Here is a 42,910-nt window from a genome sequence, read left to right as displayed (position 1 = left end):
GAACAACAACAGCAGAGAAACGAAATTGTAGGAGGAGCTTAAGCGGCTGTCAATACCCTGCGTTCATCTCGATTTCATTCGAAGTCCGCTGCGTATGTGACGTGCTGCGAGACTCAACGTACGAGCAGCTCGAGCTTTTCCTTTACGTCCTTGAACTCGTCGGCTTCGGGCAGCGGTGCTTTGGTCTTGGTGATGCTCGGCCAGCTTTTCGCGAGATCGGCATTCAGCTCGATGAAATTCTGCTGGTCGCCCGGCACGTCTTCTTCGGCATAGATGGCGTTCACCGGGCATTCGGCTACGCACACTGCGCAGTCGATGCATTCATCGGGGTCGATCGCGAGGAAGTTGGGACCTTCGCGAAAGCAGTCCACCGGGCACACATCGACACAGTCGGTATAGCGGCACTTGATGCAGCTTTCGGTCACAACGTGAGTCATTCAGGCAGCTCCTGCATGCGGTATCTGGGGAGGCGCAAACGCCAAAAGCGCTATTGTATCGTAACGTCAAGAGGCGCATGCAGCATCGCACCATGCCTTTTATACGTTTTCGTGATTAGTTTATGGCGCGCTGAAGGCCACCTGCTTTGCGGCGCTCACCCACGGAGACCTTCTTCGGGCGCGCGGTGCGAGCGCCCGGCGGCGCGCGGAATCCGGCGGCATTCGGGTAACATGCGTCAGGTCGGTGCGCACGGGGCGCGCCGTATGCGCATGGTTGAGTCGGGCCTTTCGTGTCGGGCCTTCCGTTTTTCCTGCAGTCCAGTTCGCACCATCATGATTATTACTTCGCTGCTCGACACCGATCTGTACAAGTTCACGATGATGCAAGTGGTGTTGCATCACTTTCCCGCGGCGAACGTGGAATATCGCTTCCGTTGCCGTACGCCGAATGTCGATCTCGTTCCGTATATCGGCGAGATTCGCGAGGAAGTGCGCAAGCTCTGCCAGCTTCGCTTTACCGACGACGAACTCGACTACCTGCGCCGCATGCGCTTCATCAAGGGCGACTTCATCGAGTTTCTCGCGCTGTTCCATTTGAACGAAAAATACATTTCGATCGAACCGTCGCCGAAGGGCAATGGCGAAATCGACATCGAGATCAAGGGACCGTGGCTGCATACGATCCTGTTCGAGATCCCGATGCTCGCGATCGTCAACGAGGTCTACTTCCGCAATACACAGCAAAAGCCGGACTACAGCGAAGGGCGCGGCCGCCTCGTCGACAAGATCCAGCTGCTCGGCGCGCGTCCGGAATTCGCCGACTGCAAGATCGCCGACTACGGCACGCGCCGCCGCTTCTCGAAGCAATGGCACGAGGAAGTGATCCTCAAGCTCAAAGAGGGCCTCGGCGAGCAGTTCGCCGGCACCAGCAACGTCTTCTACGCAATGAAGCACGGCCTCACGCCGCTCGGCACGATGGCGCATGAATATCTGCAGGCGTGCCAGGCGCTCGGCCCGCGGCTGCGCGACTCGCAGATCTTCGGCTTCGAAATGTGGGCCAAGGAATACCGCGGCGACCTGGGTATCGCGCTCTCCGACGTGTACGGCATGGAGGCGTTCCTGCGCGACTTCGACATGTATTTCTGCAAGCTGTTCGACGGCGCGCGCCATGATTCGGGCGATCCGTTCGAGTGGGGCGAACGTCTGCTCAAGCACTACGAAGCGAATCGCTGCGATCCGCGCACCAAGATCCTCGTATTTTCCGACGCACTCGACATTCCGAAAGTGCTGCAGCTCTATGAGCGCTTCCGCGGCCGCTGCAAGCTGGCGTTCGGCGTGGGCACGAATCTGACCAACGACCTCGGCTATAACCCGCTGCAGATCGTCATCAAAATGGTTCGCTGCAACGGCCAGCCGGTGGCGAAACTGTCGGACTCGCCGGGCAAGAACATGTGCGAAGACAAGGCTTACCTCGCTTACCTGCGCCAGGTGTTCGGCATTGCGCAGCCCGAGGAAGAGGCGGCGAAGTAACGCGGCTCGCAGCTGGCTATTGCAGTGGGCTATAGCGTAAGCCGCGTGTGCGATACGCGGCAATATCCCGTTTGGCCAGGGTGGCCGCGCGCGGGGCGGCCGGTATAATTCCCGCCATCCCGAACGGCTGTCGACACGAGGATTTCGCACATGGATACATCGATTGCCCGACGCAACATACTGGCGCGCATCCGCGCGGCGCAAGGGCGCGAGCCGGAGCCGTCCGCTGCCGAGCGCGAGGCGGCGGCGGACTACCTGGCGCGCCATCCTGCCGGGCCGCGTCCGGAGATGCCGGCCGACCTCGTTGCGCGCTTCGTCGAACAGGCCCGGAAGATGGCGACCACCGTCGAATCGGTTCAGGCACTGGGCGACGTGCCGGCCGCGGCGCATCGCTACCTCACGCAACATGCGTTGCCGTTGCAGGCAATCGCCTGGCAAACGCTGCAGGATTTGCAGTGGGCCGAAGCCGGCCTCACTGTCGAATTCCGCAAGCCGCAAGATGGCGACGTGGTCGGCCTGACCGGCTGCTTCTGCGCGAGCGCCGAAACCGGCACGCTCGTGTTGCTGTCGGGACCGGAAACTTATGCGTCCGCTGGTCTGCTGCCTGAAACGCATATTGCTATCGTGCCGGCTTCACGCATCGTCTCGGGTCATGAAGAGGCGTTCGGTCTGATCCGCAAAGAACGCGGCGAACTTCCACGCGCGGTCAATTTTGTCTCCGGGCCTTCACGCACCGGGGATATCGAGCAGACCATCGTGCTCGGCGCGCATGGGCCTTACCGCGTGCATGTGATCGTCGTGCAGGGCGCCTGAACGGCAAGCGCGGCCCGTGCCACGTGGCGCATGTGCCCACGCGCGGCTGCCGGCAATAACAAGGATTTCAACGCTATGAAAGGACATGCCGTCTGGACGGGCATGGGGTTCGCGGCTGCATTGGCGCTGGCCGGCTGGCCGCAACTGGCGTCTGCCGCTACGCTCGATGGCGCCACTTTGTCGGCGCTGTGGGGGCTGCCATTCGCAGGCGTGCTGCTGTCGATCGCGGTATTTCCGCTGATCGCGCCGGCGTTCTGGCATCACCATTTCGGCAAGATCGCGGCTGCCTGGGCGCTTGCGTTCCTCGTGCCGTTCGCGCTCACCTTCGGTACAGGCGTCGCATTCGGCACGCTCGTGCATGCGTTGCTAGAAGAATACATTCCGTTCATTGTGCTGCTAACCGCGTTGTACACCGTGGCGGGCGGCATCTGCGTGCGCGGCAATCTGCATGGCACGCCGCGTCTGAACACGGGAATTCTCGCGCTCGGCACGCTGCTAGCCAGCATCATGGGCACGACCGGCGCGGCCATGCTGCTGATCCGTCCATTACTGCGCGCCAACGACAATCGCAAGCACGTGGTTCATGTAGTCGTGTTCTTCATCTTCCTCGTGGCGAACGCGGGCGGCTCGCTCTCGCCGCTGGGCGACCCGCCGCTCTTTCTCGGCTTTTTGCAGGGCGTGAGCTTTTTCTGGACCACCACGCATCTGATGCTGCCCATGCTGTTCATTTGCGGCGTGCTGCTGATCGGGTTCTATGCGCTCGACTCGTACTACTTTCATCGGCGTGAGGAAGAGCGCTCGCGCTTTCTCGATCCCACGCCTGACTCGCCGCTGCTCGGCATCGACGGCAAGATCAATTTCGTGCTTCTCGCCGCGGTAGTCGGGCTCGTGCTGATGAGCGGGCTGTGGAAGCCGGGCGTGGAGTTCGACGTGTTCGGCACGCACCTCGCGCTGCAGAATGCCGTGCGCGATGCCGCGCTGCTAGGGGTCACGTTGCTTTCATTGGTGCTCACGCCGCGTACGGCGCGCGCGGGCAACGACTTCAACTGGGCGCCGATCGAAGAGGTGGCCAAGCTGTTCGCCGGCATCTTCGTGACGATCGCGCCGGTCATCACGATCCTGCGTGCCGGCGAGGCGGGCGCCTTTGCCGGCATCGTCCATCTGGTCAACGACGCATCGGGCCAGCCGCACGATTTGATGTACTTCTGGATGACCGGGCTGCTGTCTTCGTTTCTCGACAATGCGCCGACCTACCTCGTGTTCTTCAACCTGGCCGGCGGCAACGCGCAGACGCTCATGACCACCGGCGCCACCACGCTCGCGGCGATCTCGGCTGGCGCGGTGTTCATGGGTGCGAACACGTATATCGGCAATGCGCCGAACTTCATGGTGAAGGCAATCGCGGAATCGCGCGGCGTGCGCATGCCGGGTTTTTTCGCGTATCTGGGCTGGTCCGCGGCGGTGTTGCTGCCGTTGTTCCTCGTGACCGGCTGGCTTTTTTTCTGACGCCGAGGCAATCGAACTCGACGCGCTATACGGAGAATTGCAATGCAGAAGATCCTCGTCGCCCGTCCAATCTTTCCTGACGTGATCGAACGGCTCAAACAGTATTTCGACGTCGACTGGAATCAGGGCGACGTATTGTCCGCCGACGAACTGACGCGTCGTCTCGCGGACAAGGACGGCGCGCTCACCGCGGGCGATCCGGTCGGCGCGGGCGTACTCGCGGCGGCGCCGCGTCTGCGCGTGGTGTCGAACATGGCGGTGGGCTACAACAATTTCGACATGGCCGCCTTCACCGCGGCCAATGTGCTCGGCACCAATACGCCGGACGTGTTGAACGAGTCGACGGCGGACTTCGGCTGGGCCCTGATGATGGCGGCGGCGCGCCGTATCGCCGAATCGGAGCACTGGCTGCGCGCGGGCAAATGGCAGAAGTGGGCGTATGACGGTTTTCTCGGCAGCGACCTGTACGGCTCGACGCTCGGCGTGATCGGCATGGGCCGCATCGGCCAGGCGTTGGCGCGTCGTGCAAAGGGCTTCAACATGCAGGTGATCTATCACAATCGTTCGCGCGTCGCGCCGGAGATAGAAGCCGAGCTGAACGCGGAATACGCGTCGAAAGAGGACCTGTTGCGGCGTGCCGATCACGTCGTGCTCGTCCTTCCGTACACGAAGGATAACCATCACACGATCGGCGCCGCCGAACTCGCGCTGATGAAGCCGACCGCGACGCTCACCAACATCGCGCGCGGCGGCATTGTCGACGACGCGGCGCTCGTCGAGGCCTTGCGCTCGAAGCAGATCGCCGCCGCCGGTCTCGACGTGTTCGAAGGCGAGCCGAATCTGAACCAGGACTTGCTGAGCGTGCCGAATGTCGTGCTGACGCCGCACATTGCCAGCGCGACCGAAGCCACGCGCCGCGCCATGGCGAATCTCGCCGCGGACAATCTGATCGCGGGCCTGGGCGCAGGCCCGCGCGCGGGCCGGCCGCCGAATCCGATCAATCCCGAGGTCATCGGCAAGGCGCGTTCATGACAATGATTCTGGTGGCGGCCGTCGCAGTGCTGGCGGTCGCATTGGTCATTGCGCTGGCCCTTCTGATGCGAGGCCACAGCCGCGCGCAAGAGAGCGAGCAGTTCGAACTGCTCAACGAGCGGCTGGACGCCTCGACCGACGCGCAAGCACACGCCTACGAGCGTCTCGAACGGCAACTGCGCAATGACATCACCGAGACCGCGCGGGTGTCGCGTACTGAACAGAGCAGCGGCTTCGCGCACTTTCAGCAGACGCTGGCGGCGCAGTTCAGCAGTATGACGACGGTGCAGGGCGGCAAGATCGACGGGTTCGCCCAGCAGCTCGACGCCGTGCGTCACAGTCTGCAGGCGCAGGCCCAGCAGGCGCGCGACGAGCAGGGCCGCTCGCTCAAGCAGTTCGGCGACACGCTGAGCCTGCAACTGGGGCAACTCACGGAGGCGAACGATCGCCGTTTCGCCGAGGTGCGCGCAACCATCGAACAGCGGCTGAAGGATATCGAGGCGAACAACTCGGTCAAGCTCGAGGAAATGCGCCGCACCGTCGACGAAAAACTGCACGCCACGCTCGAACAGCGTCTGGGTGAATCGTTCAAGCTCGTGTCCGACCGGCTCGAGCAGGTGCACCGCGGACTGGGCGAGATGCAGACGCTGGCGGCCGGTGTCGGCGACCTGAAGAAAGTGCTCACCAATGTGAAGACACGCGGTACGTGGGGCGAAGTGCAGCTGGAAGCGTTACTGGAGCAACTGCTCACCGCCGACCAGTACGCGAAGAACATTGCGACCGTGCCGAGAAGCACGGAGCGCGTCGAGTTTGCGATCAAGTTGCCCGGGCGCGCGGAGCAGGGCGGCGTGGCCACGCCGGTCTGGCTGCCCATCGACGCCAAGTTTCCGCGTGAAGACTACGAGCGTCTGATCGAAGCGCAGGAGCGCGCCGATCCAGTCGCGGTGGAAGAAGCCTCCCGCGCGCTCGAAGCGCGGATTCGCGCCGAGGCCCGCACGATTGCGGAGAAATACGTGTCGCCGCCACACACCACGGATTTCGCGTTGCTGTTCCTGCCGACCGAGGGCCTGTACGCGGAGGTGTTGCGCCGGCCGGGCCTGACGGACCTGCTGCAACGCGACTATCGCGTGACGATCGCCGGTCCGACTACGCTGACCGCATTGCTCAACAGTCTGCAGATGGGTTTTCGCACGCTCGCGATCGAAAAGCGGTCGAGCGAGGTGTGGCAGGTGCTCGGCGCGGTGAAAACGGAGTTCGGCAAATTCGGTGACGTGCTGGCGAAGACAAAGGCGCAACTGGAAACCGTCACGCGTTCTATCGAAGCGGCGGAAACGCGCACGCGTGTCATGAGCCGCAGACTGCGCGATGTCGAGGCATTACCGGGCGAGGAGGCGAGCGGGTTGCTCGGCGATGCGCTCTCGGGTGCGGAGCCCGAAGAGCAATGAGGGTACGGGGCTAACGGTCAGGTGTGGCGGAACCCGGCGTGAAGCTCCGCTCGCCAATCACTCAGGCACGCGCGCTTGTTGCCAACTGTTCAAGCGCGTCACCTGTCAGGCGCACCACGCGCCAGTCGGGCATGACGGTCGCGCCCATCTTTTCATAGAAGCTGATGGCCTGCCGGTTCCAGTCGAGCACGGTCCATTCGAAGCGCGCGCATTGCCGTTCCACCGCCAGGGCGGCGAGGCGTTGAATCAACGCGGTGCCCAGACCGCTGCCGCGTTGCGAGGGTTGTACGTAGACGTCTTCGAGATATAGTCCGCGCTTGCCGACGAAACTCGAGTAATTGTGGAAGAACAGCGCATAGCCGACGATGCGTCCTTCGTTCTCCGCTACCAGCGCTTCAATGGAAGGCCGCGCGCCGAACAGCGCGTCGCGCAAGCCCTCTTCGGTTGCGACGAAGACGTGCGTGAGGCTTTCGAATTCCGCGAGCTCGTACGTCAGCGCGAAGATCGCGCTGGTGTCGGCAGGCGTGGCGGCGCGGATCGTCGCGGGCATTACGCTTCTTCCGGGGCGTCGGTCAGTTGGATTTCAATTCCGCCGAAGCGCGACGCAACCCAGTTGTAGGCATGGCAGGCGATCCATAGCAGGACGAAGCCGAGAATCGCATTCAGCAGCAGCGCGCTGAACACCGTGCTCAGTTCCACCGAACCATAGCGCACGAACGCCACCAGTACGCCCAGCAGCACGATCGGTACCGAAAACGTCAGGTACACGAGGATCAGTGCTTTGGCTGTCTGTCCTGGTGCAATGAACGAAATCTGTTTTTTCATGTAAGTCAAACCCGTGTGTCGTAGTGGTAATGGGTAAAGCTATGAATGGCCGCTGGTGAGAGCGAGGCGTGAGCCGGGCGTCAGATGAGGCCGTCGAACAGCATGATGGCGACGCGCTCCCCTTGCGCAATCTCGCCTTCATCGTGCCCGAGCACGATGAAGCAATTGGCTTCGCTCATCGAACTCAGCACGCCGGAACTTTGTGAGCCGGTTGGCGTGACATGCCATTGTCCGTGCGCGTCCTGTTCGGCTACGCCGCGCTGGAACTCGGTGCGGCCGGCGCGCTTGCGGATGGCCTTGCGGCTCAGGGCGTGAATGAACGGCAACGGTTGCGGCGTTGCGCCCGACATTAGCAGCAGCGCCTCTCGTACGATCTGATAGAAGGTCACCATCACGGCGACCGGATTGCCCGGCAAACCGAAAAATAACGCGGGAAGCCCGAGCCCGGGTCGCTCGCCGGACCAGACGCGGCCGAAGGCGAGCGGCCGGCCCGGCCGCATGGCGAGACTCCAGAAGGCGACGTCGCCGAAAGTTTGCAGCAGTTGTTTGGTGAAATCGGCCTCGCCGACCGAGACGCCACCCGAGGTGAGCACCACGTCGGCGCTCGCCGCCGCGCTGCGCAAGGCGGCTTCCATCGCGGCGGGCTCGTCGCGCACCACGCCGAGATCGAGCGTGTCGATGTTCAGGCGCCGCAGCATGGCGAACAGCGTGTAGCGATTGCTGTCGTACACGCAGCCCGCGTCGAGCGGCTCGCCGAGCGAGCGCAATTCGTCGCCGGTGGAGAAGAAGGCCACGCGCAAGCGCCGCTTGACATTGATTTCGCCGATGCCGAGCGAGGCCAGCAAACCAAGGTCCGACGCGCGCATGATACGGCCCGAGCGCAGTGCGGCGTGGCCTCGCGCGAGATCTTCGCCGGCGAGACGCCGGTTCGCGCCGGCTGCCACGGCGTTGGCGGCGAAGCGGATCGAACCCGAGTCGGCGTCGCGCTCGACCACCTCCTGCGGCACGACCGTGTCGCAGTCGGCCGGCATGCAGGCGCCGGTCATGATGCGCACGCATTGTGTGGTTTCGACGCGGCCCGTGAACGGATGCCCGGCGAGCGCTTTTCCGGCCACCGTCAACTCGACGGTGGCGCCGCCGGTGGTGAGTGCCGCGCTCTTGAACGCGTAGCCGTCCATGGCGGAGTTGTCGTGCGAAGGCACGTCGATTGGCGACACGATATCCGCCGCGAGCACGCGGTCGAGCGCATCGCGCAGGGGCACGCGTTCAGTAGCCGTGACCGGTGCGGCCCACTGGCGAACAATCGCCTGAGCGGCTGACACGGGTAGCGCGTGAGGATCGTACTGCGCGACGCAGCGGGAGAATTCGTTAGGCGTGGTCATGAAGAGCGGGACGTCGCGACCGGAGGCGGCAGCGGCAGTTGCCGTGCGGCCGGAGCGGGATTTCAACCGGGGCCTCAATCACGTTCGAGGTCGGCGAGTTCTTGTAGCGAATTGATATTGTAAAACGCGCGCTCGTCGGTAAAGACGACTTCCTCCGTCTTGTGGCGCGCGTACCACGCGCGGACTTTGCGCTCGCCGGCCTCCAGAAAGGCCGCCAGATCGTCCGCGAGACCCGTGCGCAACAGTGCGAAAACGGGGTGCAGGGACAACTGACCGTGTGCGTCGGAGGTGGCGGCCGTGGCGATATCGGCGCCGTTCGAGTCGAGCGCGCGCGCAAGACGCTCGGCGAGGTCGGCGGGAAGCCACGGCGAGTCGCAGGGTGCGCTGAGCACATAGCCGGTTCCCGCTGCTCGCAAGCCCGCGAGCAGACCTGCCAGCGGGCCCGGAAATCCGGCCAGCGTATCGGCCACGACCGTGGCGCCGTATGGCGCACCGAGTGCGGCGTAAGCTTCGGCATGCCGATTGGCGCTGATGAGCAACGCGCCGGTTTGCGGTGCGAGGCGCTTGAGTACATGGCTGGCGAGCGGCTCGCCGTGCAGCGTTTGCAGCCCCTTGTCGGCGCCGCCCATGCGTGTGGCGCGTCCGCCCGCGAGCAACAGGCCGGTGATGTGTTCGCGCGTCGGTCTCATGCGCCGCCGCTCAGCCGCCGATGTACGACATTTCGACCCGACGGCCGTCGCGCGCGCCTGAATCGGCCGGGTTGCTGCCGCGCAGCTGCGAATACCGGTCGCCGCGGCCTTGCCAGATTTCGGCGATGGCGGTGGCGATACCGGCGTCGCTCGCGCCGTTGCGCACCAGCGCGCGCAGGTCGTGCCCCGAGGACGCGAACAGGCACAGATAGAGCTTGCCTTCTGTGGACAGACGCGCTCGCGTGCAACTGCCGCAAAACGCACGTGTCACGCTCGAAATCACGCCGATCTCGCCGCTGCCGTCCGCATAACCCCAACGCTGGGCGGTCTCGGCGGCGCTGTGCGCTTCGAGCGGCGCGAGCGGGAAGTGCTCGGCGATGCGTGTGACCACGTCGGCGGACGGCAGCACTTCGGTCATGTTCCAACCGTTCGACGTGCCGACGTCCATGTATTCGATAAAGCGCAACACTGCGCCCGAGCCTTTGAAATGACGCGCCATCGGCACGATTTCACTATCGTTCGTGCCACGTTTGACGACCATGTTCACCTTGACCGGCGCGAGCCCCACCGCATGCGCGGCGGCAATGCCGTCCAGCACGTCCGCGACGGCGAAGTCGGCGTCGTTCATGCGGCGAAACAGCGTGTCGTCGAGCGCGTCCAGGCTCACCGTGACGCGGGTCAAACCGGCGTCTTTCAGGCTGCGCGCCTTGCGCGCCAGCAGCGAACCGTTGGTGGTCAGCGTCAGATCGAGCGGACGGCCCGCCGGCGTGGTGAGTTGCGCGAGCCGCTCGATCAGGAATTCGAGATTCTTGCGCAACAACGGTTCGCCGCCCGTCAGACGGATTTTTTCGACCCCATGCGCGACGAAGATTCGCGCCACCCGTTCGATTTCCTCGAAGCTCAGCAAGTCGCTGTGCGGCAAAAAGGTGTAGTCCTTGTCGAACACCTCGCGCGGCATGCAGTAGACGCACCGAAAATTGCAGCGATCCGTGACCGAAATGCGCAGGTCGCGCAGCGGCCGCGCGAGCTTGTCGTGCAGCGCGCCGCTAGGCGTCTGCACGGGGCCGCTGATAACCGGCACAGCGCTGAAATCGGCAACAGGGATGATGCGTCGGGACATGATTGCTTCGCTTAATTGCTTCGCGTGTTTGCTTTGCTCAGTGCTTGAACTCAGTGCTTGAACTTTGTGCTTGAACTCAAAGCTAGATATTCATTCTATCGGAAATGCCTCAAAAGGCAGTGGGACCCCCCGGCGGTGTCGGGTATACGGGGAGGTGCATGCCACCGGCGCGCCCGCGCTGCGCATAAAAAAAGCCCGCCATGAAGGCGGGCTTTGCTGGTGGAGCGGGGCAGCTTACTGCGGGTGCTTACCCGTTTCCACTTGTTGCATCGGCGCGCTGTCGAGCGGCGGCAACGATTTACGCTCGCGCACCACGCGAGCCGGCTTGACCGTCTGCGCGGCCGCTTCCTGAGCGGCGCGAAGCTTGTCGGCGTCGGTGTTCACCCAGACGAGACCGGCTTGTTCCAGCACCGGCTTCAAGGCTTCCGCCGACACGGCGCCATGACGCGGTGCTTGCGGTGCAACTGCGACAGGCGCGGGCTCGATCACCGTCGGCTCGACCGCGGCCACAACCGGCTGCGTTTCGGCGATCTCGGCATGCAACACAGGCTGAGCCGCCGGAGCTTCGACGGCCGCAACCGGAGCGGCGGTTTCGACCGGGGCCGGCGCAGCTTGTGCTTCGACAGGCGACGCCAATACCGGCGTTTCGACTTGAGGCTGAGCCGGTGCTTCAAAGCGTGCGACCGGTTCAACCAGCGAAACCGTCTCGCTGACGGCCGGCGCGGCTTGCGCTGCTTCGACCGGCACGGCAGCGGCGGGCGCTACCGGCGTTTCGGCGACCGGTTCGACAGCAGCCGGAGTCGCCGGCGCTTGCGCTACCGGGACGACCGTTTCCGTCTTCGCAGCCTTTTCGACAGCCAGAGCCGGCGCTTCGGTAGCCGCGTGCAGTTCGGTGACCACCGCGGTTTCAGTCGCGACAGCGGCGACCACCACCTCTACCGGCGTCACGTCCTTCGCCTCGTTGACTTCCGTCTTGTGCTCGACAGGTTGATGCGCGGTGCGCACCGGCGCTTCGTCGGCAACGCTGGCATTGTCGCCTTCAGCTTCCGCGACGTCCGCTGCGAGGTTGCCGTTCACGTCCTCTTCACGCTCACGACGACCACCGCGACGGCCGCGACGGCGACGACGACGCTCTTCACCTTCACGTGCAACGGCTTCCTGATCGATCGGCGCGCCGTTTTCGCCCAAGGCGGTCTGGTTTTGCGCCAGTTCTTCCGCCGGTTGAGCGTCGCTTTGCGTCAGAGACTCGGTGGCTTCAGCTTGCGGCTTGCGGCGCTCGCCACGTTCAGCGCGATCACCACGTTCACGCCGTTCGCCACGCTCCGGACGTTCGCCGCGCTCGCCACGTTCAGCGCGCGGTGCGCCTTCGACGGCTTCCGCACGGTCGTTGCCGCGATTCTCGCGGTCACGGTTTTCGCGACCCTCGCGACCTTCACGCGGCTCGCGGGTTTCGCGCGGTTCACGGCCTTCGCGGGCCTCACGCGGCTCGCGGTTGCCACGCGGCTCGCGCGCTTCACGCGGCTCACGGCCTTCACGTGCTTCACGCGGTTCGCGTTCCTCGCGACGCTGCGACGGCTGCTGGCCTTGAGCCTGACGGCCGCCGGTCGCGCCTTCGCCACGGCCCGCTGCATCGCGGCCGCCTGCGCCGCCACGGCGATTGCGGTTGCGATCGCCACCGCGTTCACCGGTGCGCTCACCGCGCTCCGTGCGTTCGCCGCGTTGCGGACGCGTCTGCTTGTCGGTCGTAGCCGGCGCGACAGGCGCCGGTGCCGCCGGCTGCATGCCGAACAGATTCTTCAGCCAGCCGATGAACCCACCGCTTGCCGGCGTGACCGCGACCGGAGCCGGGGCGGCGACAGGGCGAACCGGTGCGCTCGGCGCCGGCTTTTCAGGCGTGATGCCCTTGACCGCCGCTTCCTGCTTCGGCTTTGCTTCTTCGGTGCGCTTGCTGTAACCGGTTTCCGATTCGAGCTCGCGGGCCGCTTCTTCGGCCATCTTCCACGAAGCGCGCGGTTCGTCGAGGCGCGCGTCGTCGTGACGCAGACGCTCGAGCTTGTAATGCGGCGTATCGAGATGCTTGTTCGGAATCAGGACGACGTTGACCTTGAAGCGCGACTCGATCTTGTTGATTTCAGCGCGCTTTTCGTTCAGCAGGAAGGCGGTCACTTCGACCGGCACCTGGCAGTGAATTGCCGCGGTGTTTTCCTTCATCGCTTCTTCCTGAATGATCCGCAGCACTTGCAGCGCGGACGATTCGGTATCGCGGATGTGACCCGTGCCGTTACAGCGCGGGCAGGTCACGTGGCTGCCTTCGGACAGGGCCGGGCGCAGACGCTGGCGCGACAGTTCCATCAGGCCGAAACGCGAGATCTTGCCCATCTGGACGCGCGCACGGTCGTGCTTCAGCGCGTCTTTCAGGCGTTGCTCGACTTCACGCTGGCTCTTGGCCGATTCCATGTCGATGAAGTCGATCACGATCAGGCCGCCCAGATCGCGCAGGCGCAATTGGCGGGCGACTTCGTCGGCGGCTTCGAGGTTGGTGCGCGCGGCGGTTTCCTCGATGTCGGCGCCCTTGGTGGCGCGGGCCGAGTTCACGTCGATCGCGACCAGTGCTTCGGTGTGGTCGATCACGATCGCGCCGCCCGAGGGCAGCGGCACCGTGCGCGAGTACGCCGTTTCGATCTGGTGTTCGATCTGGAAGCGCGAGAAGAGCGGCACGTCGTCGTGATACCGCTTCACCTTGCTGACATTGTCCGGCATCACGATATCCATGAAGGCGCGTGCCTGGTCATGAATTTCAGTGGTGTCGATCAGGATTTCGCCGATATCCGGCTGGAAATAGTCGCGAATCGCGCGGATCACGAGGCTCGATTCGAGATAAATCAGCATCGGCTGACCGTTCGAACCGCTCTGCGACGCAGCTTCGATCGCGCGCCACAGTTGCATCAGGTAGTTCAGGTCCCACTGCAGCTCTTCGGCGCTGCGGCCAATGCCGGCTGTGCGCGCGATGATGCTCATGCCTTCCGGCAATTGCAGCTGCGCCATGGTTTCGCGCAGTTCCTGACGGTCGTCGCCTTCGATCCGGCGCGACACGCCGCCGCCGCGCGGGTTGTTCGGCATCAGAACCAGATACCGGCCGGCGAGCGAGATGAAGGTGGTGAGGGCTGCGCCCTTGTTGCCGCGCTCTTCCTTTTCGACCTGAACGATCAGTTCCTGGCCTTCGCGGAGGGCGTCCTGGATGCGCGCCGAGCGCATGTCGACGCCGTCGCGGAAATACTGGCGGGCGACTTCCTTGAACGGCAGAAAGCCGTGGCGGTCTTCGCCGTAGTTGACGAAACAGGCTTCGAGCGACGGCTCGATGCGCGTAATGATGCCCTTGTAAATATTGCCTTTGCGCTGTTCGCGCCCGGCGGTTTCGATGTCGATATCGATGAGTTTTTGCCCATCGACGATGGCGACGCGCAGTTCTTCCTGCTGCGTCGCGTTGAACAACATTCGTTTCATTGAACGGCTCCAGAGCGGCTTAGCCAGCCCATCGCTGCGCGGTTGTCAGTCGCGAGAGCGAAGCGGGCAGCGGCATGCCGCGCCTTATTGTGTTTTCACAAGCACACTGGAGCGGGAAAACTGGCGGGAGAATTGCCTGAGAGGGCCCGGCCCCATTGAAAAATGGGCGCGGTGCCGCAGGGCACATGCGAACACGGCTTCAAATAACGACCCGACACGCCGCGGGTTCTGCCGGCAGACCTTCAAAAGCCTTCGTCCACTCGCGCCGGTGCGCCAACTGGGCGCGTGACCGGAGGGTCGAAGGCTGCGGCCATGCCGCAGCGGGAAGTTCGCGCAGTCGGCGCGTCTTTTCCTGCTGGGGGTGTCTCGCCTCATTTTGACGTCGCCATGTCTTGTACTTTCTACAAGACGCCTCGGGCGCACGCCGTATTTTCGCAACTTGCAGCCTCGTACAACTGGGCGTCAGACCGCCCGATACCGAAGCTGAAAGTTAAATTCTTTTTTACCAAAATTCCGTTACCGTCGAAGCCGACCTTGACCGAACGCGCCTATGGGCGCCGTCCCTGCCGGGCACTGACTTCGTGCGTGCAACTTGTTGCATCTCATTTTCAGGGTGAGCAACCAGACCCCGGCGCAAGTAAAATAACGGTTTATCGCTTGCGCCTGCGCAATCCGCCCGAATTCCGAACACTGCGCCGGCCGCCGCAGACTGCTGGGCAAATTATATTCAGAATGAAAGAGTTAGGCAAAATATCCCAGAAATCGGTCGCAAGCGACCAGGTCTCGATGATCGAGATCGACGACAGTGCGGCCGGACAGCGCATCGACAACTTCCTGTTACGCGTCTGTAAAGGCGTGCCGAAAAGCCATATTTACCGCATCCTGCGCAGCGGCGAGGTCCGCGTCAATAAGGGCCGGATAGACGCGCAGTACCGGCTCGAATTAGGCGATCTGGTGCGTGTGCCGCCCATTCGCGTCGCCCAACCGAGCGAAACGGCCGCTCAGGCGCCGGTGCCCGCCGCCCATTTCAAGATCATTTTCGAAGACGAGCATCTGCTGGTCATCGACAAACCAGCCGGCGTGGCCGTGCACGGTGGCAGCGGGGTAGCGTTCGGCGTGATCGAGCAGATGCGCGAGGCGCGTCCGCAGGCGAAATTCCTCGAATTGGTACATCGGCTCGATCGCGAGACTTCCGGCATCCTGATGCTCGCCAAGAAGCGCTCGGCGCTCGTCAATCTGCACGAGCAGATTCGCGAGAACAAGATGGATAAGCGCTACTATGCCTGCGTTCACGGCGACTGGGCGAGCGATTGGGGCCGCCGCCGCGCGGTCAAGGAGCCGCTGCACAAGTATTTGACCGCGGACGGCGAGCGCCGCGTGCGCGTGCAGCCCGACGGCCTCGCGTCGCACACGGTTTTCAATCTGATCGACCGCTGGCCGGAGTACGCGCTGCTCGAGGCGGAACTGAAGACCGGGCGTACGCATCAGATCCGTGTCCACTTGCAGCATCTGGAACTGCCGATCGTCGGCGACGCCAAATATGGCGACTTCGCGCTGAATAAGGCATTGGCGCGCGCCAATGCGAAGCCGGGCCTGAAGCGCATGTTCCTGCACGCCTACCGGTTGAAGCTCACGCACCCGGCAACCGGCGCGCCGCTGCAGTTCGAGGCGCCGTTGCCGGCCGAATGCCGCAGCTTCATCGCGCAGCTCAACGAATTACGAAATGGGTCAAACCCGGAGACGACACCGCATGGCTAGAGAGCAATTTGATCTGATCGTCTTCGACTGGGACGGGACGCTGATGGATTCGACCGCCCACATCACGCGCAGCATCCAGTCGGCTTGCCGCGATCTCGGCTTGCCGGTTCCCGCCGACGAGGCGGCGAGCTACGTCATCGGCCTCGGTTTGCGTGATGCGCTACAAATTGCCGCGCCCACGCTGGACCCATCGGACTATCCGCGGCTGGCCGAGCGTTATCGCTTCCACTATCTGGTAAAGGATCAGACCACCGAGCTATTCGCCGGTGTGCGCGAAATGCTGCAGGAATTGCGCGACCTGGGCTATCTACTGGCGGTGGCGACGGGCAAAAGCCGCGTCGGGCTGAATCGCGCGCTTGACCAGTCGCGCCTCACGAGCCTGTTCGACGGCACCCGCTGCGCCGACGAGACTTTCTCGAAGCCGCACCCGGCCATGCTGCACGAATTAACGCGTGAACTAGGGCAGGACAACGCCCGCACGGTAATGGTCGGCGATACGACGCACGATCTGCAAATGGCGATCAACGCGGGTGTCGCGGGCATCGGTGTCACATATGGGGCGCATCCCGCGGGCTCGTTGAGTGCGTTATCGCCGAAGTTCGTGGCGTCGAGCGTCAGTGTGCTGTCGGGCTGGCTGCGAGAAAACGCATGAGCGAGCAGACACCGGAAGCGGCGCAGGCGGTTCGCATTTGCGCGTCGGCGGAATTGGTCGACGGCGGCGCGGGCGTGCGCCGCGGGGCGAAGCTTGGCGGAGGCGACGTCGTCGTATTTTTTGTTCGCTATGATGGCCGCGCTTACGGCTACCTGAACCGCTGCGCCCATGTGCCGATGGAGCTGGACTGGGCCGAGGGCCAGTTCTTCGAATCGTCCGGTTTATACTTGATGTGCGCTACACACGGTGCGATTTACGCGCCGGACACAGGCAAATGCGTCGGTGGTCCGTGCCGCGGCGGCAGATTGCGGCCCGTTCAGGTGGACGAACGCGATACGCCGGAAGGCCGCGCGGTTTTCTGGCTGCCTGACGGCGAACTGCGTCCGGACACCCCCTGATTTTTCTCTTCTTCGACCTTTCCACTGCACCGCATGTCCGACAATTTGACTCCCGAGCCGAAGGAACCGTCCCTGACAGGCCGCCCCCGCACGCCTGCCGATGAGCCCGGTTGGGAACGCGCGGCGCTCGAGCGCATTGCTCTTGCCGCGATCAATGAGCAGCGCGCGGCGCGGCGCTGGAAAATCTTTTTCCGCTTCGTTTTCCTCGTCGTCCTGCTGCTGGCAATATGGGCCGCCATCGACTTGTCCGGTGATAAGGTGGCTGCCACCGGCCGCCACACGGCTTTGATATCGCTTGACGGTGAAATCTCCGCTGATACGAACGCGAACGCGGAAGATATCAACACCGCGCTGCAAAGTGCGTTCGACGATGCGGGCACCGCCGGCGTGATCCTGCGCTGTAATAGTCCGGGTGGCAGTCCGGTGCAGGCGGGCATTATCTACAGCGAAATTCGTCGTTTGCGCGTCAAATATCCGTCAATTCCGCTCTACGTCGTCGTGGGCGATATGTGCGCGTCGGGCGGCTATTATGCGGCCGCGGCGGCCGACAAGATTTACGTGGACAAAGCGAGCATCGTCGGCTCGATCGGCGTGCTGATGGATAGCTTCGGCTTTACCGGCCTGATGGATAAGCTGGGAATTCAGCGCCGTTTGCACACATCGGGTGAGAACAAGGGCTTTTTCGACCCGTTCTCGCCAGAAACGCCGAAGATGGACGAACACGCGCAAGACATGCTCGATCAGATTCACGCGCAATTTATCGACGCCGTTCGCCAGGGGCGCGGCAAGCGCCTGCATGAAACGCCGGATATGTTCTCAGGGCTTTTCTGGACAGGTCAAAAGAGCGTCGAACTCGGTCTCGCCGATGGTTTCGGCGACGCGGATTACGTAGCGCGCGACCTCTTTAAGGCGCCGGATATTGTCGACTACACGGTGAAAGAGAGCATTACGGACCGCGTTGCGCGTAAATTCGGCGCGGCGGTGGGCAGTGGTGCGGTTCACGCCATGGCGCTCGGCGGGAAGCTGAATCTGCGTTGATGTGTTGATTTGTTGACGTGCCGATGTGAAAAGCCCCGCGCGATCGATGTCTGACGATCGCGCGGGGCTTTTTTATACCTATCCCGGGTTGGCCCGGATCAAACGGCCAGGATCAGAAAAATGGCCGGCCGCTTGTGCAGATCGATTGCAGGCTGTTTCTTCCAGTCGGCTACGGTGCGGCTGGCAATGGTTTCGGTTTCCAGCGTCAGATCGACCGCCACGCAGACGAGCGTGGACGGCGCACACGTCGCCAGTAACGTATCCAGCAGCGCGCGGTTCCGGTAGGGCGTCTCGATGAAGATCTGCGTCTGCTTGCCTTTGCGTGATTGCTGTTCGAGGTCTCGCAGGCGCTTGGCTCGCTCCGTGGCATCGACCGGCAGGTAGCCGTGAAACGCAAAGCTCTGGCCGTTGAGCCCGGAAGCCATCAAGGCCAGCAGAATCGAACTGGGGCCGACGAACGGCACCACTTTCACTCCCCGTTCATGCGCGCGGCGCACCAGCAGGGCGCCGGGGTCGGCGACCGCCGGACAGCCCGCTTCGGAGACGAGACCGGCGTCGGTGCCGGCGAGAAGCGGCGCGAGTAGCTTATCGATCTCCCCGGCCGGCGTGTTGACGTTCAGTTCACGGATCTCGATTTCCTGGATCGGCCGTTCCGTGCCGACTTTCTTCAGGAACGCGCGCGTGGTTTTCGCGTTTTCGCCGATGTAATAGTGAAGCGAAGCCGCGCGGGCGCGTACCGGCGCCGGCAGAACGGCGTCGAGCGCCTCGGCGTCGCCTTCGCCGAGCGTGTTCGGAATCAGATAGAGCGTGCCGGTCATTGCGCCCCCAGAAGCGGAAAGCCCACTGCGAGCAGCATGCGCGACAGTGCGATCAACGGCAGGCCGACGAGCGCGGTGGGGTCGTCGGAATGGATGGCTTCGAGCAACGCGATGCCGAGTCCTTCGGATTTGGCGCTGCCTGCAACGTCGTACGGCGTTTCGGCCAGCAGATAGGCCTCCAGCATGGCGTCTGGCAGATCGCGGAATTGCACGCGGGTAATCACGTCGGCGGCTTGCACTGTCCCCGAGCGACTGTCGAACAGGCACAGTGCACTATGGAATTGCACTTCGCGGCCGCGCATTGCCTGCAGTTGCGCCAGCGCATTGGCGTGGGTGCCCGGCTTGCCGATTTGCAGGCCATCATAAGTCGCGACCTGATCGGAGCCGATTACGAGCGCGGCCTCACCGGCGCCGAGTCCACCGGCAACCGCGCGAGCTTTGGCTTGCGCGAGGCGCAGAGCGGTCACTTCGGGCGTCTCGCCGGCGAGCGGCGTCTCGTCGATCGCGGGTACGACGACATCGAACGGCACACGCAGGCGTTCGAGCAGCTCGCGGCGATAAGGCGAACTCGACGCCAGGATCAGGCGTGGCGGGCGATTGAGGGAATCTGGCATGGGCAATCAACGGCTAGAGAGGCGGAACGTACGGGGTCGCGGAAAGCTTGCGCGTGTACGGGCTTAAGTGTTTGACTCGAAAAGACAAAACGGATATGATTTTGGGCTTTTCATCGGTATGCTTGCGCTAGGCGGGCCTCGGTGTGTGTCAGGCGTGCAAGCGGACTTGCAGGCGTGGCGTACAACTCGCGGGTCTTTCAGGTTGTCTCGCAAACCGGTTGTACCCCGCGGTTATACCCCGCGGTTTATACCCCGGCGAAACCCTTGCCGAAGCAGGAGCGCACATGACTCAACATCCTGGCAACCCTGCAGGTCTGTCCGACCCGCATAATCTCGATCTGTTCGAATTTGCGCGGAGTGCGCGTCAGGCCGCGGGTGTCGTGCGCGTCTCGCAACTGCCGCGCATGTTAAACGAAGTCCCGGCAGAAGCGCCAGACCGCGATACCGCGTTCACCTGGCAAGCCGAAGGAACGACGCAGCCGGAATTGCAGGACGACGGCACCGAGGGTCCCCAGCCTTATTTGAGGATGGCGATTCACGGCGCCGCATGGCTCGAATGTCAGCGGTGCATGACACCGTACTTGCAGGCATTCAACGTCGATGCAACTTACCGGATCGTCAACACTGAGGCGGAAGCCGAAGAGTTTCCGCTCGACGAGGATGAAGTCGAAGTGATCGTGGGCTCGAACCATTTCGATCTCATCGACTTGATCGAAGAAGAGTTGCTGCTTTCCTTGCCGCTCGTGCCCAAGCATGAGGTCTGTCCCGAAGTGCACGAGAGTCTCGTCTCTGGTGTGGCCGGTACTGAAGGCAAGGGCGACGAGGGCGCACTGGACGAGGCTGATGAGGGCGGTGAGCCCGAGCGGCCCAATCCGTTTGCGGCGCTCCAGAGTCTCAAGCGCGGTGAGCCGGGCGACAAGAAGCACTGAACAGTTGCATTGGAGCGCGACGCGGGCGCATTGGCCACTCGGCCAGTGGCGGACACCGAGTCGGGCTGTGTTAGAATCCGAAAAATTTTTAGGAGTTAGTCATGGCAGTTCAGCAAAACAAGAAGTCGCCGTCGAAGCGCGGCATGCACCGTTCGCACGATTTCCTGACGGCAGCGCCGCTGGCCGTGGAACCGAGCACGGGCGAAGTGCATCTGCGTCACCACGTTAGCCCGAACGGCTACTATCGTGGCAAGAAAGTTGTCAAGACGAAGAACGATTAATCGTTTCGCCGCCTGTTTCTCTGCGTGTCGCCCCTTGGCGTTTCGCGTGGCGATCGGCTCGCTTGACATTTTCCCGGCTCGGCAAAAAAGCGGCATTCAATTGCCGCTTTTTTGTGTCGATCGCAGCTGGCAATTTAGCGCCTACCGCGGTCCCATGCAGGGCGCCTGAAATTCGTCGCACTCCATGACAGTAAAGCTCACGATAGATTGCATGGGAGGCGACCACGGCCCGTCCGTGACCGTTCCCGCTGCCGTCAACTTCGTTCGTTCGCATCCCGATGCGCAGTTGCTGCTCGTCGGCATTGAAAGTGCGATTCGTGCGCAGCTGAAGAAGTTGAAGGCTCAGGACCTGCCGGCGCTGACCGTCGTACCCGCGTCCGAGATCGTCGCCATGGACGATCCGGTCGAAGTCGCGCTGCGCAAGAAAAAAGATTCCTCCATGCGCGTGGCGCTGAACCGCGTCAAGGAAGGCGAGGCGCAAGCCTGCATTTCCGCCGGCAACACCGGCGCGCTGATGGCGGTCTCGCGCTATGTGCTGAAAACGCTGTCGGGCATCGAACGCCCGGCTATCGCGTCGGCACTGCCCAATCCCAATGGCTACACGATGATGCTCGACCTGGGCGCCAACGTCGACTGTGAACCTCAGCATCTGCTGCAGTTCGCGGAGATGGGGCACGCGCTCGTGTCGGCGCTCGAGGGTAAGGAGCGGCCCACCATCGGTCTGCTCAATATCGGCGAAGAAGTCATCAAGGGCAACGACACCATCAAACGTGCCGGCGAATTGCTGCGCGCGAGTACACTTAACTTTCACGGTAACGTTGAAGGCAACGATATCTTCAAAGGCACGGTCGACGTAATCGTCTGCGACGGTTTTGTCGGCAATGTCGCGCTGAAGACGTCGGAGGGCCTCGCGCAGATGCTGTCCAACATCATCAAGGAAGAGTTTGGCCGTTCGTGGCTGACCAAGGTGATGGCGGTGCTCGCATTGCCGGTATTGATGCGCTTCAAGAAACGCGTCGATCATCGGCAATACAATGGTGCCGCGTTGCTCGGCCTGCGCGGGCTGGTGATAAAAAGCCACGGTTCGGCGGATGCCTACGCGTTTGAGTGGGCTATCAAACGCGGGTATGATGCCGTCAAAAACGGCGTGCTGGAACGCCTTGCGCGTGCGATGGAAGAGAACGCGGGTTCTCTCGAGCAGGCAGCGCGCGACGCGAGCGGTGCGGGTCACGCAAGCCCGATCGCAGGCCAGCCAGCCGAGCCCTACGCTGCGCAATCCTCGAAGGCATAATGGCTCAATCGACAATTTATTCCCGCGTGCTGGGCACCGGCAGCTACCTGCCGCCCAACCGCGTCACCAATCAGGATCTGGCCGAACGTCTCGCCAAGCAGGGCGTCGAGACGAGCGACGAGTGGATCGTCGCCCGCACGGGCATCCATGCTCGCCACTTCGCGGAACCTGATGTCACGACCAGCGATCTGGCGTTCATCGCTTCGCAGCGTGCGATCGAAGCGGCAGATATCGACCCGCAGTCCATCGATCTGATCATCGTCGCCACGTCCACGCCGGACTTCGTATTTCCGAGCACGGCGTGCCTGTTGCAGAACAAGCTCGGCATCAAGAACCACGGCGCGGCCTTCGACGTGCAGGCCGTCTGTTCCGGTTTTGCCTATGCGGTGGCGACGGCGGACAGCTTCATTCGCAGCGGCCAGCATCGTACGGCGCTTGTGATCGGCGCGGAAACTTTCTCGCGCATTCTCGACTTCAAAGACCGCACCACCTGCGTGCTGTTCGGCGACGGCGCGGGCGCGGTGATCCTGCAGGCATCCGAAGAACCGGGCGTGCTCGCGAGCGCGCTGCACGCGGACGGCAGCCATTCGAACATTCTCTGCACGCCGGGCAACGTGAACGGCGGTGTAGTGGCCGGCAGCGCGTTTCTGCATATGGACGGACAGGCCGTGTTCAAGCTTGCCGTCAATGTGCTCGAAAAGGTCGCGGTCGAAGCGCTCGAGAAAGCCAATCTGTCGGCTGAGCAGGTCGACTGGCTGATTCCGCATCAGGCGAATATCCGCATCATGCAAAGCACCTGCCGCAAGCTCGGCTTGCCGCAGGAACGCATGGTCGTCACGGTGGGCGAGCACGGCAATACGTCGGCTGCGTCCATTCCGCTCGCATTCGACGTCGCCGTGCGCGACGGCCGCATCAAACGCGGCCAGAACGTGCTGATCGAAGGCGTCGGCGGCGGCTTCACGTGGGGCGCTTCGGTTATCCGCTACTGATAGCGGCGACGCTATGGCGAGCGCGCTTCACGGCGCTCGGCTACGCTTGAGCGCGCTCGCCGTCAACCGGGCGCGCCACCCACATCTGACAACATCGATTTTGGGGACGATATGAAATTTGCGTTCGTTTTTCCTGGGCAAGGATCGCAGTCGGTCGGCATGCTCAACGCGTTCGCCGATCACGCGGTCGTGCGTGAGACGGTTCAGGAAGCCTCCGACGCGCTCAATCAGGACCTCGGCAAGCTGATCGCCGAAGGCCCGGCCGAAGATCTGAACCTCACCACCAACACCCAGCCTGTCATGCTGACCGCCTCCTACGCCATGTATCGCGCGTGGTTGCAGGCTGGCGGCCCGAAGCCGGCGATCGTCGCGGGTCACAGCCTGGGTGAATACACCGCGCTGGTCGCGGCGGGTGCGCTCGCGTTTCGCGATGCCGTGCCGCTCGTGCGTTTTCGCGCGCAAGCCATGCAAACGGCGGTGCCGGTCGGTGAAGGCGGTATGGCCGCGATTCTCGGCCTCGACGACGACACGGTGCGCGCGGTGTGCGCTGAAGCGTCGGTTGCGGGCGTCGTCGAAGCAGTCAATTTCAATGCGCCGGCGCAGGTCGTGATTGCGGGCCACAAGGCCGCGGTCGAAAAGGCCTGCGAAGTCGCGAAGGCTAAGGGCGCCAAGCGCGCGTTGCCGCTGCCGGTCTCGGCGCCGTTTCACTCGTCGCTGCTCAAGCCCGCGTCGGATCAATTGCGCGAGTATCTGGCGAGTGTCGACGTGCAGGTGCCTGCCATTCCGGTCATCAACAACGTGGACGTTGCCGTGGTCAACGAACCGGCCGGGATCAAGGACGCGTTGGTGCGCCAGGCTGCCGGTGCGGTGCGCTGGGTGGAAAGCGTTCAGGCCATGTCCGCTCAGGGCGTCACGCACGTGATCGAATGCGGTCCGGGCAAGGTCCTTGCGGGTTTGACCAAGCGTATCGACGGTAATCTGGTCGGCGCTTCGATCTTCGATCCGGCTTCGCTCGAAGAGACGCTCAAACTCGTGACGGCTGGCTGAGCACTGCGCCGCGCGTGCCTTGCGCTGACAGCACGCGCTGCGCGAGAGCGTCAGATCATCGCATCAAGAATCAATCAGCCCTCCGAAGGGCATCCGGACTGACAGATGGAAAAGACTCTCGACAAGCAGATCGCAATCGTGACCGGCGCTTCGCGCGGTATTGGCCGGGCGATCGCCATGGAACTGGCGCGCCAGGGCGCGACGGTAATCGGCACGGCGACCAGCGAAAGCGGCGCAGCCGCAATCAGCGAAGCGTTTAACGCCGCTGGCGTGAACGGCCGCGGCGCGGTGCTCAACGTGAACGACGCGGCCGCGGCGGAAGCGCTGATCGACGGCACGGTGAAGGAATTCGGCGCGCTGCACGTACTGGTGAATAACGCCGGCATCACGCAGGACCAACTCGCCATGCGCATGAAGGACGACGATTGGGACGCGGTGATCGACACCAACCTCAAGTCGGTGTTCCGGCTGTCGCGCGCGGTGCTGCGCCCCATGATGAAGGCGAAGGGCGGCCGCATCATCAACATCACGTCGGTGGTCGGCTCGGCCGGCAACCCGGGGCAAGTCAACTACGCCGCTGCGAAAGCGGGCGTGGCGGGCATGACGCGTGCGCTCGCACGCGAGATCGGCAGCCGCGGCATCACGGTGAATTGTGTCGCGCCGGGCTTCATCGATACCGACATGACCAAGACGTTGCCGGAAGAGCAGCAAACGGCGCTGAAGACGCAGATTCCGCTGGGCCGTCTCGGCAGCCCGGAAGATATTGCGCACGCCGTGGCGTTTCTGGCGTCGCCACACGCGGGCTATATCACCGGCACGACATTGCACGTAAACGGTGGGATGTACATGTCGTAACCAAATTCGGTTACTATCCGCGCCTTGATGCGTTTGTAAATGCGTAAGGCGCATGCCTTGACAGCCACCCGATGCGCCGCTTTTTTGCCGGGTCAAACCTGATAAAATGCGCGCACCTGTATTTTTGAACTTCTTTTCCCTTGGAGGGGTAATGGACAATATCGAACAGCGCGTCAAGAAGATCGTCGCAGAACAACTGGGCGTTGCAGAAGCTGAGATCAAGAACGAAGCTTCGTTCGTGAACGACCTCGGCGCCGACTCGCTCGACACCGTTGAACTCGTGATGGCCCTCGAAGACGAGTTCGGCATGGAAATTCCGGATGAAGAAGCCGAGAAGATCACCACCGTTCAGCAAGCGATCGACTACGCTCGCGCGAACGTCAAGGCCTAAGGTCATTCGCGCCCGCGTTTCTGCGTTGGCGGCGTATGACGCCCTGCCGTGTCGGTTGCCGACGCCAGCAGGGTTGGCGTTTTTTGCCACGCGTTTTGCCAAGCAGGAGCGAGCGATGTTGACTGCGCAATTTTTCGCGCGATTGCCGAGTTAAACAGCCACAGGGCATACAGGGCAGGTTCCTGTGGCCGCTGTGGCTTTTGCTTTTGTCATCTATGAAAAAGGGGTTACCGTGAGCCGCCGTCGTGTTGTTGTTACAGGCCTGGGGCTGATTTCGCCTGTTGGCAATAATGTTGCCGACGGCTGGGCCAATCTGGTCGCCGGCAAGTCGGGTATTGCCAATATCACGAAGTTCGATGCGTCGAACTTTTCGACTCGTTTTGCCGGCGAGGTGAAGGGCTTCAATATCGAGGACTACATCCCCGGTAAGGAAGCGCGCCACATGGATACATTCATCCATTACGGCGTGGCTGCAGGCATCCAGGCGATGCAGGACAGCGGCCTCGAAGTCACCGACGAGAATTCGGAGCGTATCGGTGTAGTGGTCGGTTCGGGCATCGGCGGCTTGCCGATGATCGAAGTGACGCAAACCGAACTACTCAATCGCGGCCCACGCCGTATTTCGCCGTTCTTCGTGCCGGCGTCGATCATCAACATGATTTCCGGCCACCTGTCGATCAAATTCGGCATCAAGGGACCGAATCTGGCTATCGTCACGGCCTGTACCACGGGCCTGCACTGTATCGGCGAGGCTTCGCGCCTGATCGAATACGGTGACGCCGACGTGATGATCGCCGGCGGCGCGGAATCGACTGTATCGCCGCTCGGTGTCGGCGGCTTTGCGGCGGCGCGTGCGCTGTCGCAACGCAATGACGATCCGGCAACGGCGAGCCGTCCGTGGGACAAGGACCGTGACGGGTTCGTGCTGGGCGAGGGTGCCGGCGTCATGGTGCTCGAAGAATACGAGCACGCGAAGGCACGCGGCGCGAAGATTTACGCCGAAGTCAGCGGCTATGGGATGAGCGGCGACGCTTATCACATGACTGCGCCGCTGGAAGACGGCGACGGCGCTCGCCGCTGCATGCTGGCCGCGATGAAGAACGCGGGTGTCAATGCCGACCAGGTGAATTACCTGAACGCGCACGGCACGTCCACCCCGCTCGGCGATCTGGCCGAAACCACCGGCATCAAGCGCGCTTTCGGCGATCACGCCAAAGACATGGTCGTGAATTCGACCAAGTCGATGACGGGGCACCTGCTGGGTGGCGCCGGCGGTCTGGAGTCGGTGTTCACCGTGCTGGCCGTGCATCATCAGGTGTCGCCGCCGACCATCAACATCTTCAACCAGGATCCGGCCTGCGATCTGGATTACTGCGCTAATACCGCGCGGGAAATGAAGATCGACGTCGCGCTGAAGAACTCGTTTGGGTTCGGCGGCACGAATGGCACGCTGGTCTTCAAGCGCGCCTGATCGCCTGATAGTTGGTGATGCGCCAGTCGACGGCGCCGGTTGTGCCGGCGCTTTCCCCTGAACCGGCAACGCCCGACGGAGCGCCGCAGCGGATTGCGCTGCGGCGCTCCGTTGCCATATGGGCTGCGCTGGCGGTGTTCATTCTGGCGGCGACGTCTGCCGTCTTCGCTTGCCTCGCGTCGCATCTGGGCGCCGGGCAGGCGGTTCCGTTGACGCTCGCGGTATGGGCGTGGCTCACGCTTTGCGCGCTCCGCTATGGGCGCGCGCAGCCCGTCGCGCTGAAAATCGGGGCGGACGGCTTGTCCGTTTGGGGCCGAACAGGCGCACTGCTGGCGCACGGACGTATTGCCGGCTGTTCGCAGTGGAGTGGTCGCCTGCTGATTCTGGCAGTCATGCCGGATCAGGGCGGCCCGCGCACGCTCCTGCTTGCCGCCGACACTCTCCCGGCACCCGTCTTCCGCGAACTGGCCGTACTGGGCCGGCGTGGCGCCGGCGCCTGACTGTAACGACTGTAACCGCTGTTACCGGCGTAACGTACCCAGTTGATGGGGACGCTACAATGGTGCCCCGCCATGCGCCCTATAGTTAACGGATTTATCAGGTGAGCGAAAAAGAAATTGATCAGGTGCTGGTCGAGCGCGTCCAGAAGGGCGACAAGGCCGCGTTCGAGCTTCTGGTCTCCAAATACCACCGCAAGATTCTCCGGCTGATCTCGCGCCTCGTGCGGGACCCCGCCGAGGTGGAAGACGTCGCCCAGGACGCCTTTATCAAGGCGTATCGGGCGCTGCCGCAATTTCGCGGGGAATCGGCTTTTTATACGTGGTTGTACCGGATTGCCGTCAACACGGCAAAGAACTACCTTGCGACCCAAGGGCGGCGCGCGCCGACCTCGACCGAAGCAGATGCTGAAGAAGCTGAAACTTTCTCGGACGCGGACCAACTAAGGGATATCAACACGCCTGAGTCGATGTTGATGAGCAAGCAGATCGCTGAGACGGTCAATGCTGCGATGGCGGTTTTACCGGAAGAGTTGCGCACCGCCATTACTCTTCGTGAAATTGAAGGTTTGAGCTATGAGGAAATCGCTGAGATGATGGGGTGCCCAATCGGCACGGTCAGATCACGAATCTTCCGCGCTCGCGAAGCCATTGCGGCAAAATTGCGTCCGTTACTTGACACACCTGAAGGCAAGCGCTGGTAAACCACCAGCCGGCCGGGCGGGGCGCGGGTGCAATATCTGGATTAGTGGTGTCACTACGAGGTATTTGTAAGATGGGGAGCATCATGGGGTCGGTCTCGATGCAATCGCAAGCCAGCTCGCGCAGCGAGCGCATGTCCGCTTTTGTCGACGGTGAGCTGGTCGGCGAAGAGCATCTGAATCTGGACGCGTTTCTTTCCGGGCTAGACGGCCAGGATCGCGCCGCCTGGTCGAGCTATCACCTGATCGGCGACGCTTTGCGTTCTGACGATCTGGCGGTGAGTCCGGCCGCGAGCAGCGCGTTCCTGAGCGGTTTTGCCGCGCGCTTCGACAACGAGCCGCACGTGCTGGCGCCCGCCGCCATGCCGGTTGCGCGTCGTTTGCTGGCGCTGCGCCGCCGTGTCGTGCCGGCCTTTGCCGTCGCGGCCGCTGCCGCCACGCTGACGTGGATCGTCGTGCCGCAACTGCAAGGCGTGCCGGGCGGCCCGGGCACGGCGCAACTCGCGTCGGTCCAGTCGCATGGCGATACGCTGCAACGCGTGGCCATGGCTTCGGTGCCGGCGGCTACCGTTCAGCCGATCGTACAAGACGCGAATATCATTCGTGACGCCAGTCTCGACCAGTATCTGGAAGCTCACCAGCAATTCGCGCAACAGCCGGTCATGCCGGGCTCGATGCCGCTGATTCGCGCTGCCGCCGTTTCTACGCAAGGCCAATAGTTTGATGCAGACTCCGCGGTTGAATAAAACGACTATCTGGGGGCGGCTGCCGGCATTTCTGTTCTGCGCAGCCGTGTTGTTGTCCGCTACACCGCGGGTCTTTGCGCAAACCGACGATCCGCTCGTCGCCCGTCGCACGGCCGCGGATCTGCTCGATCGCATCCATCAAGCCGCACAGCAGCAAAATTACGAGGGCGCATTCGTCTACCAACGCGGCAATTTCGTTCAAACGTCGCGGATCGCGCACTACGCGACCCGCGCGGATGGCGAATTCGAGCAGCTCGAGAGCCTCGACGGCAAGCCGCGCAAAATGCTGCGTCATAACGAGGAGCTCTACACGTTCGTGCCGGAGCGGCACCTGTGCGTCGTCGAGAAACGTCAGAACAAGGATTCGTTCCCGGCGCTACTGGCCGTGAGCGGCGAACAGGTGCTATCGGTCTACGAGCCCAAACTGCTGGGTGACGACCGCGTCGCGGGCGTCGACAGCCAGGTGATCGAGCTCGACCCGAAAGACGCCTATCGCTTTGCCTACAAGTTGTGGGCCGACAAGAAAACCGGCCTGCTGCTGCGTGCCCAGACACTCGACCCGAGCGGTCAGGTGCTCGAGCAACTGTCGTTTTCGCAGATTCGCATCGGCGTGCCGGTCGATAAGGCCGGCATCGTCAACGGTATTCGTAATACGGCGGGCTGGACCGTGGTGCGCCCGCCGGTCGAGCCGGTGGACATGGCCGCGCAAGGCTGGCAGATCACGCCGACCGTGCCGGGTTTCCGCAAGATTCGTGAACTACGCCGTCCCATGGCCGCGCGTGACGCCGGCCAGCCGACCATTCCAGTGGACCAGGCGGTGTTCTCCGACGGCCTCGCGGCCATTTCGGTGTTCGTCGAGCCGGTCGAGAACAACACGCGCAAGGAAGGCGCGGGCAGCAGCGGCGCGACGCACGTGCTCGTCAAGCGTCGCGGCGACTTCTGGATTACTCTGCTGGGTGAAGTGCCCCAGACCACATTGCAGCAATTCGCGGCTGCCATAGAATACAAAGCTCCGAAGTAACCCCCCGAATCCTGAATCCCTCGGCTTGCTACGATATGACGACTTTCTCGGTGCGCAAATTCCTCGCGGCCGCGGTAGTAGCGGCGTGTTTGCCGCTCGTGCCGCATACGGCGTCGGCGGCTCCCGCCGCCAATCTGCCCGACTTCACTGATCTGGTCGACAAAGTCGGCCCGGCGGTCGTCAACATCCGCACCACCACTCGCGTGTCCAGCAGCGGTGCCCGCAGCGGTTTGCCGCCGGGTATGGACGACGGCGACATGTCGGAGTTTTTCCGGCGCTTCTTTGGCATTCCGTTGCCGCAGTCACCGCAATCGCCGGGTTCGCCGGGGGCGCCCCGCGGCGGTGATAACGGCGGCAGTGGCGGCAGCCAGGACACGCCGGATAGCAGCGATCCCGAGCAGAACAGCGGCGTGGGCTCGGGCTTTATCCTGTCGGCGGACGGCTACGTGATGACAAACGCGCACGTCATCGACGACGCGGACACCATTTATGTCACGCTCACCGACAAGCGCGAATTCAAGGCAAAGCTGATCGGCGTGGACGATCGCACCGACGTCGCCGTCGTCAAAATCAGCGCCGCCAATCTGCCGACCATCACGATCGGCGACTCGAACAAGGTTCGCGTCGGCGAGTGGGTGGTCGCGATCGGCTCGCCGTTCGGGCTCGAGAACACGGTGACGGCCGGTATTGTCAGCGCCAAGGGGCGCGATACGGGCGACTATCTGCCGTTCATCCAGACCGACGTGGCCGTCAACCCAGGCAACTCGGGCGGTCCGCTGATCAACATGCAGGGCGAGGTGATCGGCATCAATTCGCAGATTTACAGCCGCACCGGCGGTTTCATGGGCATTTCGTTCGCGATTCCGATCGACGAGGCGATGCGCGTGGCCGATCAGTTGAAGGCCTCGGGCAAGGTGGTGCGCGGCCGGATTGCGGTGGCGATCGGCGAAGTGACCAAAGACGTCGCCGAATCGCTTGGTCTGCCGAAGGCGCAGGGCGCGCTGGTCAGCAGCGTCGAGCCGGGCGGCCCGGCGGATAAGGCGGGTGTGCAGCCGGGCGATATCATCCTGAAATTCAACGGCCATTCGGTCGACACGGCAACCGACCTGCCACGCATGGTTGGCGACACGAAGCCGGGTACGAAGTCGACGATCACGATCTGGCGCAAGGGCCAGACGCGCGATCTGCCGGTGACGATCGCCGAGATGCAGCCGGATAAGGCAACCAAGGCGGATCAGAAGAAGCCGCAGCCGCCCAAACAGCGCGCCACGAACGTGCTGGGTGTGGCGGTCAGCGATATCCCTGCCGAGCAGTTGAAGGCGCTGAAGCTGCACAGCGGCGTGCAGATCGACGCCGTGGACGGTCCCGCAGCGCGCGTGGGCCTGCAAAAGGGCGACATCATTCTGCGGGTGGGCGATACCGACATCACGAGCGCAAAGCAGTTCGACGACGTGAGTTCGCATCTCGATTCGCAGAAGATGGTCGCGCTGCTGGTTCGCCGCGGCGAGAACACGCAGTTCGTGCCGGTCCGCCCGCGCAGCGCGCAGAAATGACAAAGACGGCGCTGCTCACGCTCTACGGGCGCGCGTGGTGCCATCTTTGCGATGACATGCGTGCCGCGCTCGCGCCCTTGCTGGCCGAATTCGGCGCGCAGGTCGAAATTGTCGACGTCGACGCGGATCCCTTGCTGGAAGCCCGTTACAACGAACTGGTGCCAGTTCTGGTCTGTGACGGCGTCGAGCTGTGTCACTATCACCTCGACGTAGCGCGGGTTCGCGCCGCTCTCGCCATGCGGGTCGCGGCGGCCTCCTGAGTTTTCGCAAGGGGTTCTGAGTGCGGCATCGACGCCGCGCTGCTCACACCGAGTTTCACGTCTTTCCTGTCAACCCGAGTGGGCGCCGCAGCGCCGTGCTCTGGTCCCATGCAACAGGGTTGCCGAGCTGTCTTTTCCGCCTGAGCTTCGCAAGATGCGCCGGGCGACGGCCTTTTCGGCTAAAATAGATAGGTTTTTCACCTACTTACAAGGCGTGCTCCGCTATTGTCCGAGCGCGCCTTTTTTGCTTGATCGGCACTGAATGGATCATATTCGTAACTTCTCGATCATTGCGCACATCGACCATGGCAAGTCGACGCTCGCCGATCGCATCATCCAGATTTGCGGCGGCCTGTCCGACCGCGAGATGGAATCTCAAGTGCTCGATTCGATGGATCTCGAACGCGAGCGCGGCATCACCATCAAGGCACAGACCGCCGCACTGACGTACAAGGCCCGTGACGGGCAGGTCTACAACCTGAACATGATTGACACGCCGGGCCACGTCGACTTCTCGTACGAAGTCAGCCGCTCGCTGTCCGCATGCGAAGGCGCGTTGCTGGTCGTCGACGCGAGCCAGGGCGTGGAAGCGCAAACCGTGGCGAACTGCTACACGGCGATCGAGCTCGGCGTGGACGTGATTCCGGTGCTCAACAAGATCGATCTGCCGGCGGCGAACCCCGAAAATGCGATCGCCGAAATCGAAGACGTGATCGGCATCGACGCAACCGACGCCACGCATTGCAGCGCAAAGACGGGCCTCGGCGTGGAAGACGTGCTCGAAGCACTGATCGCCAAAGTGCCGCCGCCCAAGGGCGATCCGGAAGCGCCGCTGCAAGCGCTGATCATCGACTCGTGGTTCGACAACTATGTCGGCGTTGTGATGCTGGTGCGTATCGTCAACGGCACGCTGCGTCCCAAGGACAAGATCCGCATGATGGCGACCGGCGCGCAGTATCCGGTCGAGCACATCGGCGTGTTCACGCCGAAGTCGAAGAATCTCGAATCGCTGTCGGCCGGGCAGGTGGGCTTCATCATCGCCGGCATCAAGGAATTGGCTGCTGCGAAGGTGGGCGACACCGTCACGCTGGTGAACCGTCCGGCCGCCGAGCCGCTGCCCGGATTCAAGGAGGTCAAGCCGCAGGTGTTCGCCGGCCTCTATCCGGTCGAAGCCAACCAGTACGACGCGTTGCGTGATTCGCTCGAAAAGCTGAAGCTCAACGACGCCTCGCTGATGTACGAGCCGGAAGTGTCGCAGGCGCTCGGCTTCGGTTTCCGTTGCGGCTTCCTCGGCCTGCTGCATATGGAGATCGTGCAGGAACGTCTCGAGCGCGAATTCGACATGGACCTGATCACCACGGCGCCGACCGTGGTGTACGAAGTCCTGCAGCGCGACGGCACGATTCTCATGGTCGAGAATCCGGCCAAGATGCCGGAGCCGTCGAAGATCGAAGAGGTGCGCGAACCGATCGTCACCGTGAATCTGTACATGCCGCAAGACTACGTCGGCTCGGTGATCACGCTGTGCACGCAAAAGCGCGGCACGCAGATCAACATGCAGTATCACGGCCGTCAGGTGCAGTTGACCTACGAAATTCCGATGGGCGAAGTCGTGCTCGATTTCTTCGATCGTCTGAAGTCGATTTCGCGCGGCTATGCGTCGATGGATTACGAGTTCAAGGAATATCGCGCGGCAGACGTGGTGAAGGTCGACATGCTGATCAACGGCGACAAGGTCGACGCGCTGTCGGTCATCGTGCACCGTTCGCAAAGCCAGTATCGCGGCCGCGAAGTCGCGGCGAAAATGCGTGAACTGATTCCGCGTCAAATGTACGACGTGGCGATTCAGGCCACGATCGGCGCGAACATCATTGCGCGCGAAAACATTAAAGCGTTGCGTAAGAACGTGCTGGCAAAATGCTACGGCGGCGACATTTCACGTAAAAAGAAGCTGCTGGAAAAGCAAAAGGCAGGCAAGAAGCGAATGAAGCAAGTGGGATCGGTCGAGATTCCGCAAGAGGCTTTCCTCGCTATCCTGCGTGTCGAAGACAAATAAGACGAACAACGGAACCCTATGAATTTTGCGCTGATTCTTTTTGTGCTCGTCATTTTGACGGGCGTCGCATGGGTCGCAGACAAACTGGTTTTCATGCCGCAACGGCGCCGCGCGGCGGAAGCCGCGGTCGCCGAGTTCGACCGCCAGCAGGCACGCGTCGGCGAGCGTTTCGCCGACGAGAACGCGGCGCAAACGCGCGCCCGTTTGCGTGACGACAAGTTGCGCCAACCGTGGTGGCTCGAATATTCGGCGAGCTTTTTCCCGGTAATTCTGGTGGTTTTCGTGGTGCGCTCGTTCGTGGTCGAGCCGTTCAAGATTCCGTCGGGTTCGATGGTGCCGACGCTGCTGGTGGGCGACTTCATTCTCGTCAATAAATTCGACTACGGCATCCGTCTGCCGATCACCAACACGAAGATCACCGCAGGCCGTCCGCTCCAACGCGGCGACGTGGTGGTGTTCCGCTACCCGAAAGACGAATCCGTCGACTACATCAAGCGCGTGATCGGTCTGCCTGGCGACACGGTCGCGTATCAGGACAAGCAGCTCACGATCAACGGCAAGCCGGTGCCGGAAACGCCGCTGCCCGATTACCTCGACGACGAACGCATGGGTTACGCGAAGCAGTTCGAAGAAGATCTCGATGGCCGCAAGAACGCAATCCTGAACAATCCTGCGGTGCCGCCGTTCATCGTCGGCGCGGAAGATTATCCGTATCGCGACAACTGCACGTACAACGCGCGCGGTGTGATCTGCAAGGTACCGCCGGGCAACTACTTCATGATGGGCGACAACCGCGACAACAGCGCGGATAGCCGTTACTGGGGTTTTGCGCCGGACAACAATGTAGTCGGACGCGCGTTTTTTATCTGGATGAACTTCAGCAATCTGAAACGCATCGGCTCATTCAACTGAGTTCGTGTGCGTTCATTGCACGACACGCCGCGCGGTTGGCCTTTACACAGGTCACGCAGCCGCGGCGTGTTATCACGCTACTTTAAGATTCCGCGGTAACGTCGCTTCACCACGCTTTTTCCGCTGGCCGCCCCGCGTTTTCGCCGGGTCAGGCGCCCGCGTTATACTCTGCCCATGCCCCTATCTCCGTTGGAAAGCCGTCTGCGCTATGAATTTCGCAATGCGGAATTGTTGCGCCAGGCTTTAACGCACCGCAGTCACAGTTCCACGCATAACGAACGGCTCGAGTTTCTTGGCGATTCCGTTCTAAATTGCGCGGTGGCTGCGCTTTTGTTCCAACGTTTCAGCAAGCTGGACGAGGGCGACCTGTCGCGCGTCCGGGCCAATCTGGTCAAACAGCAGTCGCTTTACGAAATCGCTCAGGCCCTCAATATTTCCGAAGGCTTGCGGCTGGGCGAAGGCGAGTTGCGCAGCGGTGGCTTCCGCCGGCCCTCCATCCTTGCTGACACGCTCGAAGCCGTGCTGGGCGCGGTGTTCCTCGACGGCGGCTTCGAGGCCGCCCAGACGGTCATCAAACGTCTTTACGTGCCGATTCTCGATCACATCGACCCGCGCACACTCGGCAAGGACGCCAAGACGTTGCTCCAGGAATATCTGCAAGGTCACAAGATCGCGCTGCCGACGTACACCGTCGTCGCTACTCATGGTGCGGCGCACAATCAGCAGTTCGAAGTCGAATGCACGGTGCCGAAGCTGGAAGTGAAAGTGTCCGGTTCCGGCGCGAGCCGGCGCGCGGCGGAGCAGGCGGCGGCCAAGAAGGCACTCGACGAAGTGATGGCCGCGGCGCCCGCCATGGTCGCTAAACCCAAGCGCTCGAAAAGCGCCCGCGCGGCGAAGCATGTCGAGCCGGAGATCGTGCCCGGCGTGACCGGCGTGCAAGCCGCGCTGGATTTGCGCAGCCCGGATCGCAAGAGCGAGCGCGCAGCCGGGCGCGGCGAGGCCCGCGGAGCGGCGGCCACTGCGGAGCCGGCAGCCGAACGCCCTACGCTGACAGCCGCAGCCGCGCCGTTGGCGGTGATTCGCGCCGCGCACGTGGAGTACAGCGGACAGGACAAAGCCGAGCGCGCGGAGAAGGCGGAGAAGACGGCCGCTCACGCGGGCGACAAGTCCACAGATAAAGCCGCAGCGGAAAAAGCCTCAGAAAGGCTCGACACCAAGGCCGCTGACGCGAAACTCGCCGAAGCCAAACCGGAAGCCAAGCCCGCCGAAGCCAAACCCGCCGAAGCCAAACCCGCCGAGGCCAAACCGGACGCAAAACCAGAAGCCAGGCCGGACGCCGCTGCGGTCCGCAGTGTCGACAAACACCGCGGCCGCGAGACGACACCCGGTCCCGCCGTGCCCGCGCCGAGCGCAGCGGCGGCACCGACCGAACACGAACCCGGCGTAGCCGACGCGGTGCAAACGCGCGTCGCCGACGCGGGCCATTGATTGCCATCGGCGCGCCATTCCTGCGTGTCGATCTGAACTTGCCGTAGCCCGAATATGAACGCTCCCACTCCCACTGGTTTTCGCTGCGGCATGGTCGCGATCGTCGGCCGCCCCAACGTCGGCAAGTCCACGCTGATGAACGCGCTGGTCGGCCAGAAAGTCAGTATCACGTCGCGCAAGGCGCAGACCACGCGCCATCGCATCACGGGCATCCATACGCTCGAAGACGCGCAGTACATTTTCGTCGACACGCCGGGTTTTCAGACCAAGCACAGCGGCGCGCTGAACCGTTCGCTCAATCGCGCGGTCACGTCCACGCTGACTTCGGTGGATGCGATCCTGTTCGTGATCGAAGCCGGCCGCTTCGGCCCGGACGACCAGAAAGTGCTCGACCTGATTCCGCCGTCGGTGCCCACGCTGCTGATCGCGAACAAGCTCGATCGCGTGTCGGATAAAGACTCGCTGTTCCCGTTCATGCAGCAGGTCAGCACGCTGCACAAGTTTGCCGAGATCGTGCCGCTGTCGGCGAAAAATATCGACGACATCAAACGTTTGATGGCGACCGTCAAGCCGTTCCTGCCGGAAGGCGCGCCGATCTACGGCGAAGACGACCTGACCGATCGCAGCGAGCGTTTCCTCGCCGCGGAAATTCTGCGTGAAAAAGTGTTTCGCTGGACCGGCGACGAACTGCCGTACACGAGCACCGTGCTGATCGACAAGTTCGAAACGGAAGGGCGCCTGCGCCGCATTTTCGCGACCATCATGGTCGAACGCGATACGCACAAGGCGATGATCATCGGCCAGAAGGGCGCCAAGCTGAAGCAGATCAGCACCGAAGCACGCCTCGACATGGAAAAGCTGTTCGACGGTCCGGTGTATCTGGAAACCTTCATCAAGGTGAAGAGCGGCTGGGCCGACAACGAAGCCGGACTTCGTGCGTATGGGTACGAATGACGCGTGGATGACGCTGAATTCCGACGCTGATCCGGACGACTCGGAGCCGGCCGCGCCGGCACGCGATTTGTCCCAACCCGCGTCCAAACCCGCTCGTAGCACCAGAAAAACGTCATCGACCAAAAGCGCCCAGGGCGCCGAAGGCGAACCACGCAAAGCGCCGCCTCGCCGCGCACCGCGCACCTCTGCATCCGAGTACCGGATCGCGGAGCAACCCGCATTCGTTCTCCACAGCTATCCGTATCGCGAGACCAGTCTGATCATCGACGTGCTCTCGCGCGATCACGGTCGTCTCGCGCTCGTCGCGAAGGGCGCGAAGCGTCCGCACTCCGCGCTGCGCGGCGTGTTGCAGACCTTCCAGCCGCTCGCGCTGTCATGGTCGGGCAAATCCGAAGTTCGCACGCTGACCGGCGCCGAATGGGTCGGCGGCATGTTGCCGCTGGCCGGTGACGCGCTGCTGTGCGGCTTCTACGTCAACGAACTGCTGGTCAAGTTTTGTGCGCGCGAAGACCCGCATCCGCAACTGTTCCATCACTACGTCGTCACAATGACGCGTCTCGCACACGACGAACCGCCCGTGCAGGTGCTCCGTTCGTTCGAGCGCGTGCTGCTGCGCGAAACCGGCTACGCGATGGCGTTGGATCGCACCGTCGCGCGCAAGGCGGTGCGGGCCGACGGCCGCTACGTGTTCGACCCGGAGCGCGGCGTGCGCGAAGCTTCCGACGATCTGCCCGCGCAATGGCCCGTGATCGGCGGACAAACCTTGCTCGACATGGAGCAGGACGATTACCATCGAGCGCAGACCGTGGCGCAAAGCAAGACGCTGATGCGCTTTCTGCTCAACACTTACCTTGGCGGCACGCCGCTCGCGACGCGCCAGATCCTGATCGACTTGCAGAACTTATGAGCTTCTTTCTTACGTCGCCGAATGTGATTGACCTGGGCGTGAACATCGATCACGTCGCCACGCTGCGCAACGCACGCGGCACTTCCTACCCCGATCCGATCCGCGCCGCGCTGATGGCCGAAGAGGCCGGCGCGGACGTCATCACGCTGCATCTGCGCGAAGACCGCCGTCATATCGTCGATGCCGACGTGCGCAAGCTGCGCCCGCTCCTGAAAACGCGCATGAATCTCGAATGCGCGGTCACGCAGGAAATGCTCGATATCGCGTGTGAAGTGCAGCCGCACGACGTTTGCCTCGTGCCGGAAAAACGCCAGGAGTTGACGACGGAAGGCGGGCTCGACGTCGCCGGCCAGTTCGAAGCCGTGCGCGCCGCTTGCAGGCAGCTCGCAGAAGCGAACTCGCGGGTGTCGCTCTTCATCGATCCGGACGAAACGCAGATTCGTGCCGCGCATGAAGCCGGCGCCCCGGTGATCGAATTGCATACCGGCCGTTACGCCGAAGCCCACGATCCCGCCGAGCAGCAGCACGAATTCGAGCGCGTGGTGCGCGCCGTCGAATTCGGCGCGACGCTCGGCATCAAGGTCAACGCGGGCCACGGTCTGCACTACACGAACGTCCAGCAGATTGCCGCGATCGAGGGCATCGTTGAGTTGAACATCGGCCACGCGATCGTCGCGCATGCGATCTTCGCCGGCTGGGACAATGCGGTGCGCGAGATGAAGGCGATCATGGTCGCCGCGCGTCTCGGCGCGCGCTCCTGATGCAACCTGAGGGGCCCCGCGCATGACGATCTACGGCATCGGTACAGACATCGTTCAGGTCAGCCGCGTGGCCGCGGTCATGACGCGCACCAACGGCCGCTTCGCCGAAAAGGTGCTCGGGCCGGACGAACTGCGCGTCTATCACGCGCGGCACGCCCGCTCGGCGGCGCGCGGTCTCGCGTTTCTCGCCACCCGGTTCTCTGCGAAAGAAGCGTTCTCGAAAGCGATCGGCCTCGGCATGCGCTGGCCGATGACGTGGCGCGCGCTGCAAACGCTCAACAAGCCGAGCGGCGAACCGATGGTGGTCGCATCCGGTGAGCTGGCCGAATGGCTCGACGCGCGCGGTATCACGGCGCGCGTCACGATCAGCGACGAGCGTGATTACGCGGTGTCGTTCGTGATCGCGGAAACACGGGAAGCCACGCAAGCAGCGGCACCCGGCGCCGCCGAATAAAAAATACTTTGAACGCGGCGCACGCCGGCCGCGTCTTCCTTTGTTCCAGGCTTTTTTCTAGCGGAAATCGATGAAAACCATTCCCGGACCGGTGATGCTCGACGTGGTCGGCAAAACGCTGAACGACGACGACAAGCGCCGCCTTGCGCATCCCATGACCGGCGGCGTAATCCTGTTCGCGCGTCACTACGAGAGCCGCGCGCAACTGATCGCGCTGACCGATTCGATCCGAGCGATCCGCGAGGATCTGCTGATCGCCGTCGATCACGAGGGCGGACGCGTGCAGCGGTTTCGCACCGACGGTTTCACGGTGCTGCCGGCCATGGGCAAGCTCGGCGCGTTGTGGGACAGCGATGTACTGCACGCCACCAAAGTGACGACGGCCGTCGGCTATATCCTCGCGGCGGAATTGCGCGCGTGCGGTATCGATATGAGCTTCACACCGGTGCTCGACCTGAACTACGGCCAGTCGCAGGTGATTGGCGACCGCTCGTTCCACCGCGATCCGCGTGTGGTGACCTTGCTGGCGAAGAGCCTCAATCATGGACTCGCGCTGGCCGGCATGAGCAATTGCGGGAAGCACTTTCCGGGGCACGGTTTCGCGCAGGCGGATTCACACGTCGCGATGCCGGTCGACGATCGTTCGCTCGAAGAAATCCTGCGCGATGACGTAGCGCCTTACGACTGGCTCGGGTTGTCTTTGGGATCGGTCATTCCCGCGCATGTGGTCTATCCAAAAATCGATTCGAAGCCCGCGGGTTTCTCGCGTATCTGGCTGCAGGAAATTCTGCGCAACAAGTTGCGCTTCGAAGGCGCGATCTTTAGTGACGATCTTTCCATGGAAGCCGCGCGCCAGGGCGGCACGCTGACCGAAGGCGCTACCGCCGCGCTGCAAGCCGGCTGTGACATGGTGCTGATCTGTAATCAGCCGGACGAGGCGGAAAAGGTGCTGAATGCGCTGCGCTTCACGCCGTCGAAGGAATCGCAACAGCGGCTCAAGCGCATGCGGCCGCGGGGCAAAGCCTTGAAGTGGAGCAAGCTGGTCGCGGAGCCTCAATATCTTCAAGCGCAGGCATTGTTGCGCAGCGCGTTTGCCTGAGTCGCGCGAGCGACGGACACGCGAGCTGGAAAAACGGCACCTCGAAGGTGCCGTTTTTTTAACCTTATCGACAAGGCTCCCACCTCGAACCGCCGAGGCAGCGCTCAGTTCAAGCGCATGCGCTGCAGCTTGTTGTACAGCGTCTTCGGACTGATACCCAGAAGCGACGCCGCCCGGTGACGTGTACCGCCCACTGCATCAAGCGTGGCCCGAATCAGCATTTCCTCGACGTCCGCGAGCGGCGTGCCCACCGTGACCTGCACACGGCTGCCGTTCAGATCGCGGCCATTTGCCGAGCCCGCTTCGTCGGCGCGCAACGACTCCAGCACATCGCCGGACGCGTGATACGCGCGCCGCACGCGGTCGTGCAGCTCACGCACATTGCCGGGCCATTCATAGGTGAGACACTCGCGCAGAAAATTCGGCCCGATCTGCTTGGCGGCCTCCAGCGTGCCGCGCGTGGCTCCTTCGTGATTCTGCTCGTCGACGACCGCCTGAGCGATTAGCGCCGGATCTTCGCCGCGCTCCCGCAGCGGCGGCAGCGTCACGGCGGCCGCTTCGAGCCGCAGCGCCAGATCTGCGTGCAGGCTGCCATCAGCTACTGCCTCGCGCGGCACCTTGCGCGTCGAGGCGATCAGCCGGAAATCCGTCACGACCTGATTCGTGCCGCCGACGCGCATGAAGGTTTGCGAATCGAGCGCGCGCAACAGCGCTTCCTGCTGATCGCGCGGCAATTCCGCGATTTCGTCGATGAACAGCGTGCCGCCGCTCGCCTGCTCGAAGAGGCCCGGCTCGCGCTGCTCGGCGCCGCTGAACGCACCGCGTTCGTGGCCGAACAGCAGACTGTCGAGCGAGCGATTCGCGCTGTTGGCCGTCCGGCAATCGAGCGTGACGAACGGGCCTTTACGGCGACGGCTCATATCGTGGATGGTGCGCGCCGCCATCTGCTTGCCGGTGCCGGTTTCGCCGGAAATCAGCACAGCGGCTTCAGTCGGCGCAATGTGCTCGATCGTGTCATAGACATGCTGAATCGCGCTGCTACGGCCGAGCATGGAACCGAAACGGCCGAGTTGGCGTAGCGACGCGCGCAGCGTCTGCACTTCTTCGGTCAGTTCGTACGGCCGCGGAATGCGCGCGAGCAGACTGCGCAAGCGTGGAATGTTGACCGGCTTCAGGAGGTAGTCCCAGATGCCGTGCCGCAAACCTTCGATCGCGCTTTCCACCGTCGCATTGCCGGTCATTACGATCACGGGCAAGGCGCCGCCGGGCGGATGCGCGGGCAGATGCTGCAGCAGGTCGAGCCCGCTGCCGTCCGGCAGGTTCAGGTCGACCAGCACGACGTCGGGAATGAAGCGTGTCAAGGCGGCCCGGGCCTCCGCGATGGTGGTCGCCGTGTCGACGGAGAAGCCGTCGGCGGCGAGGATGGCGGACAGGCCTGACAGGCTATTAGGATCGTCTTCAACAATCAGGGCGTGTGGCATGGCGAGCGCAATTTTTTAAATGGATGGAATCCCCAGCCCGCTGCGCCAATAATTCGGCGCGCGGCACTAGGCGCGATGCAGGCCGGTATCTCCGATCGAATTGCGTGTCGCGCTGCCAAACTCGTCTTGCGCGCTGCAAGAGGGGCCGGATGGCACCGTCTGGCACTGCGGCGCGTACAACCATTAAACAGTCAGGCAGGCGCATGGCGATTCGATTCGAGTACTTCTGGTCCTTTGCGTTATCACACTGCGGCGCCCATCCTGACCTCTTGTAAGCTTGGTAAGCGTGGGCGGGCACCTGTATTTCCTTCACTCAGCCTGTCAGAAATCCCGATTGCTATCGAAAAACCGGCGTACTTCCAGTTCCGCCTGTTCGCGCGTCTTGCCGTAGCGTTCCTGGATCAGACCCGCAAGCTTGTCGGCGCGGCCTTCGGCTTTGGTCAATTCGTCGTCCGTCAGTTCGCCCCATGCAGTCTTGGCCTTGCCGACTATCTGCTTCCACTTGCCTTCAGCGATGTCGTTATTCATGTGGCATCTCCCGAGTTGAAGAAATTAAAGCCTTACTGGCCTATACCCAAGAGAAGCATGAACTGTACCATCATGATTTACTTAAACTAATCAATGGTTTGCTGAGCGGATCATGGGAAAATTTGGGACGCCGGTGTGCAATTCCGAGAAAATCGCCGGTAAAGTTTTCCTTAACCATACACGGCAGCACGAAAAAGAAAAAGCGCCCAATGTGGGCGCTTTTTTTTGCCATTTTTTTCTCAGCGCCGGGGATGCGGCGCTGGATTCAGGCGAGCAGGGCGCTTAAGCGCGGCTGCGGTACTCATGCGTACGCGTGTCGATTTCGATCTTGTCGCCGATATTGCAGAAGAGCGGCACTTGCAGTTCGAAACCGGTGGTCAGCTTGGCGTTCTTCAACACCTTGCCCGACGACGTATCGCCCTTGACAGCCGGTTCCGTATAGATGATTTCGCGGACCAGCGTGGTCGGCAGTTCGACCGAGATGGCTTTCTCGTTGTAGAACACGACTTCGCAAGCCATGCCGTCTTCGAGGTAATGAAGGGCGTCGCCCATCATTTCGGCTTCGACTTCGAACTGGTTGTAGTCGGCGTCCATGAACACGTACATCGGGTCAGCGAAGTACGAGTACGTGACTTCCTTGCGTTCCAGCACGACGACGTCGAACTTGTCGTCAGCCT

At 62.7% G+C, this 42,910-nt stretch carries 44 protein-coding genes (1 of these 44 cut by a window edge); 32 read left to right on the top strand and 12 right to left on the bottom strand.

The window, feature by feature from the left end:
* Nucleotides 1-113 precede the first annotated feature (113 nt).
* Nucleotides 114-437, bottom strand: coding sequence for a ferredoxin FdxA (fdxA, locus tag P0D70_RS17580; RefSeq protein ID WP_091792539.1), 324 nt, complete (start codon nucleotides 435-437; stop codon nucleotides 114-116).
* A 333-nt stretch (nucleotides 438-770) separates the two neighbouring features.
* Here fdxA and pncB point away from each other — a divergent pair, with 333 nt between their 5' ends.
* From pncB to P0D70_RS17555, 5 genes are all read left to right on the top strand, one after another.
* Nucleotides 771-1,967: a nicotinate phosphoribosyltransferase gene (pncB, locus tag P0D70_RS17575; protein WP_408185429.1), complete on the top strand. Its 1,197-nt coding sequence runs from the start codon at nucleotides 771-773 to the stop codon at nucleotides 1,965-1,967.
* Between the two features lie 150 nt (nucleotides 1,968-2,117).
* Complete coding sequence (locus P0D70_RS17570) at nucleotides 2,118-2,780, top strand: LutC/YkgG family protein (RefSeq protein ID WP_408185428.1); 663 nt, start codon at nucleotides 2,118-2,120, stop codon at nucleotides 2,778-2,780.
* 75 nt (nucleotides 2,781-2,855) lie between these two features.
* Complete coding sequence (locus P0D70_RS17565) at nucleotides 2,856-4,286, top strand: sodium:proton antiporter (protein ID WP_408185427.1); 1,431 nt, start codon at nucleotides 2,856-2,858, stop codon at nucleotides 4,284-4,286.
* Between the two features lie 42 nt (nucleotides 4,287-4,328).
* Nucleotides 4,329-5,318, top strand: coding sequence for a 2-hydroxyacid dehydrogenase (locus P0D70_RS17560; RefSeq protein WP_408185426.1), 990 nt, complete (start codon nucleotides 4,329-4,331; stop codon nucleotides 5,316-5,318).
* Entirely contained in the window at nucleotides 5,315-6,763 is a 1,449-nt protein-coding gene (locus P0D70_RS17555; RefSeq protein ID WP_408185425.1) for a DNA recombination protein RmuC, read from the top strand. The genes P0D70_RS17560 and P0D70_RS17555 overlap by 4 nt, the downstream gene beginning before the upstream one ends.
* Before the next feature lie 61 nt (nucleotides 6,764-6,824).
* Here the strand turns inward: P0D70_RS17555 and P0D70_RS17550 are convergent, their stop codons facing one another.
* The 6 genes from P0D70_RS17550 to P0D70_RS17525 all read right to left on the bottom strand — a co-directional run bounded on the left by P0D70_RS17550 (nucleotide 6,825) and on the right by P0D70_RS17525 (nucleotide 14,283).
* On the bottom strand, nucleotides 6,825-7,313 hold the full coding sequence (locus tag P0D70_RS17550; RefSeq protein ID WP_408185424.1) for a GNAT family N-acetyltransferase: 489 nt from the start codon (nucleotides 7,311-7,313) through the stop codon (nucleotides 6,825-6,827).
* Entirely contained in the window at nucleotides 7,313-7,588 is a 276-nt protein-coding gene (locus P0D70_RS17545) for a hypothetical protein (protein ID WP_091792546.1), read from the bottom strand. Before P0D70_RS17545 ends, P0D70_RS17550 begins: the two co-directional genes overlap by 1 nt.
* A gap of 80 nt (nucleotides 7,589-7,668) precedes the next feature.
* The gene (moeA, locus tag P0D70_RS17540) at nucleotides 7,669-8,970 is read right to left on the bottom strand and encodes a molybdopterin molybdotransferase MoeA (protein ID WP_408185430.1); all 1,302 of its coding nucleotides are present in this window, start codon (nucleotides 8,968-8,970) and stop codon (nucleotides 7,669-7,671) included.
* A 74-nt stretch (nucleotides 8,971-9,044) separates the two neighbouring features.
* The gene (gene mobA, locus P0D70_RS17535; protein ID WP_408185423.1) at nucleotides 9,045-9,659 is read right to left on the bottom strand and encodes a molybdenum cofactor guanylyltransferase MobA; all 615 of its coding nucleotides are present in this window, start codon (nucleotides 9,657-9,659) and stop codon (nucleotides 9,045-9,047) included.
* Nucleotides 9,660-9,669: 10 nt separating this feature from the next.
* Nucleotides 9,670-10,779, bottom strand: coding sequence for a GTP 3',8-cyclase MoaA (gene moaA, locus P0D70_RS17530; RefSeq protein WP_408185422.1), 1,110 nt, complete (start codon nucleotides 10,777-10,779; stop codon nucleotides 9,670-9,672).
* A gap of 234 nt (nucleotides 10,780-11,013) precedes the next feature.
* Nucleotides 11,014-14,283 carry an Rne/Rng family ribonuclease gene (locus P0D70_RS17525; RefSeq protein WP_408185421.1) on the bottom strand — a complete coding sequence of 1,090 codons (3,270 nt, stop codon included), beginning with the start codon at nucleotides 14,281-14,283 and terminating at the stop codon, nucleotides 11,014-11,016.
* A gap of 732 nt (nucleotides 14,284-15,015) precedes the next feature.
* Between P0D70_RS17525 and P0D70_RS17520 the strand changes: the two genes are divergently transcribed.
* Genes P0D70_RS17520 through P0D70_RS17505 form a run of 4 tightly spaced genes read left to right on the top strand, consistent with a single transcriptional unit; the run spans nucleotide 15,016 to nucleotide 18,129 of the window.
* Nucleotides 15,016-16,041 carry an RluA family pseudouridine synthase gene (locus P0D70_RS17520; RefSeq protein ID WP_408185420.1) on the top strand — a complete coding sequence of 342 codons (1,026 nt, stop codon included), beginning with the start codon at nucleotides 15,016-15,018 and terminating at the stop codon, nucleotides 16,039-16,041.
* The gene (locus P0D70_RS17515) at nucleotides 16,034-16,693 is read left to right on the top strand and encodes an HAD-IA family hydrolase (RefSeq protein WP_091792551.1); all 660 of its coding nucleotides are present in this window, start codon (nucleotides 16,034-16,036) and stop codon (nucleotides 16,691-16,693) included. Before P0D70_RS17520 ends, P0D70_RS17515 begins: the two co-directional genes overlap by 8 nt.
* Nucleotides 16,690-17,091, top strand: a complete 402-nt coding sequence (locus tag P0D70_RS17510) for a Rieske (2Fe-2S) protein (RefSeq protein WP_408185419.1) — start codon at nucleotides 16,690-16,692, stop codon at nucleotides 17,089-17,091. The genes P0D70_RS17515 and P0D70_RS17510 overlap by 4 nt, the downstream gene beginning before the upstream one ends.
* A gap of 33 nt (nucleotides 17,092-17,124) precedes the next feature.
* Nucleotides 17,125-18,129 (top strand): S49 family peptidase, encoded by a 1,005-nt coding sequence (locus P0D70_RS17505; protein WP_091792553.1) that lies wholly within the window; start codon nucleotides 17,125-17,127, stop codon nucleotides 18,127-18,129.
* Between the two features lie 98 nt (nucleotides 18,130-18,227).
* On the opposite strand, the gene P0D70_RS17500 is transcribed toward P0D70_RS17505, so the two are convergent.
* Both P0D70_RS17500 and P0D70_RS17495 read right to left on the bottom strand, forming a co-directional pair.
* Nucleotides 18,228-18,947, bottom strand: a complete 720-nt coding sequence (locus P0D70_RS17500) for an SAM-dependent methyltransferase (RefSeq protein WP_408185418.1) — start codon at nucleotides 18,945-18,947, stop codon at nucleotides 18,228-18,230.
* The gene (locus P0D70_RS17495; protein WP_408185417.1) at nucleotides 18,944-19,561 is read right to left on the bottom strand and encodes a Maf-like protein; all 618 of its coding nucleotides are present in this window, start codon (nucleotides 19,559-19,561) and stop codon (nucleotides 18,944-18,946) included. Before P0D70_RS17495 ends, P0D70_RS17500 begins: the two co-directional genes overlap by 4 nt.
* A 284-nt stretch (nucleotides 19,562-19,845) precedes the next feature.
* On the opposite strand from P0D70_RS17495, the gene P0D70_RS17490 reads away from it, so the two are divergent.
* The 22 genes from P0D70_RS17490 to nagZ all read left to right on the top strand — a co-directional run bounded on the left by P0D70_RS17490 (nucleotide 19,846) and on the right by nagZ (nucleotide 40,224).
* Nucleotides 19,846-20,490: a DUF177 domain-containing protein gene (locus P0D70_RS17490; protein WP_408185416.1), complete on the top strand. Its 645-nt coding sequence runs from the start codon at nucleotides 19,846-19,848 to the stop codon at nucleotides 20,488-20,490.
* A 101-nt stretch (nucleotides 20,491-20,591) separates the two neighbouring features.
* The gene (gene rpmF / locus P0D70_RS17485; RefSeq protein ID WP_006051932.1) at nucleotides 20,592-20,771 is read left to right on the top strand and encodes a 50S ribosomal protein L32; all 180 of its coding nucleotides are present in this window, start codon (nucleotides 20,592-20,594) and stop codon (nucleotides 20,769-20,771) included.
* Between the two features lie 184 nt (nucleotides 20,772-20,955).
* On the top strand, nucleotides 20,956-22,062 hold the full coding sequence (gene plsX / locus P0D70_RS17480; protein WP_091792558.1) for a phosphate acyltransferase PlsX: 1,107 nt from the start codon (nucleotides 20,956-20,958) through the stop codon (nucleotides 22,060-22,062).
* Nucleotides 22,062-23,051: a beta-ketoacyl-ACP synthase III gene (locus P0D70_RS17475; RefSeq protein ID WP_408185415.1), complete on the top strand. Its 990-nt coding sequence runs from the start codon at nucleotides 22,062-22,064 to the stop codon at nucleotides 23,049-23,051. The genes plsX and P0D70_RS17475 overlap by 1 nt, the downstream gene beginning before the upstream one ends.
* A gap of 111 nt (nucleotides 23,052-23,162) precedes the next feature.
* Nucleotides 23,163-24,098 (top strand): ACP S-malonyltransferase, encoded by a 936-nt coding sequence (gene fabD, locus P0D70_RS17470; RefSeq protein ID WP_091792560.1) that lies wholly within the window; start codon nucleotides 23,163-23,165, stop codon nucleotides 24,096-24,098.
* A 105-nt stretch (nucleotides 24,099-24,203) separates the two neighbouring features.
* Nucleotides 24,204-24,953: a 3-oxoacyl-ACP reductase FabG gene (fabG, locus tag P0D70_RS17465; RefSeq protein ID WP_091792561.1), complete on the top strand. Its 750-nt coding sequence runs from the start codon at nucleotides 24,204-24,206 to the stop codon at nucleotides 24,951-24,953.
* Nucleotides 24,954-25,104: 151 nt separating this feature from the next.
* A complete protein-coding gene (acpP, locus tag P0D70_RS17460; RefSeq protein ID WP_004197638.1) occupies nucleotides 25,105-25,344 on the top strand; it encodes an acyl carrier protein in 240 nt (79 codons plus the stop codon).
* A 232-nt stretch (nucleotides 25,345-25,576) separates the two neighbouring features.
* Entirely contained in the window at nucleotides 25,577-26,815 is a 1,239-nt protein-coding gene (fabF, locus tag P0D70_RS17455; protein ID WP_074285870.1) for a beta-ketoacyl-ACP synthase II, read from the top strand.
* 17 nt (nucleotides 26,816-26,832) lie between these two features.
* Nucleotides 26,833-27,315 carry a hypothetical protein gene (locus P0D70_RS17450; RefSeq protein WP_408185414.1) on the top strand — a complete coding sequence of 161 codons (483 nt, stop codon included), beginning with the start codon at nucleotides 26,833-26,835 and terminating at the stop codon, nucleotides 27,313-27,315.
* Between the two features lie 101 nt (nucleotides 27,316-27,416).
* On the top strand, nucleotides 27,417-28,016 hold the full coding sequence (rpoE, locus tag P0D70_RS17445; protein ID WP_006051939.1) for an RNA polymerase sigma factor RpoE: 600 nt from the start codon (nucleotides 27,417-27,419) through the stop codon (nucleotides 28,014-28,016).
* 83 nt (nucleotides 28,017-28,099) lie between these two features.
* On the top strand, nucleotides 28,100-28,732 hold the full coding sequence (locus P0D70_RS17440; protein WP_091792562.1) for a sigma-E factor negative regulatory protein: 633 nt from the start codon (nucleotides 28,100-28,102) through the stop codon (nucleotides 28,730-28,732).
* Between the two features lie 4 nt (nucleotides 28,733-28,736).
* A complete protein-coding gene (locus tag P0D70_RS17435; RefSeq protein ID WP_091800186.1) occupies nucleotides 28,737-29,780 on the top strand; it encodes a MucB/RseB C-terminal domain-containing protein in 1,044 nt (347 codons plus the stop codon).
* Between the two features lie 35 nt (nucleotides 29,781-29,815).
* Nucleotides 29,816-31,333, top strand: coding sequence for a DegQ family serine endoprotease (locus tag P0D70_RS17430; RefSeq protein ID WP_408185413.1), 1,518 nt, complete (start codon nucleotides 29,816-29,818; stop codon nucleotides 31,331-31,333).
* On the top strand, nucleotides 31,330-31,593 hold the full coding sequence (locus tag P0D70_RS17425) for a glutaredoxin family protein (RefSeq protein ID WP_408185412.1): 264 nt from the start codon (nucleotides 31,330-31,332) through the stop codon (nucleotides 31,591-31,593). Before P0D70_RS17430 ends, P0D70_RS17425 begins: the two co-directional genes overlap by 4 nt.
* Nucleotides 31,594-31,855: 262 nt before the next feature.
* The gene (gene lepA / locus P0D70_RS17420) at nucleotides 31,856-33,649 is read left to right on the top strand and encodes a translation elongation factor 4 (RefSeq protein ID WP_091792565.1); all 1,794 of its coding nucleotides are present in this window, start codon (nucleotides 31,856-31,858) and stop codon (nucleotides 33,647-33,649) included.
* An 18-nt stretch (nucleotides 33,650-33,667) separates the two neighbouring features.
* Entirely contained in the window at nucleotides 33,668-34,561 is an 894-nt protein-coding gene (gene lepB / locus P0D70_RS17415) for a signal peptidase I (RefSeq protein WP_408185411.1), read from the top strand.
* A 174-nt stretch (nucleotides 34,562-34,735) separates the two neighbouring features.
* Nucleotides 34,736-36,049 carry a ribonuclease III gene (rnc, locus tag P0D70_RS17410; protein ID WP_408185410.1) on the top strand — a complete coding sequence of 438 codons (1,314 nt, stop codon included), beginning with the start codon at nucleotides 34,736-34,738 and terminating at the stop codon, nucleotides 36,047-36,049.
* 54 nt (nucleotides 36,050-36,103) lie between these two features.
* Entirely contained in the window at nucleotides 36,104-37,003 is a 900-nt protein-coding gene (gene era / locus P0D70_RS17405; RefSeq protein WP_408185409.1) for a GTPase Era, read from the top strand.
* Nucleotides 36,990-37,910 carry a DNA repair protein RecO gene (gene recO, locus P0D70_RS17400; protein WP_408185408.1) on the top strand — a complete coding sequence of 307 codons (921 nt, stop codon included), beginning with the start codon at nucleotides 36,990-36,992 and terminating at the stop codon, nucleotides 37,908-37,910. Before era ends, recO begins: the two co-directional genes overlap by 14 nt.
* Complete coding sequence (gene pdxJ / locus P0D70_RS17395) at nucleotides 37,907-38,671, top strand: pyridoxine 5'-phosphate synthase (protein ID WP_408185407.1); 765 nt, start codon at nucleotides 37,907-37,909, stop codon at nucleotides 38,669-38,671. Before recO ends, pdxJ begins: the two co-directional genes overlap by 4 nt.
* A 22-nt stretch (nucleotides 38,672-38,693) precedes the next feature.
* A complete protein-coding gene (gene acpS, locus P0D70_RS17390) occupies nucleotides 38,694-39,125 on the top strand; it encodes a holo-ACP synthase (RefSeq protein WP_408185406.1) in 432 nt (143 codons plus the stop codon).
* Nucleotides 39,126-39,195: 70 nt separating this feature from the next.
* A complete protein-coding gene (nagZ, locus tag P0D70_RS17385) occupies nucleotides 39,196-40,224 on the top strand; it encodes a beta-N-acetylhexosaminidase (RefSeq protein ID WP_408185405.1) in 1,029 nt (342 codons plus the stop codon).
* Nucleotides 40,225-40,328: 104 nt separating this feature from the next.
* On the opposite strand, the gene P0D70_RS17380 is transcribed toward nagZ, so the two are convergent.
* Nucleotides 40,329-41,705, bottom strand: a complete 1,377-nt coding sequence (locus tag P0D70_RS17380) for a sigma-54-dependent transcriptional regulator (RefSeq protein WP_091792573.1) — start codon at nucleotides 41,703-41,705, stop codon at nucleotides 40,329-40,331.
* 321 nt (nucleotides 41,706-42,026) lie between these two features.
* Complete coding sequence (locus P0D70_RS17375) at nucleotides 42,027-42,233, bottom strand: CsbD family protein (RefSeq protein ID WP_091792574.1); 207 nt, start codon at nucleotides 42,231-42,233, stop codon at nucleotides 42,027-42,029.
* A 112-nt stretch (nucleotides 42,234-42,345) separates the two neighbouring features.
* On the opposite strand from P0D70_RS17375, the gene P0D70_RS17370 reads away from it, so the two are divergent.
* Nucleotides 42,346-42,519 carry a hypothetical protein gene (locus P0D70_RS17370; RefSeq protein WP_408185404.1) on the top strand — a complete coding sequence of 58 codons (174 nt, stop codon included), beginning with the start codon at nucleotides 42,346-42,348 and terminating at the stop codon, nucleotides 42,517-42,519.
* Here P0D70_RS17370 and efp read toward each other — a convergent pair.
* A protein-coding gene (gene efp / locus P0D70_RS17365; RefSeq protein ID WP_091792575.1) for an elongation factor P crosses the window boundary here: on the bottom strand, nucleotides 42,516-42,910 show its 3' portion. Its footprint extends 163 nt past the window's final position; only the last 395 of its 558 coding nucleotides appear in the window; its start codon lies off the right edge, out of view — the gene reads right to left on this strand; it ends in the stop codon at nucleotides 42,516-42,518. The two genes, P0D70_RS17370 and efp, sit on opposite strands and share 4 nt — an antisense overlap.

This window comes from Paraburkholderia sp. RL17-381-BIF-C (genome assembly GCF_046026435.1).
In the GTDB taxonomy this organism is placed as follows: domain Bacteria; phylum Pseudomonadota; class Gammaproteobacteria; order Burkholderiales; family Burkholderiaceae; genus Paraburkholderia.
Note: the sequence above shows the minus strand (reverse complement) of the source record. Positions and strands in the feature narration are given on the sequence as shown.

Excerpts from the sequence above, each read along its gene's own strand:
- fdxA (WP_091792539.1), bottom strand. The coding sequence starts at position 437 with ATGACTCACGTTGTGACCGAAAGCTGCATCAAGTGCCGCTATACCGAC.
- pncB (WP_408185429.1), top strand. The coding sequence starts at position 771 with ATGATTATTACTTCGCTGCTCGACACCGATCTGTACAAGTTCACGATG.
- P0D70_RS17570 (WP_408185428.1), top strand. The coding sequence starts at position 2,118 with ATGGATACATCGATTGCCCGACGCAACATACTGGCGCGCATCCGCGCG.
- P0D70_RS17565 (WP_408185427.1), top strand. The coding sequence starts at position 2,856 with ATGAAAGGACATGCCGTCTGGACGGGCATGGGGTTCGCGGCTGCATTG.
- P0D70_RS17560 (WP_408185426.1), top strand. The coding sequence starts at position 4,329 with ATGCAGAAGATCCTCGTCGCCCGTCCAATCTTTCCTGACGTGATCGAA.
- P0D70_RS17555 (WP_408185425.1), top strand. The coding sequence starts at position 5,315 with ATGACAATGATTCTGGTGGCGGCCGTCGCAGTGCTGGCGGTCGCATTG.
- P0D70_RS17550 (WP_408185424.1), bottom strand. The coding sequence starts at position 7,313 with ATGCCCGCGACGATCCGCGCCGCCACGCCTGCCGACACCAGCGCGATC.
- P0D70_RS17545 (WP_091792546.1), bottom strand. The coding sequence starts at position 7,588 with ATGAAAAAACAGATTTCGTTCATTGCACCAGGACAGACAGCCAAAGCA.
- moeA (WP_408185430.1), bottom strand. The coding sequence starts at position 8,970 with ATGACCACGCCTAACGAATTCTCCCGCTGCGTCGCGCAGTACGATCCT.
- mobA (WP_408185423.1), bottom strand. The coding sequence starts at position 9,659 with ATGAGACCGACGCGCGAACACATCACCGGCCTGTTGCTCGCGGGCGGA.
- moaA (WP_408185422.1), bottom strand. The coding sequence starts at position 10,779 with ATGTCCCGACGCATCATCCCTGTTGCCGATTTCAGCGCTGTGCCGGTT.
- P0D70_RS17525 (WP_408185421.1), bottom strand. The coding sequence starts at position 14,283 with ATGAAACGAATGTTGTTCAACGCGACGCAGCAGGAAGAACTGCGCGTC.
- P0D70_RS17520 (WP_408185420.1), top strand. The coding sequence starts at position 15,016 with ATGAAAGAGTTAGGCAAAATATCCCAGAAATCGGTCGCAAGCGACCAG.
- P0D70_RS17515 (WP_091792551.1), top strand. The coding sequence starts at position 16,034 with ATGGCTAGAGAGCAATTTGATCTGATCGTCTTCGACTGGGACGGGACG.
- P0D70_RS17510 (WP_408185419.1), top strand. The coding sequence starts at position 16,690 with ATGAGCGAGCAGACACCGGAAGCGGCGCAGGCGGTTCGCATTTGCGCG.
- P0D70_RS17505 (WP_091792553.1), top strand. The coding sequence starts at position 17,125 with ATGTCCGACAATTTGACTCCCGAGCCGAAGGAACCGTCCCTGACAGGC.
- P0D70_RS17500 (WP_408185418.1), bottom strand. The coding sequence starts at position 18,947 with ATGACCGGCACGCTCTATCTGATTCCGAACACGCTCGGCGAAGGCGAC.
- P0D70_RS17495 (WP_408185417.1), bottom strand. The coding sequence starts at position 19,561 with ATGCCAGATTCCCTCAATCGCCCGCCACGCCTGATCCTGGCGTCGAGT.
- P0D70_RS17490 (WP_408185416.1), top strand. The coding sequence starts at position 19,846 with ATGACTCAACATCCTGGCAACCCTGCAGGTCTGTCCGACCCGCATAAT.
- rpmF (WP_006051932.1), top strand. The coding sequence starts at position 20,592 with ATGGCAGTTCAGCAAAACAAGAAGTCGCCGTCGAAGCGCGGCATGCAC.
- plsX (WP_091792558.1), top strand. The coding sequence starts at position 20,956 with ATGACAGTAAAGCTCACGATAGATTGCATGGGAGGCGACCACGGCCCG.
- P0D70_RS17475 (WP_408185415.1), top strand. The coding sequence starts at position 22,062 with ATGGCTCAATCGACAATTTATTCCCGCGTGCTGGGCACCGGCAGCTAC.
- fabD (WP_091792560.1), top strand. The coding sequence starts at position 23,163 with ATGAAATTTGCGTTCGTTTTTCCTGGGCAAGGATCGCAGTCGGTCGGC.
- fabG (WP_091792561.1), top strand. The coding sequence starts at position 24,204 with ATGGAAAAGACTCTCGACAAGCAGATCGCAATCGTGACCGGCGCTTCG.
- acpP (WP_004197638.1), top strand. The coding sequence starts at position 25,105 with ATGGACAATATCGAACAGCGCGTCAAGAAGATCGTCGCAGAACAACTG.
- P0D70_RS17450 (WP_408185414.1), top strand. The coding sequence starts at position 26,833 with ATGCGCCAGTCGACGGCGCCGGTTGTGCCGGCGCTTTCCCCTGAACCG.
- P0D70_RS17440 (WP_091792562.1), top strand. The coding sequence starts at position 28,100 with ATGGGGTCGGTCTCGATGCAATCGCAAGCCAGCTCGCGCAGCGAGCGC.
- P0D70_RS17435 (WP_091800186.1), top strand. The coding sequence starts at position 28,737 with ATGCAGACTCCGCGGTTGAATAAAACGACTATCTGGGGGCGGCTGCCG.
- P0D70_RS17430 (WP_408185413.1), top strand. The coding sequence starts at position 29,816 with ATGACGACTTTCTCGGTGCGCAAATTCCTCGCGGCCGCGGTAGTAGCG.
- P0D70_RS17425 (WP_408185412.1), top strand. The coding sequence starts at position 31,330 with ATGACAAAGACGGCGCTGCTCACGCTCTACGGGCGCGCGTGGTGCCAT.
- lepA (WP_091792565.1), top strand. The coding sequence starts at position 31,856 with ATGGATCATATTCGTAACTTCTCGATCATTGCGCACATCGACCATGGC.
- lepB (WP_408185411.1), top strand. The coding sequence starts at position 33,668 with ATGAATTTTGCGCTGATTCTTTTTGTGCTCGTCATTTTGACGGGCGTC.
- rnc (WP_408185410.1), top strand. The coding sequence starts at position 34,736 with ATGCCCCTATCTCCGTTGGAAAGCCGTCTGCGCTATGAATTTCGCAAT.
- era (WP_408185409.1), top strand. The coding sequence starts at position 36,104 with ATGAACGCTCCCACTCCCACTGGTTTTCGCTGCGGCATGGTCGCGATC.
- recO (WP_408185408.1), top strand. The coding sequence starts at position 36,990 with ATGGGTACGAATGACGCGTGGATGACGCTGAATTCCGACGCTGATCCG.
- pdxJ (WP_408185407.1), top strand. The coding sequence starts at position 37,907 with ATGAGCTTCTTTCTTACGTCGCCGAATGTGATTGACCTGGGCGTGAAC.
- acpS (WP_408185406.1), top strand. The coding sequence starts at position 38,694 with ATGACGATCTACGGCATCGGTACAGACATCGTTCAGGTCAGCCGCGTG.
- nagZ (WP_408185405.1), top strand. The coding sequence starts at position 39,196 with ATGAAAACCATTCCCGGACCGGTGATGCTCGACGTGGTCGGCAAAACG.
- P0D70_RS17380 (WP_091792573.1), bottom strand. The coding sequence starts at position 41,705 with ATGCCACACGCCCTGATTGTTGAAGACGATCCTAATAGCCTGTCAGGC.
- P0D70_RS17375 (WP_091792574.1), bottom strand. The coding sequence starts at position 42,233 with ATGAATAACGACATCGCTGAAGGCAAGTGGAAGCAGATAGTCGGCAAG.
- P0D70_RS17370 (WP_408185404.1), top strand. The coding sequence starts at position 42,346 with ATGGGAAAATTTGGGACGCCGGTGTGCAATTCCGAGAAAATCGCCGGT.